General features: G+C 65.4%; 54 protein-coding genes and 1 pseudogene (2 of these 55 cut by a window edge). 30 read left to right on the forward strand and 25 right to left on the reverse strand.

Annotated features, from left to right (window positions below; translation table 11 throughout):
- Positions 1-221: the beginning of a hypothetical protein gene (locus NWE53_RS24210; protein ID WP_265051859.1), read on the reverse strand. The gene continues 253 nt to the left of window position 1, outside the view; 221 of the gene's 474 nt are visible here — the first part of the coding sequence; its start codon is at positions 219-221; its stop codon lies off the left edge, out of view.
- A gap of 319 nt (positions 222-540) precedes the next feature.
- On the opposite strand from NWE53_RS24210, the gene NWE53_RS24215 reads away from it, so the two are divergent.
- The 10 genes from NWE53_RS24215 (at position 541) to NWE53_RS24260 (ending at position 11,787) form a co-directional block, all read left to right on the forward strand.
- Positions 541-1,197, forward strand: coding sequence for a helix-turn-helix domain-containing protein (locus NWE53_RS24215; protein ID WP_265051860.1), 657 nt, complete (start codon positions 541-543; stop codon positions 1,195-1,197).
- Between the two features lie 171 nt (positions 1,198-1,368).
- The gene (ccoN, locus tag NWE53_RS24220; protein WP_442865057.1) at positions 1,369-2,991 is read left to right on the forward strand and encodes a cytochrome-c oxidase, cbb3-type subunit I; all 1,623 of its coding nucleotides are present in this window, start codon (positions 1,369-1,371) and stop codon (positions 2,989-2,991) included.
- Positions 2,992-3,004: 13 nt separating this feature from the next.
- Positions 3,005-3,769 carry a cytochrome-c oxidase, cbb3-type subunit II gene (gene ccoO / locus NWE53_RS24225; protein ID WP_265051861.1) on the forward strand — a complete coding sequence of 255 codons (765 nt, stop codon included), beginning with the start codon at positions 3,005-3,007 and terminating at the stop codon, positions 3,767-3,769.
- An 11-nt stretch (positions 3,770-3,780) separates the two neighbouring features.
- Complete coding sequence (locus NWE53_RS24230; RefSeq protein ID WP_265051862.1) at positions 3,781-3,936, forward strand: cbb3-type cytochrome c oxidase subunit 3; 156 nt, start codon at positions 3,781-3,783, stop codon at positions 3,934-3,936.
- A 2-nt stretch (positions 3,937-3,938) separates the two neighbouring features.
- On the forward strand, positions 3,939-4,823 hold the full coding sequence (gene ccoP, locus NWE53_RS24235) for a cytochrome-c oxidase, cbb3-type subunit III (protein ID WP_265051863.1): 885 nt from the start codon (positions 3,939-3,941) through the stop codon (positions 4,821-4,823).
- A gap of 31 nt (positions 4,824-4,854) precedes the next feature.
- Positions 4,855-6,279, forward strand: a complete 1,425-nt coding sequence (gene ccoG, locus NWE53_RS24240; protein ID WP_265055009.1) for a cytochrome c oxidase accessory protein CcoG — start codon at positions 4,855-4,857, stop codon at positions 6,277-6,279.
- Positions 6,280-6,299: 20 nt separating this feature from the next.
- Positions 6,300-6,821, forward strand: a complete 522-nt coding sequence (locus tag NWE53_RS24245; RefSeq protein WP_265051864.1) for a FixH family protein — start codon at positions 6,300-6,302, stop codon at positions 6,819-6,821.
- A gap of 1 nt (position 6,822) precedes the next feature.
- Positions 6,823-9,009 carry a heavy metal translocating P-type ATPase gene (locus tag NWE53_RS24250; protein WP_265051865.1) on the forward strand — a complete coding sequence of 729 codons (2,187 nt, stop codon included), beginning with the start codon at positions 6,823-6,825 and terminating at the stop codon, positions 9,007-9,009.
- Between the two features lie 2 nt (positions 9,010-9,011).
- On the forward strand, positions 9,012-9,161 hold the full coding sequence (gene ccoS / locus NWE53_RS24255; protein WP_265051866.1) for a cbb3-type cytochrome oxidase assembly protein CcoS: 150 nt from the start codon (positions 9,012-9,014) through the stop codon (positions 9,159-9,161).
- A 112-nt stretch (positions 9,162-9,273) separates the two neighbouring features.
- Entirely contained in the window at positions 9,274-11,787 is a 2,514-nt protein-coding gene (locus NWE53_RS24260) for a DNA translocase FtsK (RefSeq protein ID WP_265051867.1), read from the forward strand.
- A 27-nt stretch (positions 11,788-11,814) separates the two neighbouring features.
- On the opposite strand, the gene NWE53_RS24265 is transcribed toward NWE53_RS24260, so the two are convergent.
- Both NWE53_RS24265 and NWE53_RS24270 read right to left on the reverse strand, forming a co-directional pair.
- On the reverse strand, positions 11,815-12,642 hold the full coding sequence (locus NWE53_RS24265; protein WP_265051868.1) for a DUF2182 domain-containing protein: 828 nt from the start codon (positions 12,640-12,642) through the stop codon (positions 11,815-11,817).
- Entirely contained in the window at positions 12,639-13,418 is a 780-nt protein-coding gene (locus NWE53_RS24270) for a DUF899 domain-containing protein (protein ID WP_265051869.1), read from the reverse strand. Before NWE53_RS24270 ends, NWE53_RS24265 begins: the two co-directional genes overlap by 4 nt.
- A gap of 122 nt (positions 13,419-13,540) precedes the next feature.
- Between NWE53_RS24270 and NWE53_RS24275 the strand changes: the two genes are divergently transcribed.
- Together NWE53_RS24275 and NWE53_RS24280 are read left to right on the forward strand one after the other, a co-directional pair.
- Positions 13,541-14,749 carry a helix-turn-helix domain-containing protein gene (locus NWE53_RS24275; protein ID WP_265051870.1) on the forward strand — a complete coding sequence of 403 codons (1,209 nt, stop codon included), beginning with the start codon at positions 13,541-13,543 and terminating at the stop codon, positions 14,747-14,749.
- 45 nt (positions 14,750-14,794) lie between these two features.
- Positions 14,795-15,433 carry an NHL repeat-containing protein gene (locus tag NWE53_RS24280; protein ID WP_265051871.1) on the forward strand — a complete coding sequence of 213 codons (639 nt, stop codon included), beginning with the start codon at positions 14,795-14,797 and terminating at the stop codon, positions 15,431-15,433.
- Between the two features lie 102 nt (positions 15,434-15,535).
- Here the strand turns inward: NWE53_RS24280 and NWE53_RS24285 are convergent, their stop codons facing one another.
- The 3 genes from NWE53_RS24285 to NWE53_RS24295 form a co-directional block, all read right to left on the reverse strand.
- Positions 15,536-16,543, reverse strand: a complete 1,008-nt coding sequence (locus tag NWE53_RS24285) for an amino acid ABC transporter substrate-binding protein (protein ID WP_265055010.1) — start codon at positions 16,541-16,543, stop codon at positions 15,536-15,538.
- Between the two features lie 108 nt (positions 16,544-16,651).
- Positions 16,652-17,815, reverse strand: a complete 1,164-nt coding sequence (locus NWE53_RS24290) for a M20 aminoacylase family protein (RefSeq protein ID WP_265051872.1) — start codon at positions 17,813-17,815, stop codon at positions 16,652-16,654.
- 102 nt (positions 17,816-17,917) lie between these two features.
- Positions 17,918-18,811 carry a LysR substrate-binding domain-containing protein gene (locus NWE53_RS24295; RefSeq protein WP_265051873.1) on the reverse strand — a complete coding sequence of 298 codons (894 nt, stop codon included), beginning with the start codon at positions 18,809-18,811 and terminating at the stop codon, positions 17,918-17,920.
- A gap of 130 nt (positions 18,812-18,941) precedes the next feature.
- Between NWE53_RS24295 and NWE53_RS24300 the strand changes: the two genes are divergently transcribed.
- Positions 18,942-19,646 carry an SDR family oxidoreductase gene (locus NWE53_RS24300; RefSeq protein ID WP_265051874.1) on the forward strand — a complete coding sequence of 235 codons (705 nt, stop codon included), beginning with the start codon at positions 18,942-18,944 and terminating at the stop codon, positions 19,644-19,646.
- Between the two features lie 26 nt (positions 19,647-19,672).
- Here NWE53_RS24300 and NWE53_RS24305 read toward each other — a convergent pair whose 3' ends face one another.
- From NWE53_RS24305 to NWE53_RS24345, 9 genes are all read right to left on the reverse strand, one after another.
- Entirely contained in the window at positions 19,673-20,692 is a 1,020-nt protein-coding gene (locus NWE53_RS24305) for a GGDEF domain-containing response regulator (RefSeq protein WP_265051875.1), read from the reverse strand.
- Between the two features lie 11 nt (positions 20,693-20,703).
- Positions 20,704-21,720, reverse strand: coding sequence for a chemotaxis response regulator protein-glutamate methylesterase (cheB, locus tag NWE53_RS24310; protein WP_265051876.1), 1,017 nt, complete (start codon positions 21,718-21,720; stop codon positions 20,704-20,706).
- A gap of 28 nt (positions 21,721-21,748) precedes the next feature.
- Complete coding sequence (locus tag NWE53_RS24315; protein WP_265051877.1) at positions 21,749-24,001, reverse strand: hybrid sensor histidine kinase/response regulator; 2,253 nt, start codon at positions 23,999-24,001, stop codon at positions 21,749-21,751.
- Positions 23,998-24,678: a chemotaxis protein CheW gene (locus NWE53_RS24320; protein ID WP_265051878.1), complete on the reverse strand. Its 681-nt coding sequence runs from the start codon at positions 24,676-24,678 to the stop codon at positions 23,998-24,000. Before NWE53_RS24320 ends, NWE53_RS24315 begins: the two co-directional genes overlap by 4 nt.
- Positions 24,678-25,952, reverse strand: coding sequence for a CheR family methyltransferase (locus NWE53_RS24325; RefSeq protein WP_265051879.1), 1,275 nt, complete (start codon positions 25,950-25,952; stop codon positions 24,678-24,680). The genes NWE53_RS24320 and NWE53_RS24325 overlap by 1 nt, the downstream gene beginning before the upstream one ends.
- Entirely contained in the window at positions 25,952-26,416 is a 465-nt protein-coding gene (locus NWE53_RS24330; RefSeq protein ID WP_265051880.1) for a chemotaxis protein CheW, read from the reverse strand. The genes NWE53_RS24325 and NWE53_RS24330 overlap by 1 nt, the downstream gene beginning before the upstream one ends.
- A gap of 24 nt (positions 26,417-26,440) precedes the next feature.
- Complete coding sequence (locus NWE53_RS24335; protein ID WP_265051881.1) at positions 26,441-28,078, reverse strand: methyl-accepting chemotaxis protein; 1,638 nt, start codon at positions 28,076-28,078, stop codon at positions 26,441-26,443.
- Between the two features lie 139 nt (positions 28,079-28,217).
- Positions 28,218-29,522 (reverse strand): NAD(P)/FAD-dependent oxidoreductase, encoded by a 1,305-nt coding sequence (locus tag NWE53_RS24340; protein ID WP_265051882.1) that lies wholly within the window; start codon positions 29,520-29,522, stop codon positions 28,218-28,220.
- Between the two features lie 104 nt (positions 29,523-29,626).
- Positions 29,627-31,975, reverse strand: coding sequence for a molybdopterin guanine dinucleotide-containing S/N-oxide reductase (locus NWE53_RS24345; protein WP_265051883.1), 2,349 nt, complete (start codon positions 31,973-31,975; stop codon positions 29,627-29,629).
- Between the two features lie 176 nt (positions 31,976-32,151).
- Between NWE53_RS24345 and NWE53_RS24350 the strand changes: the two genes are divergently transcribed.
- Entirely contained in the window at positions 32,152-32,940 is a 789-nt protein-coding gene (locus NWE53_RS24350) for an enoyl-CoA hydratase/isomerase family protein (RefSeq protein ID WP_265051884.1), read from the forward strand.
- 163 nt (positions 32,941-33,103) lie between these two features.
- Positions 33,104-33,403: a hypothetical protein gene (locus NWE53_RS24355; protein WP_265051885.1), complete on the forward strand. Its 300-nt coding sequence runs from the start codon at positions 33,104-33,106 to the stop codon at positions 33,401-33,403.
- A gap of 48 nt (positions 33,404-33,451) precedes the next feature.
- On the opposite strand, the gene NWE53_RS24360 is transcribed toward NWE53_RS24355, so the two are convergent.
- Positions 33,452-33,796, reverse strand: a complete 345-nt coding sequence (locus NWE53_RS24360) for a Rid family hydrolase (protein WP_265051886.1) — start codon at positions 33,794-33,796, stop codon at positions 33,452-33,454.
- Positions 33,797-34,484: 688 nt separating this feature from the next.
- Between NWE53_RS24360 and NWE53_RS24365 the strand changes: the two are divergent.
- The 3 genes and pseudogenes from NWE53_RS24365 to NWE53_RS24375 form a co-directional block, all read left to right on the forward strand.
- Positions 34,485-34,718 (forward strand): annotated as a pseudogene (locus NWE53_RS24365) (IS110 family transposase); the annotation flags it as partial.
- A gap of 142 nt (positions 34,719-34,860) precedes the next feature.
- Positions 34,861-35,136 (forward strand): YMGG-like glycine zipper-containing protein, encoded by a 276-nt coding sequence (locus NWE53_RS24370; RefSeq protein ID WP_265051887.1) that lies wholly within the window; start codon positions 34,861-34,863, stop codon positions 35,134-35,136.
- 467 nt (positions 35,137-35,603) lie between these two features.
- On the forward strand, positions 35,604-36,341 hold the full coding sequence (locus NWE53_RS24375) for an outer membrane protein (RefSeq protein ID WP_265051888.1): 738 nt from the start codon (positions 35,604-35,606) through the stop codon (positions 36,339-36,341).
- A gap of 207 nt (positions 36,342-36,548) precedes the next feature.
- On the opposite strand, the gene NWE53_RS24380 is transcribed toward NWE53_RS24375, so the two are convergent.
- From NWE53_RS24380 to NWE53_RS24390, 3 genes are all read right to left on the reverse strand, one after another.
- Positions 36,549-36,887, reverse strand: coding sequence for a hypothetical protein (locus tag NWE53_RS24380; RefSeq protein ID WP_265051889.1), 339 nt, complete (start codon positions 36,885-36,887; stop codon positions 36,549-36,551).
- Positions 36,888-37,282: 395 nt separating this feature from the next.
- Positions 37,283-37,492, reverse strand: coding sequence for a hypothetical protein (locus NWE53_RS24385; RefSeq protein WP_265051890.1), 210 nt, complete (start codon positions 37,490-37,492; stop codon positions 37,283-37,285).
- A 28-nt stretch (positions 37,493-37,520) separates the two neighbouring features.
- Positions 37,521-37,745 carry a helix-turn-helix domain-containing protein gene (locus NWE53_RS24390; RefSeq protein WP_442864897.1) on the reverse strand — a complete coding sequence of 75 codons (225 nt, stop codon included), beginning with the start codon at positions 37,743-37,745 and terminating at the stop codon, positions 37,521-37,523.
- A gap of 492 nt (positions 37,746-38,237) precedes the next feature.
- Between NWE53_RS24390 and NWE53_RS24395 the strand changes: the two genes are divergently transcribed.
- From NWE53_RS24395 to NWE53_RS24405, 3 genes are all read left to right on the forward strand, one after another.
- A complete protein-coding gene (locus tag NWE53_RS24395; protein ID WP_265051891.1) occupies positions 38,238-38,522 on the forward strand; it encodes a hypothetical protein in 285 nt (94 codons plus the stop codon).
- An 866-nt stretch (positions 38,523-39,388) separates the two neighbouring features.
- Positions 39,389-42,658 (forward strand): autotransporter family protein, encoded by a 3,270-nt coding sequence (locus NWE53_RS24400; RefSeq protein ID WP_265051892.1) that lies wholly within the window; start codon positions 39,389-39,391, stop codon positions 42,656-42,658.
- A 375-nt stretch (positions 42,659-43,033) separates the two neighbouring features.
- A complete protein-coding gene (locus tag NWE53_RS24405; RefSeq protein WP_265051893.1) occupies positions 43,034-43,687 on the forward strand; it encodes a response regulator transcription factor in 654 nt (217 codons plus the stop codon).
- Positions 43,688-43,693: 6 nt separating this feature from the next.
- On the opposite strand, the gene NWE53_RS24410 is transcribed toward NWE53_RS24405, so the two are convergent.
- The gene (locus NWE53_RS24410) at positions 43,694-43,963 is read right to left on the reverse strand and encodes a hypothetical protein (protein ID WP_265051894.1); all 270 of its coding nucleotides are present in this window, start codon (positions 43,961-43,963) and stop codon (positions 43,694-43,696) included.
- A gap of 207 nt (positions 43,964-44,170) precedes the next feature.
- Between NWE53_RS24410 and NWE53_RS24415 the strand changes: the two genes are divergently transcribed.
- Both NWE53_RS24415 and NWE53_RS24420 read left to right on the forward strand, forming a co-directional pair.
- A complete protein-coding gene (locus NWE53_RS24415) occupies positions 44,171-45,160 on the forward strand; it encodes a hypothetical protein (RefSeq protein WP_265051895.1) in 990 nt (329 codons plus the stop codon).
- 191 nt (positions 45,161-45,351) lie between these two features.
- Complete coding sequence (locus NWE53_RS24420; protein ID WP_265051896.1) at positions 45,352-45,579, forward strand: hypothetical protein; 228 nt, start codon at positions 45,352-45,354, stop codon at positions 45,577-45,579.
- 225 nt (positions 45,580-45,804) lie between these two features.
- Here NWE53_RS24420 and NWE53_RS24425 read toward each other — a convergent pair whose 3' ends face one another.
- Positions 45,805-46,026, reverse strand: coding sequence for a hypothetical protein (locus NWE53_RS24425; RefSeq protein WP_265051897.1), 222 nt, complete (start codon positions 46,024-46,026; stop codon positions 45,805-45,807).
- Between the two features lie 244 nt (positions 46,027-46,270).
- Here NWE53_RS24425 and NWE53_RS24430 point away from each other — a divergent pair, with 244 nt between their 5' ends.
- Complete coding sequence (locus NWE53_RS24430) at positions 46,271-46,534, forward strand: hypothetical protein (RefSeq protein WP_265051898.1); 264 nt, start codon at positions 46,271-46,273, stop codon at positions 46,532-46,534.
- A gap of 150 nt (positions 46,535-46,684) precedes the next feature.
- Here the strand turns inward: NWE53_RS24430 and NWE53_RS24435 are convergent, their stop codons facing one another.
- Positions 46,685-46,864: a hypothetical protein gene (locus NWE53_RS24435; RefSeq protein ID WP_265051899.1), complete on the reverse strand. Its 180-nt coding sequence runs from the start codon at positions 46,862-46,864 to the stop codon at positions 46,685-46,687.
- Here NWE53_RS24435 and NWE53_RS24440 point away from each other — a divergent pair.
- The 6 genes from NWE53_RS24440 to NWE53_RS24460 all read left to right on the forward strand — a co-directional run bounded on the left by NWE53_RS24440 (position 46,863) and on the right by NWE53_RS24460 (position 51,143).
- Entirely contained in the window at positions 46,863-48,110 is a 1,248-nt protein-coding gene (locus NWE53_RS24440; protein ID WP_265051900.1) for a glycosyltransferase family 2 protein, read from the forward strand. The genes NWE53_RS24435 and NWE53_RS24440 overlap by 2 nt on opposite strands.
- Positions 48,111-48,123: 13 nt before the next feature.
- Positions 48,124-49,179 carry an HlyD family secretion protein gene (locus tag NWE53_RS24445; RefSeq protein WP_265051901.1) on the forward strand — a complete coding sequence of 352 codons (1,056 nt, stop codon included), beginning with the start codon at positions 48,124-48,126 and terminating at the stop codon, positions 49,177-49,179.
- Positions 49,180-49,189: 10 nt separating this feature from the next.
- Positions 49,190-49,453 (forward strand): TackOD1 domain-containing metal-binding protein, encoded by a 264-nt coding sequence (locus NWE53_RS30100; protein ID WP_442864898.1) that lies wholly within the window; start codon positions 49,190-49,192, stop codon positions 49,451-49,453.
- Between the two features lie 36 nt (positions 49,454-49,489).
- Positions 49,490-49,864, forward strand: a complete 375-nt coding sequence (locus NWE53_RS24450; protein WP_265051902.1) for a hypothetical protein — start codon at positions 49,490-49,492, stop codon at positions 49,862-49,864.
- Positions 49,865-50,164: 300 nt separating this feature from the next.
- Positions 50,165-50,512 (forward strand): hypothetical protein, encoded by a 348-nt coding sequence (locus tag NWE53_RS24455; protein ID WP_265051903.1) that lies wholly within the window; start codon positions 50,165-50,167, stop codon positions 50,510-50,512.
- Between the two features lie 73 nt (positions 50,513-50,585).
- Positions 50,586-51,143, forward strand: a complete 558-nt coding sequence (locus tag NWE53_RS24460) for a hypothetical protein (protein ID WP_265051904.1) — start codon at positions 50,586-50,588, stop codon at positions 51,141-51,143.
- 279 nt (positions 51,144-51,422) lie between these two features.
- On the opposite strand, the gene NWE53_RS24465 is transcribed toward NWE53_RS24460, so the two are convergent.
- The 3 genes from NWE53_RS24465 to NWE53_RS24475 all read right to left on the reverse strand — a co-directional run.
- A complete protein-coding gene (locus NWE53_RS24465; protein ID WP_265051905.1) occupies positions 51,423-51,614 on the reverse strand; it encodes a hypothetical protein in 192 nt (63 codons plus the stop codon).
- 648 nt (positions 51,615-52,262) lie between these two features.
- A complete protein-coding gene (locus tag NWE53_RS24470) occupies positions 52,263-52,757 on the reverse strand; it encodes a hypothetical protein (protein ID WP_265051906.1) in 495 nt (164 codons plus the stop codon).
- Positions 52,754-55,125 carry the 3' portion of a DUF3987 domain-containing protein gene (locus NWE53_RS24475; RefSeq protein WP_265051907.1) on the reverse strand. Its footprint extends 52 nt past the window's final position, so 2,372 of the gene's 2,424 nt are visible here — the last part of the coding sequence; the start codon falls outside the window, past its right edge; its stop codon occupies positions 52,754-52,756. The genes NWE53_RS24470 and NWE53_RS24475 overlap by 4 nt, the downstream gene beginning before the upstream one ends.

Genomic DNA, 55,125 nt, shown 5'->3' on the forward strand with positions numbered 1-55,125 from the left:
GTTTGCGCGACACGGAAGGTGAACAGGGCATGGGGCGTGCCGCGCACATCGCGCAGCGAGAAGACGCCGCGCGGCCGCGCCCCGTCCTGCGAATGGTCGCGCACGAAGGCGGCCCAGTCGTCGGGCGTCACCTCCGGATGCAGCATGGCCACGAGGCCGTAGACGGCGTCGGCTCCGGCCGGCGCGATGCGCGCGACCTCGAAGATGTCATCGCCTGTCACGTGCGGCTTCTCCCGAATTGCAGGCGCGCACGGTGGTTGGCGGGCCTGTGTTGTCGCATTGATCTGGATCAATTTCGCCGGCTGCGACGGCAAGCGTGCTTTGTGACCCTGTCCGCCTCGGTTATGGTCGCCATAGATCGCAATGCGTCCTCTTGGACGCGAGGTTGCGATCTACTCTTTAGTTTGGGCATCGGGCTTTTTCCGAAAAGCGGTTTCCACTTTTCTCGGTCCGATGCTCTAGCGGGAAGATGCGATCGTGAACTGTCACCCCTCGGCCTGTAGCGCTACGAACCGCGGCGATGGCGGCTGTCGCAACTGCATGGTCCGCCTGGTGAGCGTCTGCGCCTCGCTCTCGGATGACGAGTTGGCCCTGCTCGAATCCCTGGCCCATCCCACGCATTTCTCTTCCGGCGAGACGCTGTTCACGCAGGGGCGCGAGGCCCATTCCGTCTACAACGTCACCGCCGGCGTGGTGCGTCTCTACAAGCTGCTCTCGGATGGCCGGCGCCAGGTCGTCGGCTTCGCCCTGCCGGGGGATTTCCTCGGGCTCGCCATGCGCGACGCCTATGGCTTCTCGGCCGATGCGATCGGCGAGGTCGCGGTCTGCGCCTTCTCGCGCGGCGCCTATACCGCGCTGGTCGACGCCAAGCCGCATCTGCTGAAGCGGCTGCACGAGTTCGCGACGCATGAACTGACGCTCGCCCATGAGCAGATGATGCTGCTCGGCCGGCGCACCGCCGAAGAGAAGCTGATCTGCTTCCTGCTCGGCATGCAGCAGCGCTGGGCAAGGCTCGGCAAGCCCTCCGTCACGGTGCCGCTGCCGATGACGCGGCAGGACATCGCCGACTTCCTCGGCCTCACCATCGAGACCGTGAGCCGCACCTTCACCCGCCTCGCCAAGGACAAGACGATCCTGATCGTTCCCGGCGGCGTGCGCGTGATGAATCCCGAGCGGATGAGCGCCGTCGCGGCCTGAGGCCTGCGCGCTCTCGCCGCAACCGCCTGCCCGTTTCCTTGACCTGAATCAACGCCCGGCTTCCGGCCGCTCGCTAAGCCTCCTCTTCATGGCGCGCTCATGCGCCGGACGAAGCGGGAGTCGGATGTGACGGCAACGGCAAGCCAAGTCAGGCAGGCGACTGTCGGCGAAATGATCGGCATGCTGATCGCGGCGGCCTGCGTGCTGCCGCTGATCGTCGTCTCGGCGCTGACCGAAAGCTCCGGCTACGCCTTCCATGCGGCGCTCGGCGTCGTCGCGGCCGCGGCTGCCGTGATCCTGATCGCGAACCGCTGCTTCGACGGCTCGCCCGCGGTTTCGCCGCAAGAGATCGACGGCAAGCCGAACTACAACATGGAGCCGGTGAAGTTCGCGACGGTGGCCGCGATGGTGTGGGGCATCGCCGGCTTCACCGTCGGGCTGATCATCGCGCTCCAGCTCGCCTTTCCCGTGCTGAACTTCGACCTGCCCTGGATCAATTTCGGCCGGTTGCGCCCGCTGCACACCTCGGCCGTGATCTTCGCCTTCGGCGGCAACGTGCTGATCGGCACATCCTTCTATGTCGTTCAGCGCACCTGCCGCGCGCGTCTGGCGGGCATCCTGTCGCCCTGGTTCGTCGTCCTCGGCTACAACTTCTTCATCGTCATCGCCGGCACGGGCTACCTGCTCGGCATCACCCAGGGCAAGGAATACGCCGAGCCGGAATGGTACGCCGACCTGTGGCTGACCATCGTCTGGGTCACCTATCTTCTGGTCTTCCTCGGCACGGTGATGAAGCGTCGGGAGCCGCATATCTATGTGGCGAACTGGTTCTATCTCGGCTTCATCGTCACCATCGCGGTCCTGCATATCGGCAACAACGTCGCCGTGCCGATCTCGATCCTGTCGCCGAAATCCTACGGCCTCTGGTCGGGCGTGCAGGATGCGATGTTCCAGTGGTGGTACGGCCATAATGCGGTCGGCTTCTTCCTCACTGCCGGCTTCCTCGCGATCATGTACTACTTCGTGCCCAAGCGCGCGGAACGGCCGATCTACAGCTATCGGCTCTCGATCATCCATTTCTGGGCCCTGATCTTCATCTACATCTGGGCCGGCCCCCACCATCTCCACTACACCGCGCTGCCGGACTGGGCGCAGACGCTGGGCATGACCTTCTCGATCATGCTGTGGATGCCCTCCTGGGGCGGCATGATCAACGGTATCATGACCCTGTCGGGCGCCTGGGACCGGCTGCGCACCGATCCCGTGCTGCGGATGATGGTGGTCTCGCTCGCCTTCTACGGCATGTCGACCTTCGAAGGCCCGCTGATGTCGATCAAGGCCGTGAACGGCCTGTCGCACTACACCGACTGGACCATCGGCCATGTCCATTCCGGCGCGCTCGGCTGGGTCGCCTACATCTCCTTCGGCGCGATCTATTGCCTCGTGCCCTGGCTGTGGAACCGCAAGGGCCTCTACTCGCTCAAGCTGGTGAGCTGGCACTTCTGGATCTCGACGCTCGGCATCGTCTTCTACATCACGGCGATGTGGGTCTCGGGCATCCTGCAGGGCCTGATGTGGCGCGCCTACACCGCGCTCGGCTTCCTCGAATATTCCTTCATCGAGACCGTCGCGGCGATGCACCCCTTCTACGTCATCCGCGCGATGGGCGGGGCGCTGTTCCTGATCGGCGCGCTGATCATGGCCTTCAACCTCTGGATGACCGTGCGCTCCGAGGCGGAGGCAGACATGCCGCGCTCCGAGGTCCCCTCGTCGCTGCTGGCCGTGGCCGCCTGAGAAAGCTTCCGCAATGACGAGCATCGAACACAAGCCCGCGCGCCGCTCGCTCTGGGCCAAGCACAAGATCTTCGAGACCAACTCGATCGTCCTGGTCATCGGCACGTTGCTGGTGATCTCCATCGGCGGCCTCGTCGAGATCGCGCCGCTCTTCTATTTGAAGAACACTATCGAGACCGTGCAGGGCATGCGTCCCTACACCCCGTTGGAGCTTGCGGGCCGCGCGATCTACGTCCGCGAGGGCTGCTACAACTGCCACAGCCAGATGATCCGGCCGCTGCGCGACGAGGTCGAGCGCTACGGGCATTATTCGCTGGCCGCCGAGAGCATGTACGACAAGCCCTTCCAATGGGGCTCCAAGCGCACGGGACCGGACCTCGCCCGCGTCGGCGGCAAGTATTCCGACGAATGGCAGCGCGCGCATCTGGCCGAGCCGCGCGCGGTGGTGCCACAGTCGATTATGCCGGGCTATCCCTTCCTGGCCAAAACCGAGCTGTCCCATAGCGACATCGCCGACGAGCTGCGCGCCAACCGCGCCGGCGGCGTGCCCTATAGCGACGAGATGATCGCGCAGGCGCAGAGCGACCTGAAAGCGCAGGCGACGCCGGACCATCTCGGCCAGTCCGATCTGGAGAAACGCTACCCCAAGGCGCAGTCGCGCGATTTCGACGGCGACCCGCATCGCATCACCGAAGCCGACGCCTTGATCGCCTATCTGCAGGCGCTCGGCACGCTGGTCGACTTCAAGCTCTACGACGACAAGGCCAACATCCGCTGAGCGAGGCCACCATGCAAACGACCTATCACTGGCTCGCCGGCTTCGCCCAGTCCGCCGGCCTTCTCTACTTCGTCGCCGTCTTCCTCGGCGTCTGCTTCTACGCCTTCTGGCCGAAGAACCGCGCCCGCTTCGAGCAGGCCGCGCTCAATCCGCTGCGCGAGGACTGACCATGGACCAGCGTCACGACGCCCCCGAGATCGACCCCGTCACCGGCCACGCCACGACCGGCCATGAATGGGACGGTATCCGCGAGCTCAACACGCCGCTGCCGCGCTGGTGGCTCGGCATCTTCTACGCCACCATCATCTGGTCCTTCGGCTACTGGATCGTCTACCCGGCCTGGCCGCTCCTGACCGACGCGACCAGGGGCGTGATCGGCTACGCCACCCGCTCGGACATCACCGTGCAGATGAACGAGCTGAAGGCTCAGCGCGCGGCGCTGGCGGCCGGCATGACTGAGGCCACACCCGCGCAGATCAAGGCCGATCCCAAGCTGTTCCAGATCGCGACGGCCCAGGGCAAGGCCGCCTTCGGCGACAATTGCGCGGCCTGCCATGGCGTCGGCGGCGCCGGTGCCAAGGGCTATCCCAACCTCAACGACGACGACTGGCTCTGGGGCGGCTCGCTCGACACGATCATGCAGACGCTGCGCCACGGCATCCGCGTCGCCGGCAATGACGACACGCGCGTCAGCCAGATGCCGGCCTTCGGCCGCGACGGCCTGCTGAAGCGTGGCGAGATCAACGCCGTCGCCAACCATGTCCGCGAACTCGCCGGCCTGCCGACGGAGCCGAAGGCGGATCTGGCACTCGGGCGCAAGCTCTTCGCCGACAACTGCGCCGCCTGCCACGGCCCGGCCGGCAAGGGCAACCAGGAACTGGGCGCGCCGAATCTGACCGACGCGATCAGCCTCTACGGCATGGACATGGCCTCGCTGACCGAAACCATCGGCAACAGCCGCAACGGCGTGATGCCGGCCTGGGGCGGGCGGCTGGACGAGACGACGCTGAAGGCGCTGACCGTCTACGTCCACTCGCTGGGGGGAGGGCAGTAGCGTGAGCACCGCCGGGACCGATCCCGACGACATGCCGCTCTTCGCGGCGTCGCGGAAGGTCTATCCGCAGAGCGTCTCCGGCCCTTTCAGGCGCGCGAAATGGCTCATCCTTTTCCTGTGCCTCGGCATCTACTACCTGCTGCCCTTCCTGCGCTGGGATCGCGGCCCACATCTGCCTGATCAGGCGGTGCTGGCAGATATCGCCAACGGCCGCTTCTACTTCTTCTTCATCGAGATCTGGCCGCAGGAGGTCTACTACTTCACCGGCCTGCTGATCCTGGCCTCCTTCGTCCTCTTCCTGATGAATGCGGTCGCCGGCCGGGTCTGGTGCGGCTATCTCTGCCCGCAGACGGTCTGGACCGACCTCTTCCTCGCCGTGGAGCGTTTCTTCGAGGGCGACCGGCGCGAGCGCATGCGCCGCGACGAGGCGCCATGGAGTGCCGACAAGCTCTGGCGCAAGAGCGCCAAGCACGCGGTGTGGCTCGTCATCGCCTGGTGGACCGGTGGCGCCTGGGTGCTCTACTTCGCCGATGCACCGACGCTGGTGCGCGAGCTCGCGACCTTCACGGCGCCGATCTCGGCTTATGTCTGGATCGCGATCCTGACCTTCACCACCTATTCGCTCGCCGGCATCATGCGCGAACAGGTCTGCAAGTTCATGTGCCCCTGGCCTCGGATCCAGGCCGCTCTGACCGACGACGAGGCGCTGAACGTCACCTATCGCTACGATCGCGGCGAGCCGCGCGTCTCGGTCAAGCAGGCCCAGAAGCTCAGGGCGCAGGGCGCGCCCGCCGGCGACTGCATCGATTGCCATCAATGCGTCGCGGTCTGCCCGACCGGGATCGACATCCGCGACGGCGCGCAGGTCGATTGCATTCAGTGCGGCCTGTGCATCGATGCCTGCGACACCGTCATGGCCAGGATCGGCCGCCCGACCCGCCTGATCGCCTATGACACCGAGACCAACGTCAAGCGGCGCATGGCCGGAAAGCCGGCGATCTATCGTCCGCTGCGGGTGCGCACGCTTATCTATGCGGCGCTGATCGTCGTCGTCGGCGGCGCCATGCTCTGGCAGCTCGCGACGCGCCGGACCGCGGACATTTCCGTGCTGCACGAGCGCGCCCCGCTCTTCGTGACGCTGAGCGACGGCTCGATCCGCAATGCCTATGCCGTCCGTCTGCTCAACAAGCGCCCGCAGGTTCGCCCCTTCGCGCTGACTGTGGCCGGCCTGCCCGGTATCCGCATCGATGCGGTCGGTATCGCGCCCACTGCGGATCTGCGGCCGGTCGTCACCGTCGATCCCGATTCCTCGCGCGAGGTGCGCGTGCTCGTCACCGTGCCGGCCGGCGTGCCGCTGGAAGCGTCGCAGGCCATCACCATCACCGCCTCGGATCTCTTCGCCGGGGAGACCGTGCGCGCGACCGACCATTTCATGGCGCCCGGAGCCAAACCATGAGCTGCTGCGGAGTTTTCCTGATGTCCTGCGACGCCCCTGCCGCCCGGCGCCCACGACGCCCCTTCGAACTGACCGGGTGGATGGTCGCGGCGATGCTGGTGCTGTTCTTCGGCGTCATCGTCTCCGTCAACGCGACGATCCTCACGGTGGCGCTGCGCACCATGCCGGGCGTCGAGACGCGCAGCGCCTACGAGACCAGCCAGCATTTCAACGAGGAAATCGCCCGCCAGCACGAGCGCGACGCGCGTGGCTGGAAGGCCGCGGCCACGCTCTCCCGGCAAGGCGAGGGTGCGACGCTCGGCGTGACCCTGGCGGACCGTCTCGGCCAGCCGCTCTCCGGCTTCACCGCGACGGCGCGATTGCGCCACCCAGCGACCTCCGCGCGCGATCACGCCGTCACGCTGAACGAGGGCCAGCCCGAACGATACGACGCGAATTTCGACCATATCGAAAGCGGCGCCTGGATTCTCGAATTGCAGGCGCGGCGCGGAGATGAGGTCGTCTTCGTCTCCCGCAGCCGCATCACCTTGCCGGAGAGATGATATGGCCGGGCAGGATCTCTCCGTCTTCGTGCGTCGTCGCGATGGCGGCGTCGCCAGCATGGAGCTGGCTGTCGACGGCATCCGCTGTGCCGGCTGCATGCAGGCGATTGAGAGCGGGCTTAGCCGCGAGCCCGCCATCCTCGGCGCCCGCGTCAATCTCGCGCTGAAGCGCGTCTCGGTCGAATGGCGGGAGGCGCTGCTGCGGCCTGAAGCGGTCGTCGACAAGCTCGCCGTGCTCGGCTTCAAGGCCTATCCTTTCGTGCCGGAGCGGCAGGAGGATGGCGCCGTCGCCGAGGAGCGCAGCCTGATGCGCCGGCTCGGCGTCGCCGGCTTCGCCTCGATGAACATCATGCTGCTCTCGGTCGCGGTCTGGTCCGGCAATAGCGGCGACATCGACCCGACGACGCGCGACTTCTTCCACTGGCTCTCCGCCCTGATCGCCCTGCCGACCGCCGCCTATGCCGGCAGGCCCTTCTTCGAAAGCGCGCTCCGGGCGCTGAAGGCCGGCGCGGTCAATATGGACGTGCCGATCACCATCGGTGTGGTGCTGGCGTTAGCCATGTCGGTCGCCGAAACCTGGAGCCATGGCCGCCACGCTTATTTCGACGGCGTGGTGATGCTGCTCTTCTTCCTGCTGATCGGACGCTATCTCGACCAGCTGATGCGGCGGCGCACCCGCGATCTCGCCGGCAATCTCGCCGCGCTCAAGGCCGAGACCGCAACGCGGCTCGCCCCGGACGGAAGCTGGACGATTACCCCCATCGCCGCGATCGAGCCCGGCGATTGCGTCCTCTTACGCCCCGGCGAGCGGGTCTCGGTCGACGGCATTGTCGAGACGGGAAGTTCCGAACTCGACCGGAGCCTCATCACCGGCGAGACCACCCCGGCCGCGATCGGCCATGGCGAGCGCGTCCATGCCGGCACGCTGAACCTCACGGGCGCGCTGACCATCCGCGTCGAGGCGGCCGGGCAGGGCACGCTGCTCGACGAGATCGACCGCTTGATGAGCCAGGCCGTCGGCAGCCGCTCGCGCTATGTCCGCCTGTCGGACCGCGCTGCGCGGCTCTATGCGCCGGTGGTCCACACGCTGGCGGCGGCGACCTTCCTCGGCTGGCTCGCCTGGGGACTCGCCTGGCCCGAGGCCCTGATGATTGCCGTCACCGTGCTGATCATCACCTGCCCCTGTGCGCTCGGCCTCGCGATACCCGCCGTGCAGGTCGTCGCGGCCTCCGCCCTGTTCAAGCGCAAGATCATGCTGAAGGAGGGCGACGCGCTGGAGCGCCTTGCCGAGGCCGATATCGCCGTCTTCGACAAGACGGGAACGCTGACCCTGCCCGAGCCCGACATCCTCAATCCCGACGCGCTCCCGCCCGAGCGCCGGGCCGAGATCGGCGCGCTTGCCGCTGCCAGTCATCACCCGCTGGCGCAAGCATTGGCGCGAGCGCTCGGCGTCACTTCCGCGAAAACCGATGTCCGTGAAGAGCGCGGCCAGGGCCTCTCGACTGGCGCGGGCGAGGATGAGCAGCGGCTCGGCAGCCTCGGGTTCTGTAATGCCGAAGCGGAGGCCGCTTCGGTCAAGACGCAACACCCCGGCGCCTCCCTCATCGCCTATCGCCATGGCGCCTACCGGACCGTGCTTGCGCTGGGGCAGAGCCTGCGTCCGGAAGCCCGAGAGACGATTGCAGCCTTGCGCGCGGCGGGGCTCGAGATCGCGATCCTCTCCGGCGACCGTCCGGAAGCTGTCGCGCCGATCGCGGCCGAGCTGGGGATTACGCATGTGCAGGCTGGCCTGCTGCCGGGCGACAAGCTCAACCTGCTCGACAGCATGGCGGCGAATGGCCACAAGGTCCTGATGATCGGCGACGGCCTCAACGACGCGCCGGCGCTGGCGGGCGCGCATGTCTCGATCTCGCCGGTGAGCGCCACCCATCTCGCGCAGGCGGCGGCCGATGTCGTCTTCCTCGGCGACAGCCTCGCTCCGGTTGCCGCTGCGCTCGACATCTCACGCAAGGCGCGTGGGCTGATGCTGCAGAACCTATGGTTCGCCGTGCTCTACAATGCGGTGGCGGTGCCGATCGCGATTGCCGGGCTGGCGACGCCGCTCGTCGCCGCCGTCGCCATGTCCGGCTCTTCCCTGGTGGTGACGCTCAACGCCCTGCGCGCCCGCTCGGCGGCTTCGGAGGCTTAGGCATGAACATCATCGTGATCCTGTTTCCGTTGGCGCTGGGGCTGGGGCTGGCCGGACTCGGCGCCTTCTTCTGGTGCATGCGATCAGGCCAGTTCGCCGATCTCGAAGGGGCGGCGTGGCGCGTCCTGCAGGATGACGACGCCGACGACTGAGGTCCGTCGGCTCGTTTCGCGTCACTTCGGGAGCGCTCGATTCATGGGGCCTTAACCCTGCCCGGCTAGTCCTGCGGGACAGGTTAACGAGTTGTCGTGTTCGCCCAAGCCCATGCATAAAACGGATCGTCACCGCCGCGCGAACCCCATCGTTTCCGAGGGTTTTCGTTCCGATCAGCCCGAGGAGCCGGCGCAGGCTCTGGTGCTGCACAGGTCGGCCCGCCGGCCTGCGGCAGAGCCGGCGGAGCCCTCTTTCACGTGGCCCGAGAACGTGCGTTTCACCCGCACGCCGGACAGGTTGCGCAAGGCGGCGCAGGCCGAAAAGGCTGCCTCCTCAGTCGAGCTTGGCGACGGCGACGTTGCCAGCCCGTTGGCCGAGCCGGCAGCCGGCGCGAATCGCGTCCGCTTCTGGCGCACGCCAGACCATCTCATCAAGGAAGTCTGGGGCACGCCGTCGCTGGCGGGCATCCCGCACAGCCCTGCGGATCTGCCTGCCGCCCTCGATGCCGAACCGGACGAAGCGATGGCTCCGCTTATCGAAGAAGCCTTCGAGGTGGTGGAAGAGGTCGTCTGGCCGCAGCTTGAGACCGAGGCCGAGCAGGCGACCACCCCGCTCGCCTTCATTTCCGATCATGCCTTCTGGGAATGCGTGCCCGCTGCCGAACGGGACGACGCCGAGTTTTCGTTCGAAACCATCCCGCTTCCCGCAGATCGCGCGGGCGTTCCGGATGTGCTGGACGCCTTGCCTGACGAAGAGCCTCGCGCGCGGCGGACAGATAACGTGTCGCTTCAGCCTGAAACGCCGCATGTTTCCACCTCCGTTGGCGTTCCGGCCTGGTCCGGTCTCGGCTGGAGCCAGGGCTATCAGGTGAGCCTCCAGCTCTCGGGCCAAACCTGGCTCGCTCCGGTCGCGAAGGAGCGCCCGGTCGAGACCGTCGCTGCCGTCCAGCCGGAGCGCGAGATCGTGGCGAAGCCTGGCGTAGCGGTGGCACGCGGTACGCGGCCTCATGTCGATCCCGAGCCCGTCAGGCCCAAACCTGTCCGGCCGAGGGCTCGCGTCATCGAGGTCCTGCCGGCGCCGGTGCAGGATGAGGGCTTCCAGCTTCCGCCGATCGAATTCCTGGCCGAGCCGCCGCTGACGCAGGATGAGGAACTGCCGGTCGAGGTCCTCCAGCAGAATGCCGGCCTGCTCGAAGGCGTGCTCGAAGACTTCAATATCAGGGGCGAGATCGTCCAAGCCTGCCCCGGCCCCGTCGTCACCCTCTATGAGCTCGAACCGGCTCCCGGCATCAAAAGCTCCCGCGTGATTTCGCTAGCCGACGACATCGCGCGTTCGATGAGCGCGGTATCGGCGCGTGTCGCGGTGGTGCAGGGCAAGAACGCCATCGGCATCGAACTGCCCAATGCCAGGCGCGAGACGGTGTTCCTGCGGGAGCTGCTCGCCAGCCAGGATTTCGAGGCGACCAAGCACAAGCTCGCGCTCTGCCTCGGCAAGACCATCGGCGGCGAGCCGGTGATCGCGGATTTGGCGCGCATGCCGCACCTGCTCGTCGCCGGCACCACCGGCTCGGGCAAGTCCGTCGCGATCAACACCATGATCCTGTCGATCCTCTACCGGCTGAAACCGGAGGAGTGCCGCCTGATCATGGTCGATCCCAAGATGCTCGAGCTCTCCGTTTATGACGGCATCCCGCATCTGCTCACTCCCGTCGTCACCGACCCGAAGAAGGCGGTCGTGGCGCTCAAATGGGCGGTGCGCGAGATGGAGGAGCGCTACAAGAAGATGTCGAAGCTCGCCGTGCGCAACATCGACGGCTTCAACGCCCGCGTCGGCGAGGCCAAGGCCGCCGGCGAGGTTATCACCCGCACCGTCCAGACCGGCTTCGACAAGCACAGCGGCGAGGCGATCTACGAGGAGGAGGTCATGGACCTCGAGCCTCTGCCCTATATCGTCGTCATCGTCGACGAGATGGCCGACCTGATGATGGTCGCCGGCAAGGAGATCGAGGGCACGATCCAGCGCCTTGCCCAGATGGCGCGCGCCGCCGGCATCCATGTCGTGCTGGCGACGCAGCGCCCCTCGGTCGACGTCATCACCGGCACGATCAAGGCGAACTTCCCGACCCGGATCTCCTTCCAGGTCACCTCCAAGATCGACTCGCGCACCATCCTCGGCGAGATGGGCGCCGAGCAGCTGCTCGGCCAGGGCGACATGCTCTACATGGCCGGCGGCGGCCGCATCACCCGCGTGCACGGCCCCTTCGTCTCGGACAACGAGGTCGAGAAGGTCGTCGCCCATCTCAAGACGCAAGGCCGGCCGCAATATCTCGACGCCGTCACCTCCGAGGAGGAGGAAGCCGGCGAGGACGAGGACGGCGCCGTCTTCGACAAGACCGGCATGGGTTCGGTCGAGAGCGACGACCCCTACGAGCAGGCCGTGGCGGTCGTCTTGCGCGACAAGAAGGCCTCGACCTCCTACATCCAGCGCCGCCTCCAGATCGGCTACAACCGCGCCGCCTCGATCATGGAGCGCATGGAGAACGAGGGCATCGTCGGGCCGGCCAATCACGCAGGCAAGCGCGAGATACTCGGAGATGCTGCCCGTCCGCGCGATGAAGAGGACTGATCGGCGGCAGCCGAGGCAGTGCGGCGTTCAGGCCAGTCTGCACGCGAGTTGAAGCGCGCCAACTACGATGATGCCCGCACCGAATGCCTGGCCGACCGGGCCGCTTCTCGGCAAAAGCCGCTCCGCGGAGATCGCCGCCGTGACGAGCGCCATGAGCCTTAGGTCCATGATGCCACCGACGATCAGAGCCGTCATGGGAGCGATGCAGGACGCGCAGCAGCGGAAACCGAGGCGCAGGCCCTGAGCCCAGACCGCAGCCTTGCCAGCAGGCAGCCCGATCTTCCCCGGCGCTTTCCCACAGGCAGCTAGAAGTCGCTGTCTGGCTAAGGAGAGCTGAAACGCACCGGCGGCGATGAGGGCCACGCCTCCCCCGCTCGGAAGCGAGCGCGCCAGCGCCGGAGCCTGGATCGCCGCCGAGGCCAAGGCGCCACCGAGCACGAAGAGGATCGCGCCCAGCCCGGTCCAGATGGCGAGGTAGCCGGCTGCCATGACTGCCGCCAGGAAATCGGGATACGGACAGCCCGCCGTCGCAAACGCCTGCCGGTACTTCCACAGCGCCGGCGTCAGGGCGGGCAGCATCATCGCAATCGTCATCGCCAGCCACATCCCGAGGAAGGAAGCGGCAGCATCGGGCCATGACTGGCCGCACATCGGCAGCCAGACGCCCGACATCCACCAGCCGCCTGCCATCGGCACTTCGGGCATCGCGGCCATCGCGTCGCTTTGGGCGATCGTGATGCCGGTCGCAGCCCCGAAGAGCAGGGCGAGGGCACCGAGAAAGACGGCTCCCGCGAGGGGCGCGGCGGCTGCGCCGCGTCCCTCTCCCTTGCCGAAGCCGGTCTCGATCGCCGTCACGCGGAGACCTGCCGGGCGCCATAGCGGTCATGATGGCGCCACCAGGGGCCCTCCGCCTCGTTGCGCCCCTTGGGAGCGCGATCGAGCCAGGGATACATGCCCCAGATGCCGTCGACCCCGCGCGAATAGGTCGAATAGGTGTGGTAGATGGCGCCGCCCTCGCGGATGAAGGCGCTCATGCCCGGCCGGTCGCGGTGATAGGTCGGGACGTCCGTTCCGGCCATCGTGGCGAAGGCACGCTCGACCGCATTGCCGCCCGAGCGCCATTCGAATTTCGGCGTGTGCTGGAAGTTGTAATCGACCCCCTTCGTGCGCTCCTGCTCCTCGGTGAAGGAGACGTTGAAGTCGAAGTTGAAGTCGCTTCCGCCCGAGGAGGCCCAGGGGAAGCTCCAGCCCATCCGCTTGCGGAAGCCGAGCAGCTTGGCGAGCGGTGCGCGCGACACCGCCCAGAGCATCACGTCATGGTTGGCGAGATGGGTCGTCACGCCGTTGAACCCGTCCGCGATCGCCGAGCAGGAGGGGCAGCCGGCCTCGTAATCGGGGCCGAACATGAAATGGTAGACGAGGAGCTGCGAGCGGCCCTGGAACAGGTCGGCGAGCGCGGCCTCCCCCTCTTCGGTGTCGAAGCGATAGTCATTGTCGACCCGGACCCAGGGCAATCCCTGCCGCAGCTGCGCCAGCTCGTCGCCGCGTTGCGTGTGCTCCTTCTCGGCCTGCAGCAGCTTGAGCCGCGCCGCGAGCCATTCCTCGCGCGTTCCGATGGTATGTGTCGTCATCGTGCTTCGCTCCTGTCGTCGGATGTGATCAGCGCCGCCCGTTCTGCTCTCGATGCGGCGTCCCGGTCGGTGGTAAGGCGGAGTGACAGAGGGGTGGGAGTGACAAGTTTGGCGGGATTCGGATGGACTCGCTGATCACGGCCGCGGCGCGGGCGCTCGCCTCGGGCGATCCGCTCGGCGCGCTGGACCGGGTCGCGCTGCGGGACGATCCGCCGGCGCTGGCGCTGCGCGGCATCGCGATGGCGCAGCTCGGGGACTTCCCGCGCGCCAAGATATTGCTGCGACGCGCGGCCCGCGGCTTCGGCAACAGGGAGGCCGCCGCCCAGGCGCGCTGCGTCGTCGCGGAAGCCGAGATCGCGCTGGCTTCGCGCGATCTGAACTGGCCTGTGAAGCGGCTTGCTGCTGCAGCCGCGGTCCTGTCGACGCATGGTGACCGGATCAACGCCGCCCATGCGCGCTATATCGAGATTCGCCGTCTCCTTCTGATCGGGCAGCTCGATGCGGCGGAACGGGCGCTCGCGACGATCGAGCCTGAGGAACTGCCGCCGGCGCTGCAAGCGGTGCATTGGCTGGCCGGCGCCGGGATCGCGCTGAGGCGGCTTCAGGCGGCGGCCGCGCGCTCGGCGCTCGCTGCCGCATCAGGAGCCGCGCGCCGGGCCGGGATCCCCGCCCTGATGGCCGAGGTCGACGGCGCGCAGCTCATGCTGGAGGCGCCGACGGCGCGGTTGCTTGCGCGGGGCGAGGAGCGGCTCTTGCGGCTGGATGAGGTCGAGGCCCTGCAATCGACCGAGGCGCTGGTCGTCGATGCCTGCCGCTATGCCGTGCGCGGGCCGGACGGGGCTGTATCTCTGGCGACGCGACCTGTCCTCTTTGCGCTGGCGCGCGAGCTGGCCGAGGCATGGCCGGCCGATGCGCCGCGGGATGCCCTGATCGCGCGGGCCTTCCGCTCGAAGCTGACGGATGAATCGCATCGTGCCCGGCTGCGCGTCGAGATCGGCCGGCTTCGCGCCGCCATCGAGCCGCTGGCGCGGGTGAGTGCGACGCCGCGCGGCTTCGCGCTTTCGCCACGCGCAGCTCCCGAGGTGGTCGTGCTGGCGCGGCCGGTCGAGGAGAAGCATGCGGCGGTGCTCGCGCTCCTCGCCGATGGCGAGACCTGGGCGAGTTCCGCGCTGGCGGTTGCGCTCGGCAGCAGCCAGCGGAACATTCAGCGCGCGCTCGACGCACTGGCCGAGGGCGGCAAGATCCAGTCCTATGGGCGGGGCCGGGCGCGGCGCTGGGTGATGCCGCCGACGCCGGGATTCGCGACCGCCTTGTTACTCACCGCCCTATGATGGGGCAGACTAGATGGACGGCATCGCATCCACCGGAGTGAAGCCATGACGACATCCAACGCCGACATCATCCGCGAATACGGCCCCTTCCCCGGCGTCGAGAAGGTCGGCGGCGTCAGCTTCGACGGCCGGCGGGTCTGGTTCGCCTCGGGCGACCGGCTGAACGCGCTCGATCCCGAAAGCGGGCAGGTGGAGCGCGCGATCGAGGTGCCGGCCCATGCCGGGACCGCATTCGACGGCACGCATCTGTTCCAGATCGCCGAGGATCGCATCCAGAAGATCGAGCCCGAGACCGGCCGCGTCGTCGCGACCATTCCGGCCCCCGCCGGTGGCGGCGATTCAGGTCTGACCTGGGCGGAGGGCACGCTCTGGGTCGGGCATTATCGCGAGCGGAAGATCCACCAGATCGATCCCGATACCGGCAAGATGCTGCGCACCATAGAGTCCAACCGCTTCGTCACCGGCGTCACCTGGGTCGACGGCGAATTCTGGCACGGCACCTGGGAGGGCGACGAGAGCGAGTTGCGGCGCATCGACCCGGTTTCCGGCGAGGTGCTGGACAGTCTCGTGATGCCGGCGGGAGAGGGTGTCTCCGGGTTGGAGTCGGACGGGGGAGACCTGTTCTTCTGCGGCAGCGCCGGCAAGGGCACCGTCAGGGCCGTACGCCGGCCGAGGCGGGCCTGAGCACTGCGCCCCGCCGAGATCGGCGAGGGAGCGCGATCACCACTCCGGTGAAGCTAGCGCCACGGCCGGATGCATCCCGGGCCGTGGCGTTTCGACGAAGTCTTATCGGATCGGCGGCGCGTAGTGCAGGCCACCGTCCTTCCAGGACGCGTTCAGCCCTCTCGCGATCTTCAGGGGGCTGTCCTTGCCGACATTGCGCTCGAAGATTTCGGCATAGGAGCCGACCTTCGCGACGATGTTGTAGGCCCATTGCCTGGGCAGGCCGAGGCCGGGCCCGAGTTCGCCCTCCTTGCCGACCAGCCTGAGGATGTTGGGGTTCGCGGTCGTCGATGCGGCCTGGTCGATGTTCTTCGAGGTCAGGCCGAGCTCCTCGGCGGAGTGCAGGACGTGCAGCGTCCATTTGACGATGTTGTACCAGGGGTCGTCGCCCTGCCGGACGGCCGGGCCGAGGGGCTCCTTCGAGAGCGTCTCGCCAAGCACGGCATGCTTGTCGGGCTCGGTCAGCTTCGACCGGAAGGCGTAGAGCACCGAGCGGTCGGACGAGAAGGCGTCGCAGCGCCCCGACTGGTAGGCCTGCGCCGCTTCCTCCTGCGTCGCATAGGCGACGATCTCGTTCTTCAGGCCGTTGACCCGGAAGAAGTCGGTCAGGTTGAGCTCCGTCGTGGAGCCCTGGTTGGTGCAGATGGTCGCGCCGTTCAACTCCTTGGCGTTCTGGATGACGCCGGAGCGGACCATGATGCCCTGGCCGTCATAGTAGTTCACGCCGGCAAAGATGATGCCGTTCGTGGTCTCCCGGCCGAGCGTCCAGGTCGTGGTGTTGAACAGGATATCGACTTCGCCGGTCTGGAGCGCGGTGAAGCGGGAGGCCGGGGTTAGCGGCACGATCATGACCTTGTCCGGATCGCCGAAGATCGCCGCTGCGACGGCCCGGCAGACATCGATGTCGAGGCCCCGGTATTTGCCGCTCGCGTCTGGGATGGAGAAGCCGGGCGTTCCGGCGGTCGAGCTGCACTTCACCGCGCCGCGCTTGGTCACGGTGTCGAGCGTCGCGGCCTGGCTGGCCGAAAGCGTCGCAGAGCAGATCAGGGTGGCGATTCCGATTGATTTCAGCATGTTCTCCTCCGGTTTTTATCGTTGGGAAGGGGCGATGGCACAGCTCCGCCGGGCATCGCCTTCGGTGGCCGAAAGCGATGTCGCGGAGAATGCGAGGGGGATGGCTCAGGCGGCGGGCAGGCGCCGACGCACGATGGCGGCGTGGAAGCCGGCGCCGTAGCGCAGGCTATCGTCGTTGAAGTCGAAACCTGGGTTGTGCAGCGGCGCGGAGTCCTCGCCATTGCCGATATTGGCGAAGCAGCCGGGGACAAAATCGAGGAAGCGGGCGAAATCCTCCGAACCCGTCATCGGCTCGCGCGCGACGGCGACGTTTCCATCGTCGAACACGGTTCGGGCTGCTGCGAATGCCTCCTGCACCAGGGCCTCGTCGTTCACCAGCGGCACGAATTCGCGGGTGTAATGCAGGGTGGCGCTGAGATTGTAGCTCTGCGCCGTACCCTGCGCGATGATCCCCATCTGCCGCTCGATCTCGGCGCTGACCTCGGGCCGGAAACTGCGGGCATCGCCGAGGATGCGCGCGGTTCCGGGCAGGACGTTGCGCGTGCCGTCGGTCAGAAGCTCGGTGACGGAAACGACCGCGATATCCGCCGGGCTTAGCCGTCGCGAGACGATGGTCTGGAGACCAGTGACGAGCGCGCAGGCGGCGACCAGCACTTCGTTGCCCGTATGCGGCCGCGCCGCGTGGCTGCCGACCCCCTTGAGTACGATCTCGAAATTGTCCTCAGCCGACATGAAGGAGCCGACCCGTGTCTGGAACTTCCCGATGGCGAGGCCGGGCATGTTGTGCAGCCCGTAGATCTCGTCGAAGGGAAACCGCTCGATCAGGCCATCGGTCAGCATCGCGAGCGCGCCCTTGCCCCACTCCTCGGCGGGCTGGAACAGGAAGCGCACCGTGCCGTCGAAGCCTCCCTCCGTCGCCAGCAGCTTGGCCGCGCCGAGCAGCATCGCCGTATGCCCGTCATGGCCGCAGGCATGCATCACGCCGGGCGTCTGCGAACGATGAGGATGGTCGCCTTGTTCGGTGATGCGCAGAGCGTCCATGTCGGCACGCAACGCGACAGCCCTGTTCCCGTTGCCCCGCTTCAGCGTGCCGACGACGCCGGTGCCGCCCACGCCTTCGACCACCTCGTCGAGCCCGAACTCGCGCAGCTTCGCGGCGACGAAGGCGGAGGTCACTTTTTCCTCGAAACCGAATTCGGGATGGGCATGCAATTGACGCCGCCATGACGTCATTTCGGTCTGAAGGGCATCAGGATCGAGTTCTGGCATCGGTCGCGGCCTCGTTTGCATCTCCGGCCGATGGATAGTGCTTTCGGCGCGAAAGAGGCGCTGCAATCATGTGCGCGGGATGCAAGTTTGTTGCGCAGGGCCTCAGCGGGCCTTGGCGGCTTCGCTCAGCCATCGGCACACGGTTGCGATAGGCTCCGGGTGCCGCGGCCGGCGCGGCGAGACGATGTAGAAGCCCGCCTCGGCCACAAGCTCGATCCCGAAGAGGGGCACCAGGCGGCCGCGCGCGATGTCGTCATCGGCCAGGAAGCGGCTCGTCAGGGCCAGCCCCTGCCCGGCGATGGCCGCTTCCAGCGCGAGTGCGGTCTGGTTGAAACGGATGTTCTGGGCGGGCTTCGGTGCCGTGCCCGGGAAAACCCTTTCCAGAAAGGCCGGCCAGAAATCATGACCGTCGTGCAGGAGCGGGTAGCGCGCGAAATGGCCGGGATCTCGAGGATCTCCGATTCTCTCGAGAAGCAGCGGGCTGCCGACCGCGATGATCGCCTGCTCGTACAGCAGTTCGGCGTTCAGCCCCGAGCCGAAGGGCGCCCGCCCGAGCCGGATGGCGAGATCGACCGCATCCGTCCGGAAGTCGGAAAGGCGATCGGTCGCGACGATGCGCAGTTCGATCCCGGGATGCGCGGCCGTGAAATCCGGCAGGCGCGGAATGAGCCAGCGGGAGGCGAAGCTCGGCGTCACGCTGATGGTCAGATGCAGTGGCGCAGGTCTGAGATTCTCCGTCGCATCGGAGATCAGCTCGAAGGCGCGCCGAACCGAGGCGACGTAGCTGCGCCCGGCCTCGGTCGGCACGAGGGTCCGCGGCTGCCTCTCGAACAGCTTGAGCCCGAGCTCGGCTTCGAGCTGGCGGATCTGCTGGGCGACCGCGCCCTGCGTCACCCCAAGCTCCTCGGCGGCGAGGCGGAAGTTCAGATGCCGGGAGGCGACTTCGAAGACGCGCAGGCCGTTGAGCGAGGGAAGGCGATGGGTTTGGCCGTTCATGCGATAGTTTTTCTACAGGCAGACGCGAACGGAACTCGTTCGTCAGGTCCGGGCCGGAGTGATAAGAAGGCCTTCTGACCTTTTGGAATGCGCAACTCGATAGTGCTGCGCAGCGACGACGGAGACAAGCATGTCGGCAGAAAAAGTGGCTCTGGTGACTGCGGGCGGCAGCGGCATGGGCGCTGCCGCGGCCAGGCGTCTGTCCGCGGACGGTTTCCGGGTCGCCATTCTCTCGTCCTCCGGCAAGGGCGAGGCGCTGGCGAGCGAACTCGGCGGGATTGGCGTGACCGGCTCCAACCAGTCGAACGACGATCTGCGCCGCCTCGTCGATCTCGCGATGGAGCGCTGGGGGCGCATCGATGCCCTCGTCAACAGCGCCGGCCACGGGCCGCGCGCGCCCATCCTCGATATCACCGATGAGGATTGGCACCGGGGCATGGACACCTATCTGCTGAACGTCATCCGCCCGGTGCGGCTGGTGACGCCGATCATGCAGCAGCAGAAATCCGGCGCCATCGTCAACATTTCGACGGCCTGGGCCTTCGAGCCGAGCGCGATGTTCCCGACCTCGGCGGTGTTCCGCGCGGGTCTCGCATCCTTCACCAAGATCTTCGTCGACACCTATGCGGCGGACAGCATCCGCATGAACAATGTCCTGCCGGGCTGGATCGATAGCCTGCCGGCGACGGAGGAGCGCCGCCAGAGCGTGCCGATGGGGCGTTACGGCACCAGCGCGGAGATCGCAGGCACCATCGCTTTCCTGGTCTCGCCGGATGCCGCCTACATCACCGGCCAGAATCTGCGCGTCGACGGCGGCATCACCCGGTCCATCTGAGACCAGGCGCCTCGTCGCCTCGGACTTCAGCCGGCGGGCATGTCCGCGAAGACCGCGCGGTCCCGCCCGGCATTCTTCGCGCGGAAAAGCGCGAGGTCGGCGGCGTTGACGACGCTCTCCGGGTTGTTTTCGCTGTTCGGCCAGGCGGTCGCGACGCCGGCGCTGATCGTGACGCGCCCCGAGCCATGGGCGATGTTCAGGTCGCGCACGCCCTCGACCATGCGCTCAGCGACAAGCACGGCGCCTTCCTGCGATACGTCTGTCAGGATCACCACGAACTCCTCGCCGCCGAAGCGGGCGGCCAGGTCGGTCGCGCGGCAGGCGCCGCTCTGGATCACGCCGGCAACCTGCTTGAGGACATCGTCGCCCGCGAGGTGGCCGTAAGCATCGTTGTAGCGCTTGAAATGGTCGACATCGATCATCAGCACGGACAGCGGATTGCGAGTCCTCGTGCCCCGTTTCCACTCGGCTGCGAGATATTCGTCGAAATAGCGGCGGTTGCCGAGCCCGGTCAGCCCGTCGATCCGCGTCAGGCGTTCCAGCTCGAGATTGGCGCGCATCAGCTCGCGCTGGCTCTCGCGCAGGGCCCGATAGGCCTCGTCGCGCTGGACGTGATCGAGATAGGCGCGGGTGTGATAGCGGATTCGGGCGATCAGCTCGACCTTGTCGGGCAGCTTGACCAGATAGTCATTAGCGCCGGCCTGAAAGGCTTCGCTCTTGATCGCCGGGTCTTCCTTGGTCGAGAGCACGATCACCGGGACAGCGTGCAGCGAGGGGTGCTGGCGGTAGCGCCGCACCAGATCGAGCCCGTCGACGCCGGGCATCACCAGATCCTGCAGGATGACGGTCGGCTTGACGCGTTGGGCGACCTCGATCGCCTCGAGCGGATCGGTGCAATAATGGAAGTCCAGATCGCCATGATGGGCCAGCGCCCGCCGGACCGCTTCGCAGACCATCACTTGGTCGTCGACCAGCAGGACCATCGAGAGGTAGCTGTCGGCCGGGGAGGGCACATTGGGCGCGGATGGAGATGGTTCGCCTGCCATGGGAAGCCTTTTTATGGGGCCGGCTGGCCGCAGGCCTCGACAAGGCGCGGCGCGATCGCGGTCAGCGGCAGAATTTCGGCGGCAGCGCCGATTGCCGCGGCTGCCTTGGGCATGCCGTAGACGGCGCTCGTCGCTTGGTCCTGTGCGATTGTCAAATGATGCTTGTCGCGCAGAAGTTTCAAGCCGCGCGCGCCGTCCCTCCCCATGCCCGTGAGGAGCACGCCGACCGGCTCGCCCCGCCACTGCTGTGCGACGCTCTCGAAGAACGTGTCGACCGAGGGCCGGTACGGGTAGTCGCGCGGCTCGGCTCGGTAGCCGAGCTCGCCTCCCGCCTTGAGCACGAGGTGGTCGGCACTCGCCGCGATCAGCACGCTTCCCGGCACCGGTCGATCGCCTTCCAGGGCAGGGCGAACCGCGAGTCCGCATTGCTGCTCCAGCCAGCTGGCGAAACCCGGCACGAACTGGGCGTCGAGATGCTGAACCAGGATGATGGCCGCCGGAAACCCGCGCGGCAGCCCCGCGAGCAATGTCGCGACGGCGGTGGGGCCGCCGGCCGAAGCGCCGATGGCGACAAGCTGTGCCGAGCCGAAGCGCCTGGCCGGCATGCGGGCCCTGCGCGCCGGCGGCAGATCGCGGGAGAGGCGGGCGATGGCGGTCATGCGCGCCAGCAGCGCGTCGCCCTGGCCGGAAGCGATGCCATTGGTGCCGACCGAGGGGATGTCGACGGCATCGAGGGCGCCGTAGCCCATCGCTTCGTAGACGCCGGATACATTCGCATCGACGCTGGCCGTGACGAGCAGGATGGGGCAGGGCGTCTCGGTCATGATGCGCCGCGTGGCCTCGATGCCGTCCATCACCGGCATGTTCAGGTCCATCAGGACCAGATCGGGGCGATCGTGCCGGCAGGTCTCCACGGCTTCGCTGCCGTCCCTCGCAATCCAGGCGACCGTGTGCTCCGCCGTCGAGGTGACGATCCGGCGCAGGACTTCGACGGCCATCGGCAGATCGTTGACCAGACCGACTCTCATGAGAAGCTTCTCATCTGGTCGCGCAGCCTCATGGTTCGCCGATAAGATCTTCGACGGCGTGAATCAGAGTCTCGTCGTGGAAACTGCTCTTGGTCAAATAGTAATCCGCACCGGCATCGAGCCCGCGGCGCCGATCCTCCTCGCGGTCCTTGTAGGAGACGATCATCACCGGGGTCTTGCGCAGCCCGCTGTCCTTCTTGATCAGCGTCACCAGCTCGATGCCGTCCATGCGCGGCATGTCGATATCGGTCACGACCAGGTCGAACGAACCGGTGCGGACAGCATTCCAGCCATCCATGCCGTCGACGGCGATCTCGACCTCGAAGCCGCGATGGTCGAGCAGCTTCCTCTCCAGCTCGCGCACGGTGAGCGAGTCGTCGACGACGAGGATGCGCTTGCGCTGCTTCTGCCCCGCGCGAACCGGACGGTGCTCCAGCGTCTTGATGGGGCCGCTGGAGACCAGTTTCTCCATCGAGCGGACCAAATCGTCCACATCGAGGATCAGTACGGGCGAGCCGTCCTCCAGCAAGGCGGCGGCGCTGACGTCCTTGACCTTGGCGAGGCGCGCGTCCAGCGGGCGCACCACGAGTTCGTGCTCGCCGAGGAAACGGTCGACTACCAGCGCGTAGGTATCGCTCCCTTGGCCGACGACGACCACGGCAAGATCGGATTCGGCGGATTGCGGCTCGCCGCGGCCGAGAATCTCATGGGCGGTGATGAGCCCGACCTGCCGGTCGTCGAAACGAAAATGCGGCCGGCCTTCGAGGGAAGCGATGTGCTCCCGCGGCAAACGCAGCGCTCGCGCGATGCCCGCGAGCGGAAGGGCATAGGGTTCGCCGTCGATCTCGACGAGGAGCGCTCGGATTACCGAGAGCGTCAACGGCAACTGGAGCTGGAAGCGGGTGCCGCTCCCCAGCTGCGAGCTGATCTCCACCTGGCCGCGCAGCTGGCGGACCATCGCCTGAACGGCATCGAGCCCGACGCCGCGCCCTGAAATATCGCTCAGCGTCGACTTCATCGAGAAGCCCGGCAGGAAGAGGAATTCGAGCAGCTCCGCCTCGCTGAGATCGTGCACCGCCTCGGCCGTGGTGAAGCCGCGATCGACGGTGGCTTGCCGCAAGGCGTCCAGATTGATGCCGCGACCATCGTCCGTGACGATGATCTGCAGAAGCCCGGCGTGATGGCGCGCCTCGATCCGGATGATCCCTTCGGCCGGCTTGCCGGCGGTTTCGCGTTCCTCCGGTTCTTCGAGCCCATGATCGATCGCATTGCGCAGCAGGTGGCCGAGCGGCGCGTCGAGCTGTTCGAGGATGTCGCGATCGATGCTGGTCGCGCCGCCGACGATGTCGAGCCGCACCCTCTTGCCGAGCGCCCGCCCGATATCGCGGACGGTTCGGGAAAAATGGCTGACGCCATCCTCGAAGGGCCGCATCCGGCTTGCCAGCGTCTCGTCGTAGAGACGGCTGGCAAGGTCCGTCGCCTGCCGGTCGACGGCATCCAGCTCGTCGAGCCGCTGGCCCAGGATCGCCTGGCTTTCCTGCAGCTTGAGCTGCACGGCATCCAGCGCCAGCAGGGCGCGGGGATCGCTGGTCGCGGCCGGCATTGCGGCCTGCAGGGCATCGACGCTCCGGACGAGATCGGCATGCACCCGCCGCAGCCGCAGCAGACCGTCGTTGAAAGGCCGCAGGCGCCGTGACGCCATCAGGGACTCGCCGGCGAGCCCTAGGAGGCGGTTCAGGCTCTCGGCCGTGACCCTGACCATCCGGCTGCCCGGCCCATCGCCCGGCAATGGCGCCGGCTCTCCGGAGGATGGAGTCGTGGCTTTCCGGTCGATGCGGGCGGGAGCAGCCTCCGCGTCGCTGCGCACGAGGCTATTCGCGTCGCCCGTCGCGGAGGCCTGCTGAAGCGCATGCATGAGCCGATCGATACGGCGCTCGGCCTCGGCCTCGCCCGGCCCGCGCTCGGAAGACAGGGCCGTCAGCAGGTCGATGCCCTTGAACAGCGCGTCGATATGGGCGTGGTTCAGGCGCAACGTTCCGCGCTGCGCCGCGACCAGGCACTCTTCCATCTCGTGGGCGACCCGCACCGCCGGCGTCAGGTCGATGATCCGCGCCGCGCCCTTGAGCGAGTGGGCGGCCCGCATGCAGGCTTCGAGATGAGCTGCCGAGACCGGGTCCCGTTCCAGCGCGAGCAGTCCGGTCGTCAGCGCCTGCGATTGCGAGGAGAGCTCGGCGCGGAACAGCTCGAGCATGGAGAGCTCGCTGAAGTCCTCGCCGCTCATGCGATGCTCCGGTCGATCAGCTCGGTCAGCCGGGTCTCGTCGAGGCAGCCCACCGCCCGATCGTTCCACGGGAGCACGCTCGTGACAACGCTGGCCGCGGCCCTGCCGATCGTGGCGGGAACGGCGCCCAGGCCGTGCCGGTCGAAGGTATGCAGCCCGTGGACTTCATCGACCTCGAAGGCCGAGCGCCCGCCCGCGGTGCCGATCACGACGAGTCGGCGGAAGGCGGTGATCCGCTCGCCGGCCCGCGGTGCCGCCTCGGTGTCGATGCCGAGGAGCTCGGACAGCGAAACGCAGACGAGCAGCTCCCCGCGGACATTGACGATGCCGCGCACCGCGCCGCTGCGGCGATGAGGCAGGGAATGGATCGGGCGCGGCTCCGCGATCTCCTGGCAGCTCGCGGCCGGCAGGCCGAGCCATTCCGTCCCGAGCCGGAAGATGAGGACACTGGTGAGCGCGTCGTGATCCACCTCCTCGCTCGCGGGCCGGGCGAAGAGCCGCGTCCACTCCTCGCGATAGCCCGGCGGCAGCGGTCGATCCAGCAGCCGACGGGCGATCTGCGCGTGCGAAGCACCGTTGCGGCCAGGCCGCGACGTCTCGGTTTCCGGACCGGGCTGGCCCCCGTTGTCGAGGCTGCTTGTGGAGTGCGGTGTGTTCACGTCGGCTGTGGCGGACATCAGGCTCCGCTCCTCTTCGTCAGCCGGTCGAGCCGGTCAGCCAAGGCCCGCGCTCCCGCCTCGTCTCCCCGGCGCTGCAGCAGCAACCGCAGATGCGCCAGCGCTTGGCGGTGGTCCGGCGCGAGGTAGAGGGCCTTGCGGTAGTTGCCCGCCGCATCCTCTTCGGCATCGTCCGCGTCCTGCGCGAGGCCGAGCAGATAGAAGACCTCGGCCGACGGGCCGAAGGCCGCGATATGGCGCTCGGCCGCCGCACGGGCTTCGGCGAGGCGTCCGGCATTGGCCGCGCTCTCGATGGCGGCAAGACCCGCGGCCTCGCTTTCCGGTGACGAAGCCGGAGCGCTCGGCGCCATGGTCGCTCGGCTTGCGAAGGGGCGAGGCTTCGGTTTGGGGGGAGCGCTCGAGGCGGTCGATGCCGGCAGCTTGCGAATTGCGGGCGCGTTCGCTTCCGAACGCGATCTGGCCGTGGCGCCCGGCGTGGGCGCTTCCTTCGTGAAGGCGAAGGCGCGTGGCAGCCTTGCCGATGTGAAACCATGCAGGGAAGGCAGGCCCGACTCGCCCGGCCCGACCAGAAGCAGGCCTTTGCCAGACAAGGCCTGCCGGAGCGCTGCGAGGGCGGATGCCTGCGTCTCCCGATCGAAATAGATCAGCAGGTTGCGGCAGAAGATGATGTCGTAGGCCTCGCGCTCCATTGGCCTGGTGGGGTCGAGCACGTTGCCGAGCGAGAAGCGGACCGGGCGTCGCACGATCTCGTGCGGCCGGAAGCCGCCTTCCAGCGCCTCGAAATAGCGCTCGCGGAAGGACAGATCGCTGCCGCGGAAGGAGTTCTTCCCATAGATCGCGCGCCCGGCCAGGGCGAGGTTGCGGCTGCTGACGTCGAAGGCGTCGATCGCGAAATCCGTTGGCCCGAAGCCGGCATCGAACAGCGCCATCGCCATGGAATAGGGCTCTTCCCCGGTCGAGCAGGGCAGGCTCAGCAGCCTGATGGGGCGGTCTGTGAGCTTTGTCTCGCGTGCGTGCCGGACCATGGCGGCGAAGGCTTCGCGATCTCGGAAGAACCAGGTCTCCGGCACGATGACCGTGTCGATCAGCTCCTGGCGCTCGCTCTTGTTCCCGGCCAGATAGCTCCGATAGGCGTCGAGGCTGGGCAGTCCGCAAGCGGTCATGCGCCGTGTCAGCGCGTGGCGAATGACGGAAGCTCCGACCGTTTCGGTGCTCAGGCCGATCATGTCCCGCAGCATCTGCTCGAAATCGCCGGTGGCTGCACTGTTCTCCATCACGGCTCTGCCGTCAGTTGCCGGAACAGGATGTCGCGGATTTCCGGCGGCAGCAGAGCCTCCGGCTTGATCCATTGGATGAGCCCGGTCTCGTCGGCAGCGACCGGTCCGAGATAGGGAGGCGTTCCAGCCTCGACGCCGGAGGCGACGAAATCCGCGGGGTCGCGCTTGGTCGTCTCGATGGCCCGCTCCGCGACCAGCCCGAGGAGCTTATGCTCTCCCGGGCCCGTCGGATAGCGAAGCAGGAGGATTCGCGTGCTCAGCACCGGCGCGGCCGGGCGCCCGAGCGCCAGCAGGGAAAGGTCGATCAGCGGCACCGGCGTGCCGTGATAGCTGATCGCGCCGATGACCCCGGCGGGAGCAGCCGGCAACTGCTTTGCCGAGAGCAGCGGCAGCACCATTTCGACCTGCGCGGCATCGAGCACATAGCGATCCTGCCCTAGCTGGAACATCAGGAACAGCATCTGTCGGCCCCGTTCCGGTTTCCGCTACGCTCGCAGCTTGAAGCGCGAGATGCTGCTGCGCAGCCCGCCCGAAACCTGGTTCAGCTCGTCGATCGCGAGGGTGGATTGCTGCAGGGATTCGACGGTCTGCTGGGCGGCCTCGCTGAGCTGCCCCAGCGCTTCGCTGATCTGCCCCGCGCCGGTCGCCTGCGCCTGCATGCCCTCGTTGGCGACCTCGAAGCGCGGCACGAGGCCCTGCACCTGCTCGATAATTTCCGAAAGCTGGCCGCCGACCTGCTGGACGTCCTGCATGCCGCGCCGCACCTCCTCCGAGAACTTGTCCATGCCCATCACGCCGGCCGCGACGGCCGACTGGATGTCCTTGACGATCTGCTCGATGTCGTAGGTCGAGACCGCCGTCTGATCGGCGAGGCGGCGGATTTCGGTCGCCACCACGGCGAAGCCGCGGCCATATTGTCCGGCCTTCTCCGCCTCGATCGCGGCGTTGAGCGAGAGCAGGTTGGTCTGGTCGGCGACCTTGGTGATGGTCGTGACGACCTGGTTGATGTTGCCGGCCTTCTCGCTGAGGATCGCGAGCTTGGCGTTGATCGCGCCCGCCGCATCCATGACCTGCTGCATCGTGGTTTCCATCCGCGCCAGCCCGGCCTGCCCGCCGCCGGCCAGCGTCGCGGTCTGCTCGGCGACGCCAGAGACCTCGTCCATCGTGCGCACCAGCTCGTTCGAGGTCGCCGAGATTTCCTTGGCGGTAGCGCCGATCTCCGTCGTCGTGGCGGCGATCTCGCTGGCAGTCGCCTGCTGTTCCTTCGAGGTCGCCGCGACTTCCGTGATCGAGGTGTTGACCTGGATGCTCGACTTCTGGATCTGGCCGATCAGCCCGGCCAGATCGTCGGCCATCGCGTTGACGCCATCGGCGACAGTGCTGAACTCGTCGCGGCGAGATAGCGCGAGCCGTTCGCTGAAATCGCCGCGCCGCATCATCTCGACCATTCCGAGCAGCTTGCCGAGCGGCACGGTGATCGCCCGGAACAGCAGGTAGCCGCACAGCAGGGCAAGGCCGAGCGCGACGATGAATGCGACGATCAACCCGAACTCGGCGGCGCGGACGATGCGGACGATATTGCGGGTCGATTCGTCGGCCTCGGTCTTGTTGAAGTCCATCATCGTCCGGAGCGCGGTGCGCAGCCGGGCGGCGCGCGGCTCGATCTCGTTCTTCACCGTCGCGCTCTGGTCGATCGCCTGCCCGTTGCTGGCCGCAAGCTTTGCGGCCGCGATCATCGCGTCCTCTACCGGAACGAACTGCTCGAACAGGCGCTGCGCCTCGGTGTGGTTCTTGCGGTCCTGCTCGGAGTCGATGGTGGGCTCGTACGACTTCAACAGCGAGCGCATCCGCTCCCTGCTCGCCAGGATGGCATCGCTCACGCGGCTCCTTTCCGCCGCCGTGTCCGAAAGATGGAATTCATGGCTGAGGCCGTCGGCCTCCGCCCATGCCGTGGTCAACTGGGCGCTGTAGTAGAGGCCGGGGACCGTCTTGGTCTCGACGGCCAGCGCCTCGCGTTCAGTTTGCAGAAACCAGACATAGCAGAGCGCCGCGATAGCGGACATCACCGCGAGAACTGCGGCGAAGCTGAGCAGGATACGGCGGCGTATCGTCAGGCTCTTCATGATTCATTCCATCGTCGGGGCACTGTGAAGCGCGTTTCGGCCGCAATACGGGCGTGCGAACGGAGCGCTGCCAAATCATCGTTAGCGCGGAGTTATTTCCCGACTGTTGAAGAGCGCCGTTACGATTCGACCGACTATCTCAATCCAGACGCGGCGAAGCTTGCCGGCGCTCCCGCAGGAAATCGGCCGCCTGATAGCGCCAATAGGTCAGCTGGACGGCAGCCGTGCCGAACGGGCCGCCGTTCCAGGCGAGGCCGAAGGGCGCAAACAGCTTGAACCGGTCGCTGTCGCCCCGGATCGCCTCGGCAATGACGGTCCCGCCGATCGCCGTGGTGTTCATGCCATGGCCGCCGAAGGCCGTGCAGTACCAGACACCCGGCCGATGCTGCCCGATCTGCGGCATCAGATGGCGCGCATAGGACATCAGGCCCGACCAGGCGAGTTCGACCTTCAGCCCCGAAAGCTGCGGATAGGTCGTGACCATCTCGCGGCGCAGCAGCGCCGCGACATCGCGCGGCTCTGTCGTGCGTGTCGTGATCCGGCCGCCCCAGAGTATGCGTTTGCCGCCTTCGACGAGCCGGTAATAGTCGCCCGCACGCCGGTCGTCGCCCACCCCGGCGCCGGTGCGGATGGCCTCGCGGATCAGCTCCGGCGCCGCCTCCGTGAGCAGCACATAGGTCGCGATCGGCAGGTAGGCGTGCTTCAGCGGGGCGAACAGTCCGCCCGTGTAGCCGCCCGTGGTGAACAGCACCTGCTCGGCCTCGATCGTCGCCTGCGCCGTGCGCAGGCGCTTCACCGGCCCGGCGAGGTCGCAGGACAGGACCGGCGATGCTTCGTGGATCGCGCCGCCGAGTCGCACGATCTCGCGGGCGAGAGCGCGGGCATAGTTGAGCGGATGGAAGTGGAAGGCGTCGTCGTCCGCAAGCGCGGCGTGATATTTCGGCGAGCGCAGCAATTCGCGCGTTTCCTCGCGCGAGAGATAGCGCAGCTTGCGGCCAAAGCGCCTCTCCTGAGCGTCGCGCTCTGCCTGAAGCGCGGCGCCCCCGTCATAGCGTAGGGCCCGCATGATGCCCGGCGAAGGCGCGGCGTCGTCGATGCCGAGCCTTTCGATGTTGCGCCGGACGATGTCGACGCCCTCGATGGTCAGGCGATAGAGTTCCTCGGCCTGCTGACGGCCTGCCTGGCGCTCGATGGCGGAGAGCGACGTCGCATATCCCGCGCTGACGAAGCCGCCATTCCGTCCCGAAGCCCCCCAGGCGACACGTTCCGCTTCCAGCAGCACGATGGAACGCCCGGCCCGCGCCAGCTCCAGCGCCGCGGTCAGACCCGCCAACCCACCGCCGACGATGCAGATATCTGCTTTGATCTGCCCGTCAGCCGGCGGGTAGCTTTCACCCGAAGCAAGGGTACGGCGATAATAGGTGTCGATATAGGACGGGGACATCGGTCTCGCGCGGCAGGCTGAAGGCAGGTTCGGCGGGCAGCTATCGCGCGATCCGCCGCCGCCTTCCAGAGGGCCGGATCAGATGGCGCTCATGCCGCCAGCACCTACTCAGCGGCCTCCGACACGGACGAACCCGGCGGGTCATAGGCCTGGATCGGCGGCAGGTTGCCGTCGAAGCGCTCGACCTGGACCGTTGTCAATTGCCCTGTGCAACCCTGCGCCAGCGCCGAGGTGCCGATATCGCGCGTCAGCACGTTCGGATTGCCGTGGACGCAGAGCGGCTTGTCCTCGGTCGGGTCGACGGGGTCGTACCAGGCGCCGGTCGGCAGCTGGATCACGCCCCGGCGGATGCCGTCGGTGACGTGGACAGCGGCGAGGCACGCCCCGCGCTCGTTCGACAGGCGGATGATGTCGCCGTCGGCGATGCCTCGCGCGGCGGCGTCCTCCGGGTGCATATGCGCGACCTCGCGGCCGCGATGCTTAGCATCGCTGCTATGGCCGCCGAAATCGAACTGGCTGTGCAGGCGCGTGCGGGGCTGGTTCGCGACGAGCACATAGGGGGTGGCGGTGTCCGGAACGTTCGTCGCGCCAAGCCAGGCCGGATGGCCGAGACAGTCCGTCTCTCCGAAGTTCGCGATGGTCTCGGAGAAGATTTCCAGCTTGCCGCTCGGGGTCGGCAAGGGCGAGGCGGCCGGGTCCGCGCGGAAGGCGCGCAGCTTGCCGCCATCGTCGGTTTGCTGCGGCAGCTCGTAGCCCTCGCTCGCCCAGAATTCGGCGAAGCTCGGCGCCGGCAGCCCTTTCGCTGCCAGAGCCTCGCGGGTCGGAGCGTAGAGATGTTCGAGCCACTGCCGGACGTCGCGCCCTTCGGTGAAGGCGTCGGCGGTGCCCAGCCGCTCGGCGAGGCCGGCGAAGATCGCGTAGTCGTCGCGCGCTTCGCCATAGGGCGCGACGACGGGATGCATCGGCACGAGCAGCGGATCGTTGGAGTTGCCGCCGATATCCTCGCGCTCCAGCGTCATCGTGCAGGGCAGGACGACATCGGCGTGGCGGGCCGTCGCGGTCCAGGCCAGTTCGTGGACGACGAGCGTGTCGAGCCGGGCGAAGGCCTGCCGCAGCCGGTTCAGGTCCTGATGGTGGTGGAACGGGTTGCCGCCGGCCCAGTAGACCAGCTTGATCTCGGGATAGGTCCGGGTCTGGCCGTTGTAGCGATAGGTCGTCCCCGGGTTCAGCAGCATGTCGGAAATGCGCGCGACCGGGATGTAGTCGCTGACCGGATTCCGGCCTTGCGAGAACGTCGGCATGGGCACGGCGTTGTAACGCCGCCCGTAATAGGCGATGGCGCCGAGCCCATAGCCATAGCCGCCGCCGGGCAGGCCGATCTGGCCGAGCGCTGCCGCGAGAACCATGCCCATCCAGACCGGCTGCTCGCCATGCGCGGCGCGCTGCAGGGCGTGCGCCACGACGATCAGGGCCCGCTTGCCGTGCAGGCGCCTGGCCAGCGCCATGATCTCGTCGGCCGGCAGCCCGGTGATCGGCGCGGCCCAGGCCGCGTCCTTGGGCTGCCCGTCGCTCTCGCCGAGCAGGTAGCGCTCGAACACCGGCCAGCCGGCCGTGTAGCGGTCGAGGAAGGCGCGGTCATGCAGCCCGTTGACGACGAGCGTGTGGACAAGTGCGAGCATGAGGGCCGTGTCGCTGCCCGGCACGTTCGCCACCCACTCGGCGCCGGCCTCGGCAGGCAGGTCGCTCCGCAGCGGGCTGACCAGCACGAACTCGCAGCCGCGCTCCTGCGCACGCTCCATTGCGCCGCGCTCGACATGGCGGCTGATGCTGCCGCCGGCGACCATGCTGTTCTTCAGCGCCATCCCGCCGAAGGCGAGCACGATCTCGCTGTGCTCGGCGATCTGCTCCCAGGAGACGTTGCGTTTCACGAGATCCTCGTAGTCGCCGATGATATGCGGCACGAGGACGGAGGAGGCGCCCGAGGAGTAGCTGTTGACCGAGCGCACATAGCCGCCGGTCGAGGTGTTGAGGAAGCGGTGGATCTGGCTCTGGGCGTGGTGGAAGCGCCCGGCGCTGGCCCAGCCATAGGAGCCGCCGAAGATCGCGCCGGGGCCGTGATCGTCGCGCACGCGCCGCAGTTCGCCGGCCAGCCTGTCGAGCACCGCCGACCAGGACATCGGCACGTATTCGTCGCGGCCGCGGCGGTCGTCCGGGCCCGGCCCGTCTTCGAGCCAGCCGCGCCGCACCATCGGCTGCGCGATGCGGGCGCGATGGCGCAGGGCCGCCGGGAAGTTCTGGATGATCTCGTTGGGGTCGGGATCGCCGGCATGCGGGCGGACTTCGAGCTGCCCGTCCTTCATCCGCGCCGAGAACACGCCCCAATGCGAGGTATGCGGGCGAAAGGCCTCGTTTTCGGTCGAAGCCTCGGGTGCCTGGCCGGCGGGGCTCGTCATCGCCGCGATCCTCGTCAAGTGAGCTGGGAACGATGATCCGTCATCCGCCGGTCCAGGGCGGATCGCAAGAGAAATCGGGGCTTGATCGATGCGTTGGAGGCAGACCCCTTCTGCTGGAGTTCATGGTCCCGGCAAGTCAGAGTGGGCGGCGGCATTGCATGGAGAGTGACGGGACTATGCAGAATATCTCCGAGGAGATGGTCGTGATCGAAAGGCAGGGCGCCGTGCTGACGGTGACCATGAACCGGCCCAGGGTGCTGAATGTTCTGGACGAGGCGCTGGCGGACGCTCTCTTGGCCGCTTTCGCGCCCATCGCGGCGGATTCGACCATCAAGGCGGTCGTCCTCGCCGGAGCCGGCCGTTCCTTCGTGGCAGGCGGCGATCTCTCCCGTTTCCACGCCGATCTCGCGAACGCGCCCGCAACCGCCGGCCTGCTCATAGACCGCTTCCATGCGCTGATGCGTCTGATCAAGGCCATGCCGCAACCGGTGATAGCGGCGGTCCAGGGGCCGGTAGCGGGCGGCGGCGTCGGTCTGGCGCTGGCCTGCGACATTGTCATTGCTGCGCAGGGCGCGAGCTTCCTCTCGGCCTATGCGAAGCTCGGAACCAATCCGGACGGCGGAACGACATGGTCGCTGGCGCGGCTGCTCGGCCCCCGGCGCGCGCTCGAATTCGTGCTGCTCAACGAAGCGATGGACGCAGAGACCGCGCTGCATCTCGGCCTCGTCAACCGGGTGGTGCCCGACAGCGAGCTGGCGGAGGCGGCGCTGGCTATTGCCGGGCGCCTGAGCCAGGGCAGTTTCGGTGCCAACCAGTCGAGCAAGGCTCTCGTCCAGGCAGCCATGGAAGGCACTTTCGACGAACAGCTGAATCTGGAGAAACGCGCCTTCACGGCCAATGCCGGAACGGCGGATTTCAGGGAGGGCATTCAGGCCTTTTTCCAGAAGCGCGCGCCGCGGTTCTGACAGGTGTCACCTTGAAAGCGGGAAGGCCCCGAAAATCGTTTGCAACGCCGCCTTTGCTTGACATTTATCATGTCCAGCGGTGTCATGAAGGTGAGTTGGTTGACCCTGATCGGAAGGTTTGCACCCTCGGTTCCCGCGCCGCGCGCGGATGGTCGGCTTTCACATGAAACCTACAGTCTCAGACTATGCCGTGGCGATGCCCTGGTACGAACCAGAGGATTTCCCGCTGCTATGGGAACTCGCCCATGATCGCTCCGAGATGCCGCCGCGCTATGAGGACTGGCGCAGTAACGCGGAGGCCGTGATGAACGTCTGGCTCGCCAGAGGGCGAGCCTTGCAGATCGTCACGATTCGGCCAGGGCCCTTCCTGGCTTGGCTTGAGGCTCGAGGCCTGCCGAATACGGCCGAGAACCGCCGCCGTTATGTCGAGGATCTCGTGACCAGCAATCATGATGCGGCCTGATGGGCCGGCGGTCTGATTTCATCCGGCATCAGCGCCACAGGCGCCGCGTCAGGAGCGCGCGGCAGTGACCACGACCTCGATCATGGCGCCACCCAGATCGGCCACGCCGACGGTCGCCCGGGTCGGCATTTCGTCACCGAAGAAGCCGGTCCAGGCGGCGTCCATTTCCTTCTTCCGGGAGAGGTCGGTGACGAAGATCTGCGCGGCGACGATCGCCTTGCGATCGAGCCCGACCTCGCCGAGATAGCCTTCGATCTTGCCGAGGATGTTCTGGGTCTGCGGGCCCATGGACTGTGTGGTGTCGTCGGCGACGACACCACCGACAAAGACGAGATTCCCCGTTTCGACGATGCGGTTCTGGATCGGTGTGCGGATCGAACGCTTGATGGTCATGGGTCTTCTCTCCCGTGTGATGGTGCGTTCACCTGCGCCACAAGCAAGGATGCTATGGGGCCACGTATCTGAGATTCGGGACTCTGCCGGAATGGAGTCGCGGATGCCTCGTCATCGCAGGCTTTGGTTTCGAAGTGACTGGCTTGGCTTCCGCAATCGGGGCGCGGATCGCCCGTGCAGCCCGCTGTCGACCGCGAACGGCAGCGCGACCTGCTGGCCGCTCGCTTCCGCCGCGAGCTTTGCGAAGCTTGATGCTGAGACGTTCTGGCCGGCCTTAATTGGCAAAGGAGCCGGCATCAAATGGGCGCTGACATGAAACCGTTCTGTAAAAACGGGTGTCAACCAAACCCTTGTTACTGCACCACTCTTTGACGCCGAAGCGAGAAAGAGTGGTGCCCAGGAGAGGCTGCTAATTAAAAGATTAAGTAATTGAAACATAAGATAATTAGAAATTACACTTCGGTAAAAGGCCAACAGTTAGGCCAACTTTGTCATTTTCGGACGCCAGCGCACGGCGATGAATTGTGGCGCAGGGTTGGCAGATTGTCGCACCCTCAGATTTGTGTGGTTTCGATCGTCGCAGTGGCGTGATCGTCCTGGCCGGCCTTGTTGACCTGCGCAGCCGGGCCGGCACGAGATCTATCGCCAGCCGTCCGGCGACAGGCCGCCGCCGGGCGCGATGATGTGGAGACCTTTCGCGAAGGGCCAGAAGAACGACTAGAACGACGCCGAGGCCATCGCGGAGGCCGCGCTGCGTCCTAACCTGCGGGTGGTGCGGGAGAAGACACAAGATGAACTCGACCTGCAGGCCTATCACCGGTCGCGGCTGGTCTCGCGCCGGACCGCGACAGTCAACCAGATCCGGGCGTCCTTGATCGAACAGGGTATCGCCATCCGCCGCGGGTTGCGGGCTCTTCGCACAGCTTCAGCTATCGGGGGGAACCGGATGAGCATCCACAGGAATTCCCGACTGACGCGGCCGCTCTGCGATGGCGCACCCGACGTCTTGGCCTATTAGATTGATGCGTTCGCATTCGCGCGCAGACTTGAGCAAGGACCCCAATATGATCCGTTCGATCACAGTCGCCGGCTTTATCGGCCTCGGCCTTTTACTCGTAGGCTGCAACCCTGAGTCCCAGTCGCACCGCACGCTTGGCGGCGCCGCCATTGGCGCTGGCGGTGGTGCGCTCATCGGAGGGATCGCGGGCGGCGGACGGGGGGCCGCTATCGGTGCCGTTGCAGGTGGCGTGGCCGGCGCGGTGGTCGGTCGGGCAACGACCCCGAACAACTGCATCTTCCAGGACACGAGCGGTCGCCGTTTCACCGGTCCCTGCCCGTAAGGCGCCTGAGGGCAACTGTCGGGCCAATTAGCGAGGCGACCGGCAGCATATGGTTTCATACACAGCCGCTCCGCTCGGGCGGCTGTTGCGCGTGAGGATCAACCGGGCAACACTTCCGGGAACAGACCGTGTCCAGCGACATTCTGAACTGCCCTCTTTTCGTCATGAAGAACTGCCCCCCATGCCGACTGCCTTTCAGGCGGTTGCGGGTTGAGGCGTCGGCGGCCTTTTGCGAAAGGCCGCTGCGACGATTTTCGCGGAGCCGATAGCTGTCTCAGCGGATGGCGGCGAAGACTGAAATTTGCACGGAGATAAGGAGTGGCCATTGGTATCAACCCAGTGACCCAAATGCCACTCTCAGTGATTTTCTGGCCCCTCGATCAGCCAGCGTCACCAATCATTCAACTTCGCAGCTGAAAACATCGTACGCTACGGATCGGCTAATGAAATCACCCTAGGAGAGTATTATGCGTCTAGGCCTCGTTTCCACTGCTGTGCTGGCAACCTGCCTGGCAACCTCGGCCTTCGCGGCCGATCTTCCCAGCCGCCACGCCCCGCCTCCCGCTCCCGTCTACGCGCCCCTGTTCACCTGGGCTGGTCTTTATGTCGGTCTCAACGCCGGCGTGGGCTGGGCTGACTCGGGCGAGATCGGCGTCAACGGACCGACGGCCGCCTCTTCCGGCGTCCTGAGCGGTGTTGGCGGTGGTGACGGCAGGTTCGTCGGCGGCGCCCAGATCGGCTATAACTGGCAGTCCGGCGCGATCGTCTACGGCCTCGAGACCGACATCCAGTATGTCGATGCAGGCGGTAGCGTGGCCTGGGGCCGCTATTCCTGGTGGGATGGCCGCGGCGGCGGTGACGGCGCCTATTTCGGCACTGTGCGTGCTCGCATCGGCTACGCCTTCGACCGAACCCTGGTCTACGTCACCGGCGGTCTGGCCTATGGCGGCCTGAACACCAACCCGCTGACCGGCAACACGACGAGCAACGCCGGCTGGACCGTCGGCGGCGGTGTCGAATACGCCTTCACCAACAACTGGACGGCCAAGATCGAAGGCCTCTACGTCGATACCGGCGAGGGCCGGCGCGCCCGATCCTTCGACAATGCGGCGGGCGGCGTGCTCCCGGCCGGAACCTATACCGCAGTCAGCAATGGCGGCGGCGGTGCCGGGCTCGTGCGCGTCGGCGTGAACTACAAGTTCTGAAGCGACAGCTTTTGACCTGCGAGCAGCCCGGCGCCTTGCGCCGGGCTGTTTTTGTAAGCCCAACAGAGTTGGCTCGCTGGTTTGCCGGTCACCGGACCGGAGGCGGGGCGCCAGGGATCGTGTGAACCGTCTCAGGCCTGCCTCGTCGGAGACCGGCTTCATCCTCCCGCGTGGCGATCCTGAAGCGGATGCTGGCGGTCCGCCGCTTCACCAAGAGGGAGATATCGGCGGCACTGGCTGTGGAAACTCCGAGGATGATGTGGGCGCTGAGTCCGGCCCAGGCGCCTTGGCGATGGCGCCCGGATCCGGCACGGCCTTCGCCATTGCGATGGCGTCGCGCTCGATCGCGGCCGCAAGGAGGCAGTAATCGTTGAAGGAAAACAAGGCGCAGTGTTCGGCCTGGGACCACCTGCCGATCACCTCCCAGACGAGGTCGTACTCCTCGCAGACGCCGCCAAACCTTCCGCCCCGCAGTCGCGCGAAGCCCTGGCGGAACTCGGGGAACCGAAGCATGAGACGGGCAAGCCCGCGTTCTTGGGCCGACATCAAGCGCTCACATGAACCAGGGGGACATAGGCAACAGCGTATAGCAACGGTGGGTGCAGCGACTATGCCAATTAACGCCATTCCCTTGGGGAAGATAGGCGCGACGCTGCGTCGACAGCGCACAATGCGAAGCGCCGCGCCGTCCAGTGCTTTTTGGGCCACGCCCGGCGCTTAAAAATGGACCGTCTGCGGATTGCAGATTGCGCTGATCAATCTCGCGCTGAAGTATCACGCGTAGGCAGTGAGTTCCGACATGAGTACATCAAAATCGTCCGAGGCCGAGATGGCGCGAGTCAACGGCCTTTTGATCCGGACAGCTATCGTGATCGTGGTCGGCGCGATCGTCATCATTCCGCTCATCAGGTGAGCGAGGTCGGCCGCTGCAGTAAAGGCCATCAGTTCGGTGAAAGCTGCCGTTCAATGACGGCTCGCGCGGCGGAGAAGCTGGCCTGCGCATGCGGCGCAGCGGCCTGTTGCTGTTCCAGAAGCAGGAGGGCGACCTCATACATTTCTCTGATGTCGGCGGCCTGCAGAACGCCCTTTTGAACGAGGCAGCGCAGCAACCCGGCCATCGTCGCCGAGGAGACCAGAGTGCTGGCCGCCATCGCATCGGATGTGGTCATGTGCAGGCCCTCACTGAGCCGGATGCGCCGGCTCGGGCACATCGTAGCCATCGGCGGCGTATGAGCCGATCTTGTTGCGCAAGGTGCGTAGCGCAATGCCGAGCACGCTGGCGGCATGGGTGCGGTTCCCGCCCGTTTCCCGCAGGGTTGCCAGAATCAGCTCTCTCTCGACATAAGCAACGGGCTGGCCGACAAGCTGATCCATGACGGTCTGTTCAAGCTGGCGATCGTGCATGGGCATGGTCCTTTCCGGGCCCCAGGCCCCGTTGGACAGAGTCCGAGTGGGCGCCCCCATGGTTAAGAAATGGTAAATGCAATGGTATGCCGCGAAATGCCCGCCGTGCGGTGACTGCCGAACTCGTGGGAGCGGCATGGCTGCTGAGATACGAGGCGATGAGCCCGACGAAATCGATCGACGTTACGATTGCCGAAAATCCCGTCCCCTTTGAGATGGTATGGGAACGCCGACATTTATTTGTTCGTATGGGCCGCGTGGCGCAAAAGCTTCTTCCCGTAACAGCGTAAATCAGGCGGGCGTAAAACGGCGAGTGTAATCGGCGAACCCAGCGCCTTCTCGTGCTAAAGCAGTGATTGTCCGGCCGCCAGCACGCGGTTACTGCCGCAATTGCCTTCACCCACGCAGGTGTCAGGAGCGAATTCGACTGACATCGTAATAGGTAGTGGTTTTGGCTGAAAGTCTCAACAAGGAGGCACTGGAATGGGCCTAATGCGCTTCATCATGCAGCACTGGCAGGACCGCCAACGCCAAATCGATATCGAAATTCTCTGGCCGGCATGTTTCCGAAATTCCCGCGACATTGACTGTGCCCGGCTTGCCTTTGCGATCCACGCCCAGAATGACCCGGCATGGACGGTGCTCGGCACCGGCGAGATCCTGCGTCAGGTTGCCCTGCTGCTCCCACCGAGGCCCCCCGCTGAACCTGAGATACCTGCCGCTGAACCTCGAATACCTGCGCGCATCTCGCCTGCTGTCAATCGGCCTCGTCATTGAACGCTGTCAATGTGTCGGCTGCCCGCCTCGCGCGGATGCCGGCGACGACGATGGATACAAGTGCACTCCGCAGCCGTTTGCAGACTTACTGCCTCGACATCTCAGATCAGAAATCGCCGAAATGCTTTCTGCCAGCAATAAGTTCACGCTATCAATTCACAGCGCGGCCGCGCCTTTCGCGGCCAAGGTAAAAATTCGGAAACAGTACTGAGAACGATAAGACGAGTCCGCCGAACGCGAAGCCGAAGGCGGTAATGAACATTAGACCAGGCTTCGGTTCTTCGGCCGCAACAATGAATGCTATCAGGGCGCATCCCAACACGACGGTACAAGAAGCACACCAGCCGCCGTGCCTTAGTCATGGGCTTCGGCGCGTCCGGGTCGTTGTAGATTATCGGCCCGTCCGGGGGGCGTTGTCGTTGATTATGAACTGGGGTTCGGGACTTTCATAAACCGGGACCATGGGTGACCGGCGCTCGCGCGTCGATGCGAATGGCGGCCAATCCCTTGTCATTCCCAGCCAAGCTCCACTTTAACAGCCCCGAAGTCGGCAAAATCACGAAACCAACCCCAGGTCGGCGACCGAGGCAGGAAAGCACCCGCTATCCTACCGATCAGCGCACCACCGCAGCGCCAATGGCAGCACCGCCAAAGTGTGCGCTGCGAGGGAGACTCTGGGTTGCAGCCTGCGAGCAAAAGCCGAGGCCGATAAAAGCAGAGCATGCAGTTGCACGCGTTTTCGTAAGATCTGTGGCAGCGGCGCACAGGCGTGATCGGCCCCGTGCTCCTGTCGTGGCAGCGCTAACGCAATCTTAACCATAACGGTCTGAAGAATTGATCGGTCCGGCTCAGCGAGGCGATGACCGATGCTCAAAAGACTGGCGCAGTCACTATTGGGCACAACGGTATGTGCGGCGGGCATGCTCGGAGCGCCTGCCAGCGCCCAGACCCCCACCTGTCGCCCCAACACGTCAAACAATGGCGTGTTGCAGAATGGTCTGCCTGCCTGCGTGGTCGACGGAGATATCTCTGTCAACAACGGGACAGCGATCACCGCGACCAATAGCGCCAATGTCACGGTCAACGGGGCCGTAACGGCCCATGGCTATGGTACGGGCGTCGATTCCAACACCAATTCACTGACCATCGTGAATGGCACGGTTCGCTCCACCAGTGTTGGCGCATTGGGACCAATCGTTGCGAGTGGGCTGGGGCTCACCGCCAGCACGCGCGGACGCATCGAGGCGAACGGTATCACCCTGAGCAACGACGGCGGTGGCGGAGCCGTAGCGATACGCGCGGACAATGGCACCATCATTGCCCGGGGCGTCACGATCAACTGGTCAAGGGGCGGCGGCCAAAGTCTTGTGCAGGCCCAGTCCGGAGGGCTGATAGAGTTCACGCCCCGCTCCTCGATAAACAACGCATTTGGTGGCATTCCTTCCGCGCTGCTGGCCGCTGGGGTGGGAAGCCAAATCAATGCCGATGGTCTGGACGTTTCCACTGGCAGTTCCGGCGGCATTACCGGAGCCAGGGCAGAAAATGGCGGCAGCATCAGCCTGACCGGGGGCAGCAGTATCACCATTTCAGGTGGCGGTGGAAACAAGGGTCTGGTGACTTCTGGCAGCGGCAGCACGATCAACGCTCGGAATCTTACAATCTCTGCCACCAATGTCGGCGGCGGCGACATCGGCGCCCTCGCCGAGGCGGGTGGCCAGTTAGATCTCGTCGACAGCACGGTGAATGTCGCGGGTGGGGGCGGCGGCGAGAAGGGGCTGCAGGCGTTCAAGGCGGGAAGCGTGATCTCCACCCAGAACACCAACGTTAGCGTCAGCGGTAGCGACAACGACATCGGCGCCCTCGCCGAGGCGGGTGGCCGGATACGTCTCGTCGACGGCACGGTGAAGGTCGCGAGTGGGGGCGGCAGCGAGAAGGGGCTGCAGGCGATCAGCACGGGAAGCGTGATCACCACCCAGAAGACCAACATCAGCGTCAGCGGAAGCGCCGGCAGCTCAGGTTTGAATGCCTTTGGTGGTGGCCGCATCGAAACGACGGACGGGGTGGTTATTGTCATCAACGGAGCCGGTGGCCGGATCCAGAATGGCGGCAGCGTCACCATGACCGGCACCAATGTGACCGCCTCTGGCACTGGCGGGGTCGGCTTCGCCTTCGACAGCGGCGGAACGAACCTGTTGCGCTACAGCAACGCCGCGATCCAGGCGAGCGATGCCTCGTTTTCGGTGCAGGCGGCGATTGCGGACATCGGGCTCGTCAACACGATCGCGATCACGAACAACAATACCATGCTGGCGACAGGCGGGGGTGGCACCACCACGTTCGACGCGCAAGGGTCGACGTTACAAGGCGTCATCACGACACCCAGCGGCAACGCCAGTGCCGTCACGCTTCGTCAGGCCACCGTCTGGACGATGACGGGAAACTCCACGGCAACATCAGTCACCAACGATAACAGCCAAATTATTTACAGCCCCCCGACGGGAGACCTGTCGCAACTCGCAAGCTATAAGACGCTGACGGTCAGGGATTATGTCGGCAGAGCCGGCTCAATCGCGTTGAACACATTTCTCGGGACGGACGGTTCACCGTCCGATCGGCTTGTCATCCTCGGTGGGCAAGCCAGCGGGACATCCTCACTCCTGGTCTCGAATACGATTGGCGCCGGAGATCTGACCCTCCGCAACGGCATTCTCGTGGTCGACGCGCAGAACGGCGGCACCACCAGCTCGGGAGCCTTCTCCTTGGGCAAACCTGTGGTTGCCGGCCCCTACGAATACTATCTGTATCGCGGCAGCGCAGACGCATCGGGTCCCCAAAACTGGTATCTGCGTAGTACCCTCATGGGCCCCATTGACCCGGGCCCGGGCCCCATTGATCCGGGCCCCATTGACCCGGGCCCAATTCCACCGACCCCGACCCCCATTCCGCCGAACCCGGGCCCCGTTCCACCGGAACCGACGCCCGTTCCGCCCACGCCTACGCCAAACCCGCCAACTCCAACGCCGGGCCCGACGCCGCCGGCGCCGGCTCCGATCCCCAACTACCGCCGGGAGGTCTCCCTCTACTCGGCTCTTCCGTCGATGGGGCTGATCTATGGACGCACGATGATCGACAGCCTGCATGAGCGGGTCGGTGAACAGGGCATGCTGGAGGCGCCGCCCGTCACCGAGGAACGCACCATCTGGTGCAAGAACCCCGAGACGAACTTTCGCTGCACCACGACCCTGCGCCTGCCCGTCAGCGCGGCCGCAGCCGGCAGCTCCAACGCCGTCGGTTGGGCGCGGATCATCGGCACCCACGGTAACCAGAATGGCGCTCCGGGCGGAATTTTCGGTGGCGGTCCGAATTTCGACTACGATATTTATGGCTTGCAGGCCGGCCTCGATCTCTATCGCGCCTACAATAGCGACGGCAGCCGCGATCACGCGGGCGTCTATGGCGCCATCGGCCGCATTCAGGGCGACGTTCGGCACTTTAACGGCATCAACGCCGGCACCAACACCATCGACGGCTATTCGATCGGCGCCTACTGGACGCATTTTGGCGCCTCTGGCTGGTATCTAGATGGTGTCGTCCAGGGCACATGGTTCGATGCGCAAGCCGACTCCAGGCGCCTGATCAAGCTCAACAGAGAAGGCTTCGGTTTCGCGGCCTCACTGGAAGGCGGCTACCCGATCGCTCTTGGCAATGGCTGGTTCATCGAGCCGCAAGCGCAGGTCATCTACCAGACACTGGTCAACGGCTCCGGCAATGACGGGGCGGCTCTGGTGCGCTTTTCGGAAGTCGAGTCGCTGGCCGGACGGATCGGCGCTCGCCTCGCCAGAAGCTGGGCGCTCGAAGAGGGGACAACCACTTCCAAACCGCGCATGATGACCGCCTGGCTGAAGGCGAGCCTCTGGAACGAGTTCCTGGGCAGCCCCAAGACCTCGTTCTCGTCGGCGACCGGCTTTATCCCCTTCCGCTCGGATCTTGGCGGAGCCTGGGGCGAGATCAAGGCCGGGATCGATGCGCAGATCACGAGGAACACCGCGATCTACGCCTCCGCCGGTTACTCGATCGGCCTCGATGGGCGCTCCCATGCCTATGACGGCCGCGTGGGCCTCAAGTTTTCGTGGTAGCGGCAGAGGCCGGCCGATGAGAGCAGACGCCAAGCCCACCCCGGACGCGAAGGTTGCACGGGCAAGCTGGACACCCGCACGAACCTGACTTTCATTCACAGCGTCGGCGGCAGTCCACAGACGATCAGATATTCAGGCGAGCGCTTGGTCAAGAAGCTGCCGCCGCGCAGATGGACTTCCAAGCCTCGCATCTGGCCGTCCGCTAAACCCTAGCGCGAGGGGCCGAGGCAGTCTTGGAATTCGCTCAGAACGCACGCCTACGAGCGATGCTCGCATGTTGCAAACTGTAACCTACTTCCTTCCGCGCCATTTGCGGCTTTGATTGCTTCACCGAGCGGGCTCGCGCTCCCACACCCGCCGGCACAGGCGGGATGCATGGAAGCCTACTATTACATGCCTACTCTCATCTATATCGTCGACGGCGACGCTGCATCTCGGGCCGAAAACGACAACATGCTCCGGGCCAGCGGCTATAAAACCCGGAGTTATGGCAGCGCCGAAGAGATTTTTAGGCAGCTGCCGGATGATAAGAATGCAGGCTGCATCGTCATCGACAGGCAAGCTCGCGACACAGCTCCATCCGACATTCTAGATCGCTTGAGCAAGGCCGGCTTTGGTCTGCCGGTTATCTTCCTGGCCGAGCACAGCGACATTCGGGCGTGCGTCAACGCGATCAAGGCGGGAGCCGAAGACTTCCTTACCAAGCCAGTCGAGCCCCAAGAATTCCTCGAGGCGATCGACCGGGCGATCGCACGACATCGGCTCACCATGGAGCAGGAAGTCTGGGCGCGCGCGGGTATGGCTCGACTGAATCAATTGACTCCACGCGAGCGGCAGGTCTTTGACCGCGTCGTACGGGCCAAGATGAACAAGCAGGTCGCATTCGAACTCGGGACGACGGAGCGCACTGTGAAGGCGCATCGTCAAAAGATGATGGAGAAGATGCAGGTCCGCTCTGTAGCCGAACTCGTATCCTGCGCGGAACGGCTGGGCCTCGTCCGCCCCCGAGCGTTGCGGGTGCCCAGCTAACCCTTTCTAGCGTGTCTTCCCCTCTTGCTCTCGCAAGCTGCTGCCCCAGATCTGGGCTTCCAACTCCAGGGAGGCCATCAGGTCTCGATAGTCTGCAATCATCTCGTCGCGTAACGGTGCGTCTGACCTGGTCCAGTAATCCAGCCCCACATACGCCAATTCGTACGCCTCGCAAACGTCGAGAAAGGGTTCGCTTGCGGCCAGATCAAAACGGGCCCGCCAATCAGGAAAACGCAGTTTCAGACGGGCGCGCCCGCGCTCCTCGATCCGGGTCATGATGCCGACCTCGATATGTGAGGGCGGGTCGATGCACTCCTTGCCCTTCACTGATTTTGGGCATGGCGCAGCGATCCCTCAATTGACCTTAGGGACAGCAGGGGCGAGAGTTTGGCTGACGGGTTAGCGCTCTGCGTGTCACCGCGCTGTTGCACTAATTTCTCCATCTGTTCGAGATGGTGCGTGGTCACGCGGCCGGAGTGATTGATGATGCCGACGAGTTCCAGCAGTGGCTCAGTTTCCTGCGTTGTTCCTGGGATCTCTGAAGACGATATTCGTGCCCAACTGGGTCGCATTTTAGCAAGTGACGACTTTAAGGTGCCCGAGCGGGTGCGCCGGTTTCTGTCCTTTGTGGTTGAAGAAGTACTCGCTGGCCGGGCAGACCGCATCAAGGCCTATGCGATCGCAGTCGAAGTCTTCGGTCGGAGGGCAGATTTCGACGTTTCGAACGATCCCGTCGTTCGCATTGAGGCGGGGCGGCTCAGGCGCGGATTGGAGCGGTATTACCTGCTCGAAGGCAGTACCGACCCGCTTGTGATCGAGATTGCCAAGGGGGGCTATGTGCCCAGCTTCCGCTGGCAATTGAACGATCAGATCGACCCTGCGCCGCTTTCACCATCCGATCCCGCGCCCGACGAACCATCCCGCCCGCAAATGGGCGCGCGGTTGAGGCGCCCTTGGCTCGTCGGCGCCACTTCAGCGCTCGCGATCAGCTCGTTGGTGGCCTTCCTGGCGATGGCGAACCGACCGGTCCCGGCTGCGCCAGTGAGCCCGGTACGGCTGTCACTCGTCGTGAAGCCGTTCTTCAACCTCACTGAGAATGCCGAATTCGAGGTTTTCGCGGCAGGACTTGCCGACGATGTCATCTCGCAGCTCGTTCCGAACGAAGAGCTGACGATCTTTCGCAGTCAGACTTCAGCTGCCTTGGGATCTTCCGCGTCCGCCGCACAAATCGATCGCCAGCTTGGCCGGCGGCATATCCTGGAGGGCGTGATCCGTGCAGGCGACGGCAAGCTCAGGATCACAAGCCGCCTGCTGGATGGGCAAACGACCGCGATCATCTGGTCGGGCATCTATGAAGCGGACCAAAATGCGGGCAGCGGCTTCGATCTCGAGACAAACATAGCGGCCAAGATCGCTGCGTCCGTGAGCCTGCGCTTACGACCGCCGGCGAAGATTGCAATGGGCAGACACTAAGCAGTTGATCAATGCATTGTTTAACTGGTTCTCTGTCGCTCCACCGCCATTGCCCCGCCAGGAGGACGGTTCGATCCTTCTGCAGGCGAGAGCGGGGACGGTGAAGGCGCAGGTCGTGTCAAAGTTCATCGCACTCTGATGTCCTGACCGTTCGGACGACGCCGCGGATTGGCGAATCTGGAAGGTTCATTATGGACGATGCGCATGAGCATGCCCGGATCATTCGGATCGCGCGGGCCATGTGTCGAGCGAAGCGATTGGATCCCGACCGCCCGCTCGACGGGGCGATACCCGCTGTCACTGGCGCTAGGCCATTCATTGATAGCCTGCCGAGCAGCGATGTTCCGACGTGGCTATTGTTCGTGAGCGAAGCAAAGAAATTTGTCGCCGCGAACCAGGACGGCACGTCACAATTGTGAGCATCTGGCGTTGAATGAAACGCGGGCGGAAAAATGCAAACGCACCACGCTCGCGGTTACAGCTTCCCGATCGGCGGGAGAAGGGAGCCGAGGGCTGGGGGGCTGTACCGGCTCCCTGCGGTAGCCATCTGGGCAGGTGGCCAACACCACCATCGCGGGTCACGTCGCGACAATAGCCCTGCCAAAACGAGGTAGCCGCAGCGGAGTTCCGCCGCGGCAAAATGCTCATGCCACGAGGGAGCGTCGAAATCGCTCGATCGCCCGTAGCGTCAGATCGTCCTCATCTTCAGCTACGGCGACCAAGCTCGCGACGATGTAGGCCAGCTTCGTCCGCACTTGCTCGTCATCGGCATCGGGGACGGTCGATCGTATTTCGGACCAGGCAGCATCGAGCGCGGCTTGCGCGCGGGCCAGGTCGACGGGGTCGCTCGACGATGAGAATGGCATGGCTCCTTCCTCCGCCCTGGATACGGGCGAGAATCTATGCATCTCGACTGGAGGCAATATATTTTGACATCAGAAAATCCCCGCCTGCGCACGCAAGCGGGGTAGTTCGCTCAAACCGAAAGGAGACCTTTGGCCAACCGCGACGCGAAGCCAAGGTTCCCGGCCGGAATGGAAAAGCCCGGCCCGCCGTAGCGCCGAGAGCGGATCACGGGCGTCCGTAACCAGACTGAACTGGGAGGCGACCATGAGTAGGACGACCGCCATCATCTTCGGCCTGACGCTCGCAGCTCTGGCGGGCGATGCAGGGGCGCAGCAGTCGGAGCAGACCTTCCGCGACAGTTCCGGGCGCGTCACAGGCCGCTCAACGACCGACAGCCAAGGCAACCAGACCTTCTACGGCCCAGATGGCAGGACGACGGGGCGCGCCTCGACCGACAGCCAGGGGACGACGACATTCCGCGATTCCAGCGGTCGCGTGACCGCAACCACAACCAGCCCGCGACGCTGATCGGCCTCAGCGGAAATTGAGTTTTATCGTTCGATAGTGCGCTCGAGAGCTGACGTTGTTTGGGACAGCCAGGGGTGGAGTGCCGACGTTTGATCGGTGACGCATATCGTCTGCTCACGGTCTAGTGGACCTCCCTGGAATCTTCCGGCTTCAGCGACTTCGATTGGTCGAAGGGCGGGCTTCGGCTTCATTGTCGAGCCTGCCTTCGAACGTCGGTGGTCCCATCTTCGTAACGAACATCGCGACCATGCCACTTTTGCGCACTGCCTGACATTGACCGGGCTTGCGCCGGGATTGAAGATGGTCGTCGAGAACGGAGGCAATCGGCATGGGCGACGTGCTTCTCCAACTCTGGTATTCGGATTGGGTTCTGCTGGCGTTCACGGTCCTTATCTTCGAGGTGCCGCGCTATACCTTTTCCCTGGTTTCCCTGACCGCGCTGACGTTGGGCCGACAGCGGCCGCATTCCGTTGCGCCAGCGCTGCGGGTCAGCGTCGTGATGCCCGCCTTCAACGGGGCTGATGGTCTGCTCCATTCGATCGCGTCGCTGCGCGCCCAGACATACCCGCCCTTCGAGATCATCGTGATCGATGACGGGTCGGTCGATGAAACCCTCGCCATTGCAGAGCGGGCTCGCGCGGATGGTCTGATCGACCTCGTAATCCATCACACGAACCGCTGTGGGCGTAGCGCCGGCGTGAATGCGGGAGCGCGTTTCGCGCGCGGCGACCTGATCCTGACGGTCGACCCAGACACCGTCTTCGCGCCCACTGCGCTGGCCCTTATGACGGCAGCGTTCTCAGATCCACGCATGGCCGCGGTGAGCTGCAACATCAGCGTCAAGAACGAGAGCGCATCGATCTGGACCGAGCTTCAAGCTCTTGAATACCTGATGTCGATTAGTGCCGGAAAGGCATTCCTCCGTCAGTTCGAGGGCATCTCGTGCACCTCCGGTGCCTGCTCGCTCTATCGCCGCGACATCTTTCTCTACCGTGGTGGACTTGATGTCGGGCCCGGTGAGGATATCGAGTTCACCCTGAGACTGCGGCGCTTCGGATACCGGATCGGCTTTGTTCCCGAGGCTTGGGCCGCGACAATGGCGCCGGAATCGTTCATCTCGCTCGCCCGCCAAAGGCAGCGCTGGGACAGGGATGCCCTGCGCGTGCGCCTTATCCAGTACCGCGAAGCCTGGCCTTTCCGGTCCGAAAGCCTGGCCGATACGCTGCAGCGTCTGGACTTCCTGATCTTCGATCTGGTCCCGACACTGTCTTTGCCCTTCTATCTTGCCTATTGCGCCGTGCTCTTCGGACCGGCCACGCTGACGTTCCTTGCCGGAGTCAGCCTGCTGCTGCTGGCTCTCAACCTGTTCAATATCGCGTTGGCCGGCCTGCTGTTCAATCACAAGCCGCGCCTGTTCAATGTGCTGATCGCCCCCGTCTTTCCAATTTACCAGGGCCTGCTGATGAAGGCGGTTCGCTTCTGGGCCTTCACGAGCGAACTGCTCTTTTCTGTCTCGCGCCACGACGACTTCGTGCCCCCACGCGTCCGGCGCGCCCTGCTGACGCCCGATCTTTGACGGAGCGATCGCCATGAACCGCGAGATTGAACGCCTCGACACCCGGGTTCCAGACCCAGTCGAAAGTCGCCGAGCGGGCGCGGGACGGATTGTCCGTTTCATCTACGCCGCCCTGGTTTTCGGTGTTCTCGGCTTCTTCATTGTCAGTTTTGGCCTGCCGCTGGTCTTCCTAGACGGTCCTGGCGTGGTCTCGGCGCCGCGCACGGCCATTTCGCCGCCCTATCTTGTCCAGATCAAGCGGATGGATGTGGGGCCGGGCTCGGTCGTGCAGGAGGGCACGCCGATCGCCGAGGTGATTTCGCCCCAGATCGAAGTCGTTGCTTCAGGCCTTCTGCAGACCCTCGCCGATATCACGGGCCGCGAGATTGAACTCCGGGTCAAGGCACGCGTCTCGCATGCAGCCATCGAGCATGCCCGCGCGCGATCGCAGTTGGCTGAGGAAGCCTTCCAGCGTCTGGAGCGCAGCGCAGACCTCGGGACCGCCAGCCTGATCTATCGCAGCGACGTGTTCAAGGAGCGCTCACTGGCGGTCCAGAACCTCGTGACCCTGGAAGCGGAAGCCGAGGAGGCGACGGCGCAGCTGGTGCGTCTGGCTGCCGTGAGAGAGGAAGTCCGCGGGCAGTTCGCCAAGATCCGGAAGGAATTCAACGACGGTATAATCCTGTCGCCGGTGAGCGGCATCATTTCGAACCAGACGCGCCAGGCGGGCGAAACAATTGCAGCGGCAACGGCGATCGCCGAGGTCTATCTGTCCAAGGACATCTATGTCGATTGGTACATTCCCGATTTCAGGATGATTGATCCCAAGCCCGGACAGCGGGTCTTCGTCGTCTTCGGGAGAACCCGTTACGCAGCCACCCTCACCGAGGTCCTTCCCATCTCGGACCAGCTCGATGCGCGTCGCGGGTCGGTCTTTCGGCAGCCGGATTCAGGCCAGATCGGTCGCGTCCGCTTCGATGCGGGAGTGCAGCCACCAACGCTGAACTCCACTGTGAGCGTCCATATGTATTACTCCGAGTTCACGGACAGCATCGCGCGACGGCTGATGTGGCTGTTCAATATCGCCTAGCGCGGGTGCGATGACCAGCTCCCCACTGCCCGATCAATGCGACATCTGCAGGAGCGGCGACGTCGAGCGTCATCGCGTCATCCACCACATGATCTGTGCCTATATCGGTCCAGAATACGATTTCGCTCGCAGCGGAGATGAACGGCACTGCCCCAAATGTCGCAGGCGATTGCTGGGCGCTGGGCGGGACTGGGAGGTTGTGGCGGCGAGCCTCCAATGCCGCATATGTCGCAGGGAGATCGTTGTCCCTGAGGTCACTGATCCCAATCCGTAGCCCAAATGCACGCCCCATCCGTACAGGAGATCCAGCATGATCTCGGAAATACTCATTGACGAGGTCGAGCGGGGGTTTGGGTCTGACCCCAGACTGGATGCGGACACCCTGCGCGCCCTAGGCTTCACATCGAAAGGCGACGGTCACTGGCATTTTGAGGGGATGACCATCTGGAACAGTTCGCGGTCCGTGACCAAATCGCTTGATCTCGTGATCGCACTTGTCGAGTGGAGGCTGCCCGATCTGGAGTGGCACTCCAGTGGGCAGAAGACTCCCTGCGCGCGTTACACGGCGGTGATCCGTTCCGGGAGTGAACTGGGGCGCAATTTCGAGGGGACAGCGACGTCTCCGGCTCGTGCGCTTCTGGGGGCATTCCTGCGAGCCGTGCGGGCGGAAAGGCACGGCGAGTAACGCCGGCGGATGTCTCCTTCGTCACTCGTTGCGGTCACTGGAGGACGATGGGGCAGAGTCCGAGATGGGTCGATTTTGCCCCTTCGATCTCGGTCCGGAAGCTGACGTTGTGAGCGTCACGAGCCATCAACGCGCGCGCAGCAGTAGGCCGAGCTGGGCGCTCAGCTGGGCATTCCTCCCTAAACCGGCGGCGCCCATTGCCGGGTGTTATTTTCAATGGCGATATTGCATAATTTGGCGAGCCAAATGATCTGATTGATTGCAGATTTGCCAATTGATTTCGGAAATTCGGAGGCTCGGATGCGACCTGATGTAGGGGCGGCCAGGGCGGCAGGCGCCGGCAGATGCGCGAAGGCTGCCAGCGGCAGGACCAAGGCAAAGACGGCGGGGTCCGAGCAGGAGGACCTCCTCTGCGGCCTCTTTGTCGATCTCCTGATGGATCGCTCGCAGGACGGGCTCCTGTCGTTCTGCGCCCATGCCGGCATCACCCTTCCGAAGGATGGCAATGCCTGGGTGCCGGCCTTCTTGGCTCACTACCAGCGGGGCAAGGACGTCGAGTTCGGCCACGCGCTGAATGATTTCACGACCTGGGCGCCCATCGCCGGACGCGTCCGCGAGCTCCAGGCTGAGCAGCGGCGCCATGGGTAGGCCGTGGGGAGGCGGGAAGCCGACGCCCGCCAGTTTCTTCGAACTCGATATCAGGTGGCTGAAACGGGAGGGCATGCTGCGGCCCGGCAAGCTGTCCTGGGTGCGGGAAATCGTCAACGGCAGCCGGCGTGGCCTCCTGTCCTTCCTCGCCGGAGAGGGGGAAGGCGTCATCAATATCGCGGGCCATCGGCAGTGGATCGTGATCGAGGAAACGCCCGTTCATCTCGGTGGCGCCCGTCCATGGTTCCGCTGTCCTCGATGCAGCCGGCTCGCGGCGAAGATCTACGGCTCGCCCCGTGCCGGCGGCCCGGCTTTCACCTGTCGGTCCTGCAAGCGCATCGCCTATCCATCGCAGAACGAGGACAAGCGCTATCTATCGGTGCGGCGAGCGCAGCGCATACGGGAGCGCCTGGGCGGTTCGCCCAACCTCACGCTGTCATTCCCGCCCAAGCCGAAGGGGATGCACTGGACGACCTATGACCGCGCCCACGCGACAGCAATGGCGCTCGAGCAGCGCAGCCTGGCCAGCATGGCAGCGACAGTGGAGAAGATACGGCGTCGATGCGCGGCACGGGCTGAGCGCCTCATTGTTTCTCCCCAGGAAGGCGCGAAAACCCAGCGACAACGGTAGGTGATGGCTGATAGCGCGAGTGCCAGCAGAGACATGGAGAAGTTTTGGTCACAACGCGGCGCGAAATTGCACCCCTGGTCTGTAGGGCTGATGCGGATGGCGACCCGCATCCGAGCCTGCGCGGTTCGCCGCGCCGGGGAACTGCTCCAGCAGCTCGATGGGCGCGGTGGTGATCAGAGCAAAACTGCGGGGGACCATAGTTTTGCTATTCAGCCCACACAACGCCAAGCGGCAAGCGACGCCGGCATGTCCGAGAGGCAAAGAGGCTTGGCGATGGGCTTAAGATAGCCGCTTGGCGATCATGCTCTGGACGATAGCTGTCCCGAAGAAAGGAAGGACGATGACGAGCACCACCCAGGCCGCCGATAAGCCAGCCGCTGACAGGAGCTTCGCAGTCGACACCAAGAACCAGATTGTGCAGCCAATCATGGTCAGTGTGACCAGCCACTGCCAAATCGTTACGTCGCCCATCTCGCTACTCCCCTCTTCTTCCGGAACAGTTTGAATCCGCTTACGCTGCACTCGTCCAGTCCGCGCCCTGCGGTGGCCCTTATCATCCCTTATCAGGCGGAACGCTGTGCCTAGGCTAGAGACGCATTGCACAACCGTTCCGGTTCATTCAGCGTTCGTTCGCGGTTTGAACAGACGCCGCGCCGGGCCACAGGAGGCCCAGGTTTGGCATTTCGCGATTTTGGCTATCCGAAGGGCAAAATTTTTTGCGCCCATCGGCGGCCTTTTAAACGCTTCCACGGGGCTATGCCCCTTGAAGGAACTTTCGGACCACCTACCTGTTGAGGACGCGGCGTCGGAGACGATGCCTGCCTGCTCTCCGGTTGGATGCGTTGCCGCCGATGTACCGGCCGCACCGACAGGAGGGCAAAGCCAGTTTCCCGGCGATGGCCGGAACCGCCAAGTCCTGACAGAAGTCAGAGGCCCGTCGCTTCCCAAGCGGCGGGCTTATTATTTCCTGAGCTGAGGTTCGCGGAGTAATAAGCGCGCAAGCGGCTTCCGATGCGGGCATGTCCGAGAGGCATCTGCGCCTCGGCCATCATGTGCTCCGGGTAGCCGCGCGGCTCCTGGTGCCGGTCTTGGCCTGCCCGGCACGGCGATGCTTGCGGTTCATGATTGCGTCCTCCTGTGTATCCCGATGGCTGCGAGGGAGGCTTCGGCCTGCGCGACACGGTCAGCGTGCCAGGCGGACCAGCAGCCGTCGTGCAGCCAGACCTGATCGGGCGCGATGCCGATGGCGAGCAGGATGTCTCCCGCCCGTTCGGGGCCGCCGCAACTGCCGCAACTGCCGCACTGCCGCAGGGGGGCGGAGGAAAAACTAACTGGATTGCGGTATTGCCAGTGCATGAGACAGGCGTGGTAGGCGGCGTCCTCGGCCTCGGCCCTGGACTTCCCCAACTCGGTCAGCCGAGCCACATCGCGCTCAAACGTCAGGACCACGTCACTGACCGAAACAAGATAGGATTTGGCTTTGGGTGCTGCGGCAGTTGCGGCGTTCGCGGCACTTCCCCCAGATGGCGGGGTGCGCGTTTCCGGTTTCACACCCTGCGGCAGTGCGGCGTTTGCGGCGTTTGTGTCTGGAAGCTGAAACCGCCTGTAGCTCACGCGCTGGCCTCCTGGACCAGCCGCACGCGGCGAGGACGGGCCGACACCTCCTCGATCCAGCCATGCGAGGCGAGGATGGCGAGGGCTTCGTCTGCCGCGGCCTTGATGCGGAAGGCTGGCGGGGCGAGCTTGCCAATGTCGCGGACGCTGAACTCTTCCTCGCCGCGCTCGCGCATCCAGTCCAGAAGCTGCTGGGCGCGGATAAGGCGCCGATCGGTGCGAGCGGCCCGCTGAAGGCGTAGGGCCTCGTACACATACCAGTCGGCCAGCTTCAGGGCTGCGCACATGGCGTCGGAGCCAATCTCGGTCGCCCGGACGTGGTCCACGATCGTAAGCACGCCTGCGATGCGCGCCGCATGCTCGGCGATCTTGGCCGCAAAGTCCTCCACAGGATGAAGCTCGCCGCCAGCCCCGCACTGCCCTTCGATGTGATTATAGAAGGCCTTCCACGCTATAGTGGCGGCCTCGGTGATGGTGAGCACACGCGGCTCGAGCTCGTTTCTGCTGCCTTCGGCCAGCGGCCACGGCGCTTCGAGGATCGAGAGGATGCGCGCGCCGTAGGAGTGGATCGCGTCGTTATCCTCGGGCTCCACATCGCGATAGAAACGAGTGCCGGCGATGCTCTCGGGCGCGGCCACCAGCACGCGCGACAAGAGGCCCTGATCGCGCAAGAGCGGATCGGCGAGGAATTGCGCCGCTGCGTCAGGCTGCACCATCAGGTGCATGGAAAGCCGGCGGCCGTGGAGGATCGTGACGCCGTCGAGCGCGCGAATGCGCTTGATTGGCTGCCCGTCCCACATTTCCGAATAGCCGGCAGCGGTTCTTAGCCGGTTGTCCGGCGACATGCCGTGCCCGCCGATGAACATGCCACCCTCGGCGGTAAAGATGCCAAGCGCCGCCGGTGCATTGACCCACGCCTTCACCAGCCCCTCGATCGTCGGTTCGGGTACGGTCAGGAACGGGGAGAGCGGGCGCTCCGGCTCGGGACCGAGCGCGACCAAAGCCCTCCGCCTCTCGTCGTGTTGCAGTTTCCGGTTGCCCTCGATCTTCTTCTTCTCCGCACTCCAGGCGGCAAAGTCGATCGACCACAGGCGATGCTCGTGCTCCTGCACTTCCTTCAGCGCCTTTTCACGCTTGCGGACTGGCCCGAGGGCTTCGCTATCGGCCGATGTCTTCCTGCCTCCGGATGGCGCTATCGTCACGACGTCGAGCGACAAGGGCCGTGTCTGGCCGTAGGGCATCATCACATCGGCATGCGCCTGCGATACGAGCGCGGCGACGGCGAGCACGGATTGCGCGGCGATCGCCTCGGGCACCTGGACCTTGCTCGCGATGGCAGCGGCAGCGCTAGACAGGACCGGTCCCAGCGACTCGATCGGAAAGCGCTCGGCTTCGGGCAAGGGCGGGAAGAGCGGAATCGGGCCGTCGGCGCTGGCCGGCTCTGCGTCGGGGGCGTCCGGCTCCGGTGTCGGATGGAACACTCCAAGCTTGACCGCCGCATCGCTGCCATTGGCCTGCAACGCGTCGTTGATGTCCTTGCCGGCCGTGGGAAGGAACACATGAACTTCGCGGCCAGCCGCATGCCACCGGTCGCCGACGGCCTGCGTCGCCCTTTGACTGGCGCCGCTCTCATCCATCTCTCCCAGAACACCGATGGCCTCGATGTCCGGCATGACGGGGAAGTCCTTGATCGCGTCGGCCGATCCCGTCGCCCAGACCGGCGAGATCCCGGCCGCGCGCGCTGACAGGCACGTCTCGATGCCTTCCCCGATCACGATCGTCCTGCTGGAGCCTTCGATGCTTTCAAGCTTGATCGCAGCGCTGCCGACGGGGCCCATCATCTTCCGATCGATCTTGGAGCCGTCAGCTGTCAGCGCGGTGCGATGGATGGCAACGAGCTCGCCGGTATCGATGCTATGGAATGCCACGACCATGCAGGGGTGGCGGGTGTTCTTGCCGAACGGGCAGGACGGATGAAACCGGATCACGGCCATCGCCATCTCGTCAGCCAGTTCGAGGCCGCGCGACCGGAGGTAGACCTCGGCGAGCGTGCCGCGCGGATCGACCGATTCATTCCAGATCGCGATGGCGCGCTGCTTGTTCTGCTCGGCGTAATCCCGAACGGGGGCGGCTTGGCGTACGCGCGGGTTGCTCATGATGCGAGGCATCGACCTGTCGTCGATGCCAGCGCGAGTCTTCACATAGTCCCGGCAGGCCATCGGATCGTCGCCGGCGTGGCTGTGCACCACGAAGCCGCCAGGATGGTCCGGCGCGATCTTGACCGCCATCGACCTGTCTGCAGGACTATGGCCCGGCCCCGGCGCGACAAGCTGGCCGCCGGTTATCTCGCCGCCGAGGGCGCGCTGAA

This window comes from Bosea sp. NBC_00550 (assembly GCF_026020075.1).
GTDB lineage: Bacteria > Pseudomonadota > Alphaproteobacteria > Rhizobiales > Beijerinckiaceae > Allobosea.

Bases quoted from the DNA above. Each gene is read 5' to 3' on its own strand.
- NWE53_RS24215 (WP_265051860.1), top strand. From the start codon at position 541: ATGGTCCGCCTGGTGAGCGTCTGCGCCTCGCTCTCGGATGACGAGTTG.
- ccoN (WP_442865057.1), top strand. From the start codon at position 1,369: ATGATCGGCATGCTGATCGCGGCGGCCTGCGTGCTGCCGCTGATCGTC.
- ccoO (WP_265051861.1), top strand. From the start codon at position 3,005: ATGACGAGCATCGAACACAAGCCCGCGCGCCGCTCGCTCTGGGCCAAG.
- NWE53_RS24230 (WP_265051862.1), top strand. From the start codon at position 3,781: ATGCAAACGACCTATCACTGGCTCGCCGGCTTCGCCCAGTCCGCCGGC.
- ccoP (WP_265051863.1), top strand. From the start codon at position 3,939: ATGGACCAGCGTCACGACGCCCCCGAGATCGACCCCGTCACCGGCCAC.
- ccoG (WP_265055009.1), top strand. From the start codon at position 4,855: ATGCCGCTCTTCGCGGCGTCGCGGAAGGTCTATCCGCAGAGCGTCTCC.
- NWE53_RS24245 (WP_265051864.1), top strand. From the start codon at position 6,300: ATGTCCTGCGACGCCCCTGCCGCCCGGCGCCCACGACGCCCCTTCGAA.
- NWE53_RS24250 (WP_265051865.1), top strand. From the start codon at position 6,823: ATGGCCGGGCAGGATCTCTCCGTCTTCGTGCGTCGTCGCGATGGCGGC.
- ccoS (WP_265051866.1), top strand. From the start codon at position 9,012: ATGAACATCATCGTGATCCTGTTTCCGTTGGCGCTGGGGCTGGGGCTG.
- NWE53_RS24260 (WP_265051867.1), top strand. From the start codon at position 9,274: ATGCATAAAACGGATCGTCACCGCCGCGCGAACCCCATCGTTTCCGAG.
- NWE53_RS24270 (WP_265051869.1), bottom strand. From the start codon at position 13,418: ATGACGACACATACCATCGGAACGCGCGAGGAATGGCTCGCGGCGCGG.
- NWE53_RS24275 (WP_265051870.1), top strand. From the start codon at position 13,541: ATGGACTCGCTGATCACGGCCGCGGCGCGGGCGCTCGCCTCGGGCGAT.
- NWE53_RS24280 (WP_265051871.1), top strand. From the start codon at position 14,795: ATGACGACATCCAACGCCGACATCATCCGCGAATACGGCCCCTTCCCC.
- NWE53_RS24290 (WP_265051872.1), bottom strand. From the start codon at position 17,815: ATGCCAGAACTCGATCCTGATGCCCTTCAGACCGAAATGACGTCATGG.
- NWE53_RS24295 (WP_265051873.1), bottom strand. From the start codon at position 18,811: ATGAACGGCCAAACCCATCGCCTTCCCTCGCTCAACGGCCTGCGCGTC.
- NWE53_RS24300 (WP_265051874.1), top strand. From the start codon at position 18,942: ATGTCGGCAGAAAAAGTGGCTCTGGTGACTGCGGGCGGCAGCGGCATG.
- NWE53_RS24305 (WP_265051875.1), bottom strand. From the start codon at position 20,692: ATGGCAGGCGAACCATCTCCATCCGCGCCCAATGTGCCCTCCCCGGCC.
- cheB (WP_265051876.1), bottom strand. From the start codon at position 21,720: ATGAGAGTCGGTCTGGTCAACGATCTGCCGATGGCCGTCGAAGTCCTG.
- NWE53_RS24315 (WP_265051877.1), bottom strand. From the start codon at position 24,001: ATGAGCGGCGAGGACTTCAGCGAGCTCTCCATGCTCGAGCTGTTCCGC.
- NWE53_RS24320 (WP_265051878.1), bottom strand. From the start codon at position 24,678: ATGTCCGCCACAGCCGACGTGAACACACCGCACTCCACAAGCAGCCTC.
- NWE53_RS24325 (WP_265051879.1), bottom strand. From the start codon at position 25,952: ATGGAGAACAGTGCAGCCACCGGCGATTTCGAGCAGATGCTGCGGGAC.
- NWE53_RS24330 (WP_265051880.1), bottom strand. From the start codon at position 26,416: ATGCTGTTCCTGATGTTCCAGCTAGGGCAGGATCGCTATGTGCTCGAT.
- NWE53_RS24335 (WP_265051881.1), bottom strand. From the start codon at position 28,078: ATGAAGAGCCTGACGATACGCCGCCGTATCCTGCTCAGCTTCGCCGCA.
- NWE53_RS24340 (WP_265051882.1), bottom strand. From the start codon at position 29,522: ATGTCCCCGTCCTATATCGACACCTATTATCGCCGTACCCTTGCTTCG.
- NWE53_RS24345 (WP_265051883.1), bottom strand. From the start codon at position 31,975: ATGACGAGCCCCGCCGGCCAGGCACCCGAGGCTTCGACCGAAAACGAG.
- NWE53_RS24350 (WP_265051884.1), top strand. From the start codon at position 32,152: ATGCAGAATATCTCCGAGGAGATGGTCGTGATCGAAAGGCAGGGCGCC.
- NWE53_RS24355 (WP_265051885.1), top strand. From the start codon at position 33,104: ATGAAACCTACAGTCTCAGACTATGCCGTGGCGATGCCCTGGTACGAA.
- NWE53_RS24360 (WP_265051886.1), bottom strand. From the start codon at position 33,796: ATGACCATCAAGCGTTCGATCCGCACACCGATCCAGAACCGCATCGTC.
- NWE53_RS24370 (WP_265051887.1), top strand. From the start codon at position 34,861: ATGATCCGTTCGATCACAGTCGCCGGCTTTATCGGCCTCGGCCTTTTA.
- NWE53_RS24375 (WP_265051888.1), top strand. From the start codon at position 35,604: ATGCGTCTAGGCCTCGTTTCCACTGCTGTGCTGGCAACCTGCCTGGCA.
- NWE53_RS24380 (WP_265051889.1), bottom strand. From the start codon at position 36,887: ATGTCGGCCCAAGAACGCGGGCTTGCCCGTCTCATGCTTCGGTTCCCC.
- NWE53_RS24385 (WP_265051890.1), bottom strand. From the start codon at position 37,492: ATGGCGGCCAGCACTCTGGTCTCCTCGGCGACGATGGCCGGGTTGCTG.
- NWE53_RS24390 (WP_442864897.1), bottom strand. From the start codon at position 37,745: ATGCACGATCGCCAGCTTGAACAGACCGTCATGGATCAGCTTGTCGGC.
- NWE53_RS24395 (WP_265051891.1), top strand. From the start codon at position 38,238: ATGCGCTTCATCATGCAGCACTGGCAGGACCGCCAACGCCAAATCGAT.
- NWE53_RS24400 (WP_265051892.1), top strand. From the start codon at position 39,389: ATGCTCAAAAGACTGGCGCAGTCACTATTGGGCACAACGGTATGTGCG.
- NWE53_RS24405 (WP_265051893.1), top strand. From the start codon at position 43,034: ATGGAAGCCTACTATTACATGCCTACTCTCATCTATATCGTCGACGGC.
- NWE53_RS24410 (WP_265051894.1), bottom strand. From the start codon at position 43,963: ATGACCCGGATCGAGGAGCGCGGGCGCGCCCGTCTGAAACTGCGTTTT.
- NWE53_RS24415 (WP_265051895.1), top strand. From the start codon at position 44,171: ATGATGCCGACGAGTTCCAGCAGTGGCTCAGTTTCCTGCGTTGTTCCT.
- NWE53_RS24420 (WP_265051896.1), top strand. From the start codon at position 45,352: ATGGACGATGCGCATGAGCATGCCCGGATCATTCGGATCGCGCGGGCC.
- NWE53_RS24425 (WP_265051897.1), bottom strand. From the start codon at position 46,026: ATGCCATTCTCATCGTCGAGCGACCCCGTCGACCTGGCCCGCGCGCAA.
- NWE53_RS24430 (WP_265051898.1), top strand. From the start codon at position 46,271: ATGAGTAGGACGACCGCCATCATCTTCGGCCTGACGCTCGCAGCTCTG.
- NWE53_RS24440 (WP_265051900.1), top strand. From the start codon at position 46,863: ATGGGCGACGTGCTTCTCCAACTCTGGTATTCGGATTGGGTTCTGCTG.
- NWE53_RS24435 (WP_265051899.1), bottom strand. From the start codon at position 46,864: ATGCCGATTGCCTCCGTTCTCGACGACCATCTTCAATCCCGGCGCAAG.
- NWE53_RS24445 (WP_265051901.1), top strand. From the start codon at position 48,124: ATGAACCGCGAGATTGAACGCCTCGACACCCGGGTTCCAGACCCAGTC.
- NWE53_RS30100 (WP_442864898.1), top strand. From the start codon at position 49,190: ATGACCAGCTCCCCACTGCCCGATCAATGCGACATCTGCAGGAGCGGC.
- NWE53_RS24450 (WP_265051902.1), top strand. From the start codon at position 49,490: ATGATCTCGGAAATACTCATTGACGAGGTCGAGCGGGGGTTTGGGTCT.
- NWE53_RS24455 (WP_265051903.1), top strand. From the start codon at position 50,165: ATGCGACCTGATGTAGGGGCGGCCAGGGCGGCAGGCGCCGGCAGATGC.
- NWE53_RS24460 (WP_265051904.1), top strand. From the start codon at position 50,586: ATGCTGCGGCCCGGCAAGCTGTCCTGGGTGCGGGAAATCGTCAACGGC.
- NWE53_RS24465 (WP_265051905.1), bottom strand. From the start codon at position 51,614: ATGGGCGACGTAACGATTTGGCAGTGGCTGGTCACACTGACCATGATT.